Annotated in this window: 48 protein-coding genes, 2 other RNA genes and 2 pseudogenes (1 of these 52 cut by a window edge); 27 read left to right on the top strand and 25 right to left on the bottom strand. The window is 58.7% G+C overall.

The annotated features are described in order from the left end of the window. The 5 genes from sctC to BLU75_RS14760 all read left to right on the top strand — a co-directional run. On the top strand, positions 1 to 533 hold the end of the coding sequence (gene sctC / locus BLU75_RS14780; protein WP_084378889.1) for a type III secretion system outer membrane ring subunit SctC. 913 nt of this gene lie to the left of the window's left edge; 533 of the gene's 1446 nt are visible here — the last part of the coding sequence; its start codon lies off the left edge, out of view; the stop codon is at positions 531 to 533. A 40-nt stretch (positions 534 to 573) separates the two neighbouring features. Next, the gene (locus BLU75_RS14775) at positions 574 to 981 is read left to right on the top strand and encodes an InvB/SpaK family type III secretion system chaperone (protein WP_084378888.1); all 408 of its coding nucleotides are present in this window, start codon (positions 574 to 576) and stop codon (positions 979 to 981) included. A 138-nt stretch (positions 982 to 1119) separates the two neighbouring features. Then, complete coding sequence (locus BLU75_RS14770; RefSeq protein WP_084378887.1) at positions 1120 to 1539, top strand: winged helix-turn-helix domain-containing protein; 420 nt, start codon at positions 1120 to 1122, stop codon at positions 1537 to 1539. Further along, positions 1536 to 2000, top strand: coding sequence for a transglycosylase SLT domain-containing protein (locus BLU75_RS14765; RefSeq protein ID WP_084378886.1), 465 nt, complete (start codon positions 1536 to 1538; stop codon positions 1998 to 2000). Before BLU75_RS14770 ends, BLU75_RS14765 begins: the two co-directional genes overlap by 4 nt. 90 nt (positions 2001 to 2090) lie before the next feature. Beyond that, a complete protein-coding gene (locus BLU75_RS14760; RefSeq protein ID WP_084378885.1) occupies positions 2091 to 3116 on the top strand; it encodes a quinone-dependent dihydroorotate dehydrogenase in 1026 nt (341 codons plus the stop codon). A 116-nt stretch (positions 3117 to 3232) separates the two neighbouring features. On the opposite strand, the gene rmf is transcribed toward BLU75_RS14760, so the two are convergent. Then, on the bottom strand, positions 3233 to 3448 hold the full coding sequence (gene rmf / locus BLU75_RS14755; RefSeq protein WP_002553055.1) for a ribosome modulation factor: 216 nt from the start codon (positions 3446 to 3448) through the stop codon (positions 3233 to 3235). 533 nt (positions 3449 to 3981) lie between these two features. Here rmf and rlmKL point away from each other — a divergent pair. After that, positions 3982 to 6246 carry a bifunctional 23S rRNA (guanine(2069)-N(7))-methyltransferase RlmK/23S rRNA (guanine(2445)-N(2))-methyltransferase RlmL gene (gene rlmKL / locus BLU75_RS14745; protein ID WP_084378883.1) on the top strand — a complete coding sequence of 755 codons (2265 nt, stop codon included), beginning with the start codon at positions 3982 to 3984 and terminating at the stop codon, positions 6244 to 6246. A 133-nt stretch (positions 6247 to 6379) separates the two neighbouring features. Then, positions 6380 to 8782, top strand: coding sequence for a sensor domain-containing diguanylate cyclase (locus BLU75_RS14740; RefSeq protein WP_084378882.1), 2403 nt, complete (start codon positions 6380 to 6382; stop codon positions 8780 to 8782). A gap of 80 nt (positions 8783 to 8862) precedes the next feature. Here BLU75_RS14740 and dacB read toward each other — a convergent pair whose 3' ends face one another. From dacB to BLU75_RS14705, 7 genes are all read right to left on the bottom strand, one after another. Then, positions 8863 to 10320 carry a D-alanyl-D-alanine carboxypeptidase/D-alanyl-D-alanine endopeptidase gene (gene dacB / locus BLU75_RS14735; protein WP_084378881.1) on the bottom strand — a complete coding sequence of 486 codons (1458 nt, stop codon included), beginning with the start codon at positions 10318 to 10320 and terminating at the stop codon, positions 8863 to 8865. Between the two features lie 785 nt (positions 10321 to 11105). Further along, positions 11106 to 11450 carry a YggL 50S ribosome-binding family protein gene (locus tag BLU75_RS14730; protein WP_084378880.1) on the bottom strand — a complete coding sequence of 115 codons (345 nt, stop codon included), beginning with the start codon at positions 11448 to 11450 and terminating at the stop codon, positions 11106 to 11108. Between the two features lie 312 nt (positions 11451 to 11762). Continuing rightward, positions 11763 to 12707 carry an alpha/beta hydrolase gene (locus BLU75_RS14725; RefSeq protein WP_084378991.1) on the bottom strand — a complete coding sequence of 315 codons (945 nt, stop codon included), beginning with the start codon at positions 12705 to 12707 and terminating at the stop codon, positions 11763 to 11765. Positions 12708 to 12761: 54 nt separating this feature from the next. Further along, complete coding sequence (locus tag BLU75_RS14720; RefSeq protein ID WP_084378879.1) at positions 12762 to 13784, bottom strand: transketolase family protein; 1023 nt, start codon at positions 13782 to 13784, stop codon at positions 12762 to 12764. Further along, positions 13781 to 14629 carry a transketolase gene (locus BLU75_RS14715; RefSeq protein ID WP_084378878.1) on the bottom strand — a complete coding sequence of 283 codons (849 nt, stop codon included), beginning with the start codon at positions 14627 to 14629 and terminating at the stop codon, positions 13781 to 13783. Before BLU75_RS14715 ends, BLU75_RS14720 begins: the two co-directional genes overlap by 4 nt. Before the next feature lie 18 nt (positions 14630 to 14647). Next, entirely contained in the window at positions 14648 to 15952 is a 1305-nt protein-coding gene (locus BLU75_RS14710; RefSeq protein WP_174580146.1) for an MFS transporter, read from the bottom strand. 96 nt (positions 15953 to 16048) lie between these two features. Next, positions 16049 to 16798, bottom strand: a complete 750-nt coding sequence (locus BLU75_RS14705; protein WP_084378877.1) for an SDR family NAD(P)-dependent oxidoreductase — start codon at positions 16796 to 16798, stop codon at positions 16049 to 16051. A 191-nt stretch (positions 16799 to 16989) separates the two neighbouring features. Between BLU75_RS14705 and BLU75_RS14700 the strand changes: the two genes are divergently transcribed. After that, positions 16990 to 17907: a LysR substrate-binding domain-containing protein gene (locus BLU75_RS14700; RefSeq protein ID WP_084378876.1), complete on the top strand. Its 918-nt coding sequence runs from the start codon at positions 16990 to 16992 to the stop codon at positions 17905 to 17907. Between the two features lie 682 nt (positions 17908 to 18589). Here BLU75_RS14700 and BLU75_RS27895 read toward each other — a convergent pair. The 3 genes from BLU75_RS27895 to BLU75_RS14680 all read right to left on the bottom strand — a co-directional run bounded on the left by BLU75_RS27895 (position 18590) and on the right by BLU75_RS14680 (position 20576). Continuing rightward, positions 18590 to 18733, bottom strand: coding sequence for a cupin domain-containing protein (locus BLU75_RS27895; protein ID WP_231982565.1), 144 nt, complete (start codon positions 18731 to 18733; stop codon positions 18590 to 18592). Further along, on the bottom strand, positions 18708 to 19013 hold the full coding sequence (locus tag BLU75_RS27890) for a cupin domain-containing protein (protein WP_231982564.1): 306 nt from the start codon (positions 19011 to 19013) through the stop codon (positions 18708 to 18710). Before BLU75_RS27890 ends, BLU75_RS27895 begins: the two co-directional genes overlap by 26 nt. Positions 19014 to 19385: 372 nt before the next feature. Then, positions 19386 to 20576: a benzoate/H(+) symporter BenE family transporter gene (locus BLU75_RS14680; RefSeq protein ID WP_084378875.1), complete on the bottom strand. Its 1191-nt coding sequence runs from the start codon at positions 20574 to 20576 to the stop codon at positions 19386 to 19388. A 223-nt stretch (positions 20577 to 20799) separates the two neighbouring features. Here BLU75_RS14680 and BLU75_RS14675 point away from each other — a divergent pair, with 223 nt between their 5' ends. Further along, entirely contained in the window at positions 20800 to 21564 is a 765-nt protein-coding gene (locus BLU75_RS14675) for a GntR family transcriptional regulator (RefSeq protein ID WP_084378874.1), read from the top strand. Positions 21565 to 21687: 123 nt separating this feature from the next. Here BLU75_RS14675 and guaD read toward each other — a convergent pair whose 3' ends face one another. From guaD to xdhA, 4 genes are all read right to left on the bottom strand, one after another. Further along, positions 21688 to 22992: a guanine deaminase gene (guaD, locus tag BLU75_RS14670; RefSeq protein WP_084378873.1), complete on the bottom strand. Its 1305-nt coding sequence runs from the start codon at positions 22990 to 22992 to the stop codon at positions 21688 to 21690. Positions 22993 to 23014: 22 nt separating this feature from the next. Then, on the bottom strand, positions 23015 to 23857 hold the full coding sequence (gene xdhC / locus BLU75_RS14665; RefSeq protein ID WP_084378872.1) for a xanthine dehydrogenase accessory protein XdhC: 843 nt from the start codon (positions 23855 to 23857) through the stop codon (positions 23015 to 23017). A gap of 123 nt (positions 23858 to 23980) precedes the next feature. Then, the gene (gene xdhB / locus BLU75_RS14660; RefSeq protein WP_084378871.1) at positions 23981 to 26380 is read right to left on the bottom strand and encodes a xanthine dehydrogenase molybdopterin binding subunit; all 2400 of its coding nucleotides are present in this window, start codon (positions 26378 to 26380) and stop codon (positions 23981 to 23983) included. Beyond that, entirely contained in the window at positions 26373 to 27821 is a 1449-nt protein-coding gene (gene xdhA, locus BLU75_RS14655; RefSeq protein ID WP_090221489.1) for a xanthine dehydrogenase small subunit, read from the bottom strand. Before xdhA ends, xdhB begins: the two co-directional genes overlap by 8 nt. A gap of 280 nt (positions 27822 to 28101) precedes the next feature. Between xdhA and BLU75_RS14650 the strand changes: the two genes are divergently transcribed. From BLU75_RS14650 to ffs (BLU75_RS14610), 10 genes and pseudogenes are all read left to right on the top strand, one after another. Continuing rightward, positions 28102 to 28761, top strand: a complete 660-nt coding sequence (locus BLU75_RS14650) for a GntR family transcriptional regulator (protein WP_084378869.1) — start codon at positions 28102 to 28104, stop codon at positions 28759 to 28761. A 2-nt stretch (positions 28762 to 28763) separates the two neighbouring features. Continuing rightward, positions 28764 to 32252: a chromosome segregation protein SMC gene (smc, locus tag BLU75_RS14645; protein WP_084378868.1), complete on the top strand. Its 3489-nt coding sequence runs from the start codon at positions 28764 to 28766 to the stop codon at positions 32250 to 32252. A 283-nt stretch (positions 32253 to 32535) separates the two neighbouring features. Continuing rightward, positions 32536 to 33387, top strand: a complete 852-nt coding sequence (gene zipA, locus BLU75_RS14640; protein WP_084378867.1) for a cell division protein ZipA — start codon at positions 32536 to 32538, stop codon at positions 33385 to 33387. An 87-nt stretch (positions 33388 to 33474) separates the two neighbouring features. Then, positions 33475 to 35832: an NAD-dependent DNA ligase LigA gene (gene ligA, locus BLU75_RS14635; RefSeq protein ID WP_084378866.1), complete on the top strand. Its 2358-nt coding sequence runs from the start codon at positions 33475 to 33477 to the stop codon at positions 35830 to 35832. A gap of 85 nt (positions 35833 to 35917) precedes the next feature. After that, the gene (locus tag BLU75_RS28315; RefSeq protein ID WP_255313274.1) at positions 35918 to 36130 is read left to right on the top strand and encodes a zinc-ribbon domain-containing protein; all 213 of its coding nucleotides are present in this window, start codon (positions 35918 to 35920) and stop codon (positions 36128 to 36130) included. Beyond that, a pseudogene (locus tag BLU75_RS14630) lies at positions 36072 to 36580 on the top strand (putative zinc-binding metallopeptidase); the annotation flags it as partial. The gene BLU75_RS28315 and the pseudogene BLU75_RS14630, both read left to right, overlap by 59 nt. A gap of 99 nt (positions 36581 to 36679) precedes the next feature. Next, positions 36680 to 36776: signal recognition particle sRNA small type (gene ffs / locus BLU75_RS14625), an RNA gene on the top strand. 562 nt (positions 36777 to 37338) lie between these two features. After that, the gene (locus BLU75_RS14620; protein ID WP_084378865.1) at positions 37339 to 38484 is read left to right on the top strand and encodes a colicin E3/pyocin S6 family cytotoxin; all 1146 of its coding nucleotides are present in this window, start codon (positions 37339 to 37341) and stop codon (positions 38482 to 38484) included. Positions 38485 to 38495: 11 nt separating this feature from the next. Then, entirely contained in the window at positions 38496 to 38735 is a 240-nt protein-coding gene (locus BLU75_RS14615) for a pyocin S6 family toxin immunity protein (protein WP_084378864.1), read from the top strand. 261 nt (positions 38736 to 38996) lie between these two features. Then, positions 38997 to 39076, top strand: an RNA gene (ffs, locus tag BLU75_RS14610) — signal recognition particle sRNA small type. 447 nt (positions 39077 to 39523) lie between these two features. On the opposite strand, the gene BLU75_RS14605 is transcribed toward ffs (BLU75_RS14610), so the two are convergent. Further along, a complete protein-coding gene (locus BLU75_RS14605) occupies positions 39524 to 39838 on the bottom strand; it encodes a helix-turn-helix domain-containing protein (protein ID WP_084378863.1) in 315 nt (104 codons plus the stop codon). A 459-nt stretch (positions 39839 to 40297) separates the two neighbouring features. On the opposite strand from BLU75_RS14605, the gene BLU75_RS28310 reads away from it, so the two are divergent. From BLU75_RS28310 to BLU75_RS14565, 7 genes are all read left to right on the top strand, one after another. After that, a complete protein-coding gene (locus BLU75_RS28310) occupies positions 40298 to 40546 on the top strand; it encodes a hypothetical protein (RefSeq protein ID WP_084378861.1) in 249 nt (82 codons plus the stop codon). 18 nt (positions 40547 to 40564) lie between these two features. Beyond that, complete coding sequence (locus BLU75_RS14590; RefSeq protein ID WP_084378860.1) at positions 40565 to 42283, top strand: putative bifunctional diguanylate cyclase/phosphodiesterase; 1719 nt, start codon at positions 40565 to 40567, stop codon at positions 42281 to 42283. Between the two features lie 168 nt (positions 42284 to 42451). Further along, the gene (gene dnaX / locus BLU75_RS14585; RefSeq protein ID WP_084378859.1) at positions 42452 to 44512 is read left to right on the top strand and encodes a DNA polymerase III subunit gamma/tau; all 2061 of its coding nucleotides are present in this window, start codon (positions 42452 to 42454) and stop codon (positions 44510 to 44512) included. A gap of 66 nt (positions 44513 to 44578) precedes the next feature. Then, a complete protein-coding gene (locus BLU75_RS14580) occupies positions 44579 to 44917 on the top strand; it encodes a YbaB/EbfC family nucleoid-associated protein (RefSeq protein ID WP_084378858.1) in 339 nt (112 codons plus the stop codon). Between the two features lie 169 nt (positions 44918 to 45086). Further along, positions 45087 to 46112, top strand: coding sequence for an NADP-dependent oxidoreductase (locus BLU75_RS14575; RefSeq protein WP_084378857.1), 1026 nt, complete (start codon positions 45087 to 45089; stop codon positions 46110 to 46112). Positions 46113 to 46170: 58 nt separating this feature from the next. Continuing rightward, entirely contained in the window at positions 46171 to 46773 is a 603-nt protein-coding gene (recR, locus tag BLU75_RS14570; protein ID WP_084378856.1) for a recombination mediator RecR, read from the top strand. A gap of 136 nt (positions 46774 to 46909) precedes the next feature. Then, positions 46910 to 48058 carry an acyl-CoA dehydrogenase family protein gene (locus BLU75_RS14565; RefSeq protein ID WP_084378855.1) on the top strand — a complete coding sequence of 383 codons (1149 nt, stop codon included), beginning with the start codon at positions 46910 to 46912 and terminating at the stop codon, positions 48056 to 48058. 147 nt (positions 48059 to 48205) lie between these two features. On the opposite strand, the gene BLU75_RS14560 is transcribed toward BLU75_RS14565, so the two are convergent. Together BLU75_RS14560 and fnr are read right to left on the bottom strand one after the other, a co-directional pair. Beyond that, the gene (locus BLU75_RS14560; RefSeq protein WP_084378854.1) at positions 48206 to 48754 is read right to left on the bottom strand and encodes an adenine phosphoribosyltransferase; all 549 of its coding nucleotides are present in this window, start codon (positions 48752 to 48754) and stop codon (positions 48206 to 48208) included. Between the two features lie 93 nt (positions 48755 to 48847). Then, positions 48848 to 49582: a fumarate/nitrate reduction transcriptional regulator Fnr gene (gene fnr / locus BLU75_RS14555; RefSeq protein WP_084378853.1), complete on the bottom strand. Its 735-nt coding sequence runs from the start codon at positions 49580 to 49582 to the stop codon at positions 48848 to 48850. Positions 49583 to 49737: 155 nt separating this feature from the next. On the opposite strand from fnr, the gene BLU75_RS14550 reads away from it, so the two are divergent. Next, positions 49738 to 50208, top strand: coding sequence for a hypothetical protein (locus tag BLU75_RS14550; RefSeq protein ID WP_084378989.1), 471 nt, complete (start codon positions 49738 to 49740; stop codon positions 50206 to 50208). A gap of 6 nt (positions 50209 to 50214) precedes the next feature. Here the strand turns inward: BLU75_RS14550 and hemN are convergent, their stop codons facing one another. The 7 genes and pseudogenes from hemN to BLU75_RS28305 form a co-directional block, all read right to left on the bottom strand. Then, the gene (hemN, locus tag BLU75_RS14545) at positions 50215 to 51597 is read right to left on the bottom strand and encodes an oxygen-independent coproporphyrinogen III oxidase (protein ID WP_090221488.1); all 1383 of its coding nucleotides are present in this window, start codon (positions 51595 to 51597) and stop codon (positions 50215 to 50217) included. Positions 51598 to 51699: 102 nt separating this feature from the next. Then, on the bottom strand, positions 51700 to 52383 hold the full coding sequence (locus tag BLU75_RS14540) for a sulfite exporter TauE/SafE family protein (RefSeq protein ID WP_084378852.1): 684 nt from the start codon (positions 52381 to 52383) through the stop codon (positions 51700 to 51702). Beyond that, entirely contained in the window at positions 52376 to 52603 is a 228-nt protein-coding gene (ccoS, locus tag BLU75_RS14535; protein ID WP_084378851.1) for a cbb3-type cytochrome oxidase assembly protein CcoS, read from the bottom strand. The genes BLU75_RS14540 and ccoS overlap by 8 nt, the downstream gene beginning before the upstream one ends. 22 nt (positions 52604 to 52625) lie before the next feature. Further along, positions 52626 to 55076 (bottom strand): heavy metal translocating P-type ATPase, encoded by a 2451-nt coding sequence (locus BLU75_RS14530; RefSeq protein WP_084378850.1) that lies wholly within the window; start codon positions 55074 to 55076, stop codon positions 52626 to 52628. A gap of 188 nt (positions 55077 to 55264) precedes the next feature. After that, positions 55265 to 55804, bottom strand: a complete 540-nt coding sequence (locus BLU75_RS14525; RefSeq protein ID WP_084378849.1) for a FixH family protein — start codon at positions 55802 to 55804, stop codon at positions 55265 to 55267. A gap of 14 nt (positions 55805 to 55818) precedes the next feature. Then, positions 55819 to 57234, bottom strand: a complete 1416-nt coding sequence (ccoG, locus tag BLU75_RS14520) for a cytochrome c oxidase accessory protein CcoG (RefSeq protein WP_084378848.1) — start codon at positions 57232 to 57234, stop codon at positions 55819 to 55821. A 286-nt stretch (positions 57235 to 57520) separates the two neighbouring features. After that, positions 57521 to 57625: pseudogene (locus BLU75_RS28305) on the bottom strand (RHS domain-containing protein); the annotation flags it as partial. Between the last annotated feature and the right edge of the window lie 46 nt (positions 57626 to 57671).

Below are 57671 nucleotides of genomic sequence, written 5' to 3'. Positions count from 1 at the left end.
GACGTCGACAAGCCGCTGTGGTGACATTGCCGGTGATTCTGACCCAGGAGAATGTCCCTGCGATGTTTCATGACGAGCAATCCCTTTACCTGGCCTCACACAATCAGGGCGGCCAGGTATGGCTACCGGTTGGCTATGGAACGCAAGTCAGTGTTCTACCGCGTCTTGCCGAGGCGAACGAGATCGAGATGCAGCTCACCATTGAGGACGGTCGTCAAATAAACCCGGTGGGCAATGGTGAACGGTCCTCGGCGGCGGTAGGGCGTGTGGGCATCAATACGGTGGTCCGGGTCGCCCAAGGCAAGCGTTTATTGCTGGGCAGTTTTCGGCGTGATGTCGAAGGGGCCAAACCCGGACCTTCGCGGGAACGCTACGACGCGCCAGGGACCCACGGCGTGCGCCTTTTCATTATTCAGGCCAGGGCTGTGAACGATGACCTGACACCGCGGCACGTCCCTGGTCCGCGTTCAACCATGACGCCTGCTCAACACGCACAAGCCCGACAGGCGTTCATGAACTCCTCAGCGCAATGAAATCAACGGTTTTCCTGCCCAAGGCCCAAGGAGGCTCCACATGCACGCCCGCACTCTTGATGAACTGGTAAAGGCCGCGTTGTTGCATAGCGGCTGTAATGCACAGCAGATCGGCAGCTTTGATAGCCACAGCACCATTGAGATGCAGATGCGTAACTCGCCGAACATCAATATCGGCAAGATTGACGATGATGTATGGGTGTGGAGTTCCGTGGCGGAGACCGGGCCGTCCTTGTATCGGCATTCGTCCTATGTGCTGCTGCAGTTCATCTTCAAGGAGTGTGCGTTTGCCCGTAGCGGCCAAATACAGTTGGCGGATATCGACGGACGCCTTGAGCTTCGTTTGATGGCAGGGCCACAGGCGCTGTCCAGTGCCGAGAACTTTTGCGCTGCCCTGAATGATTTTGTGAGGCGTATCGAGACGTTACGCAACCTCATTCAGCCATGAACCGACGATTTTGAAACTTCCTACGTGGTGTGTCCGAGAAACCATCAATTTTTGGGTTTTTGCCTAACGAGAGATCGACCTCTGGTTTCTATAGTCGCGTCATCTCGGATAGGACGTTTTGGCAATGAGGAACCGTGGATGTCTTTAGGTGAGTGGGTCACCGGAGGAGAAGACTTGAGGTCGGTCTCTTTCATGTTCGATCGCTGGACGTTGCAAGGGGATGGCAGGCTGACCACTGATGGCGTGGATATCCAGCTGCCTCCCAAGGAATGGCATGTGCTGCGTTTGCTGCTTGCCTGCCCAGATTTACTGGTGACCAAGGACCGTTTGTTGGCGTTGGTCTGGCCCAACGGCGAGGTGGCCGAGGAGTCCCTGACCCGTTGTATTTGCTCACTGCGCAAATACCTGAAGGGCGCCAGAAGCATGATTACCACGGTGTATGGTCAAGGTTATCGTTTCAATGGTCCGGTGAGGGTGCTCGACAAGAATGGGCCGCTTGAGGGCGCCGCCAATTGCCCGGGCTGCGGCCTGATTATCCGGGGGGGTGACCAGCAGTGAAGAGGGTTTTTGCGCCGGCATTGTTATTGATTGTGCTGGTCGGATCCAACGAGGCCCGGGGCTTTTGCTGGCTCGAGGCCGCCAACCGGCATGATATTGAACCCGAGCTACTGCAGGCCATCGCTGCGGTAGAGTCTGGTTATCGACCCAAAGCCATGAATTACAGTAACCACAATGGCTCCCGTGACATCGGCCTGATGCAAATCAACAGCATTCATTTGCCGCGCCTGCTTAAGCAGGGGATTACCGAGCAGCGGTTGCTGGCCGAACCCTGTTTGTCGGTGGACGTGGGGGCTTCCATCCTTGCCGGGTTCATCAAGCAATTCGGCTACAACTGGACCGCGGTGGGGGCATACAACGCGGGGCCTGGGGCGGGGGCCCGGCGTGAAGCGCTGCGGCTGCGGTATGCGCAAAGGATCTGGGAGCGCTACGAGGCGTTGATCGCCCAGCGCAAAGGATGATTGCCGACGCTTGCGCCATGCCTCGCACACACCCTTCACCCCGGCTATAATCGGCGCCACCTTTCGCCGCCATCCGAGTCAAGCCCGCCCATGTATACCCTGGCCCGCCAGCTGTTATTCAAACTTTCCCCGGAAACTTCCCACGACCTGTCTCTGGACTTGATCGGCGCGGGTGGCCGCCTGGGGCTCAATGGGCTGGTGTGCAAGGCACCGGCGCGGATGCCGGTGTCGGTCATGGGGCTGGACTTCCCCAATCCGGTCGGCCTGGCGGCTGGCCTGGACAAGAACGGCGCGGCCATCGACGGCTTTGCGCAGTTGGGGTTCGGTTTTGTCGAGATCGGCACGGTGACGCCCCGCCCGCAGCCGGGCAATCCCAAGCCACGCATCTTCCGTTTGCCGGAGGCCGAGGCGATCATCAATCGCATGGGCTTCAATAATCTGGGCGTTGATCACTTGCTATCGCGGGTCCAGGCGGCGAAGTACACAGGTATCCTGGGGATCAATATCGGCAAAAACTTCGATACCCCGGTGGAACGGGCGGTGGACGACTACTTGATCTGTCTGGACAAGGTCTACGCTCACGCCAGTTATGTGACGGTCAACGTCAGTTCGCCGAATACTCCTGGCCTGCGCAGCCTGCAGTTCGGTGATTCGCTCAAGCAGTTGCTCGAAGCCTTGCGCCAACGCCAGGAAGACCTGGCCGTACGGCATGGCAAGCGGGTGCCGCTGGCGATCAAGATTGCACCGGACATGAGCGACGAAGAAACCGTACTGGTGGCCCAGGCGCTGGTGGATTCGGGGATGGACGCGGTGATTGCGACCAACACCACTTTGAGCCGGGTCGGCGTTGAAGGCCTGGCCTACGGTGATGAAGCCGGTGGACTCTCCGGCGCGCCGGTTCGCGATAAAAGTACTCACATCGTCAAGGTGCTGGCGGCAGAGTTGGCTGGGCGCCTGCCGATTATTGCCGTGGGTGGTATTACTGAAGGCAGGCACGCGGCAGAGAAGATCGCCGCCGGGGCCAGTCTGGTGCAGTTGTATTCCGGGTTTATCTACAAGGGGCCGGCGTTGATTCGCCAGTCAGTGGATGCAATCGCGGCGTTGCCGAAAAACTGAAGGCATTAAAAAGGGCTCCTTGAAGGAGCCCCTGGGCCGAAGCCCGCCGCCCGGATGGGGCGTGCGTGGTTAAGTCGTTACATGTTCAAGTTGCTTGTCGGAATTAAGTGCCCTGATTAGCCGACGGCGTGAAGTTCGTTGAGTCTGTGGATCCCCGCAGTGCCGGTCATACCGTCCCAGTTGTCGCCGCGTCCTTCTCGCCAGCCATTAATCCAGGCTTGGCGCACCGACGGTAGAGTAAATGGGCAAAGCTCACGGGATTTGCCATGAACGCCATACTGATATCCGCGTAAAAATGCTCTTTCCAACGGATCACGCTTAAGTCTTCTCATAGGGTGTTTCCCTCACTTGTTGACTGTCTTGATATCCTTCGACCTCATCCGAGGTCAGGCAGAGTTTTTCTGCCGTTGGTGCGGCCCGCTGCCGGCGTGGCAGGCCAATGTGTCAGCGTCGTTGCGGCGCTGACCTGTGTTGAGTTCTAACCAATAGGTCACATGGATTCAATGATCGTTTTGTCATAAGCACGTAACGATAACGATGCTATAGCCATAAGCTGGGATGGTTTTTCGCCCCATTTTTGCGACAAAGCCAGCTATGATGTGCCCTGTAAGAAGATGGGCTTAATTCTTTAGTGAGAATGTCCGCTCGTTGCAGTCGGTTATTATTCGACGAAGGGTCAGAATATTACCTGTTGTTGCTTCCAATTTTTTATCTGCCCCGGAAATCAAGGCTCAAACGCCCGACAGCCGGGGTGGAACGGCACACATTCGTGCCACGCGAGTGCTCTTCAAGAAAAGCGCTTGATTGAAAACCGAACGGGCGATGCGTCGCCCGTTCACTTATTGCTGAAAAGCCTGGAATTCCCATGTCGGACCGTTACGAACTCTTCCTCACTTGCCCTAAAGGCCTCGAAGGCCTGCTGATCGAGGAAGCCGTCGGGCTTGGCCTTGAAGACGCGCGCGAGCACACCTCGGCCGTGCGCGGCATGGCCGACATGGAAACCGCTTACCGGTTGTGCCTCTGGTCGCGCCTGGCCAACCGCGTGCTGCTGGTGCTCAAGCGCTTCCCGATGAAGGACGCCGAAGACCTGTACCACGGCGTACTTGACGTGGAGTGGCCGGACCACATGCTGCCGGACGGAACCCTGGCGGTGGAGTTCAGCGGCCACGGTTCGGGTATCGATAACACCCACTTCGGCGCGCTGAAGGTCAAGGATGCGATTGTCGACAAGCTGCGCACGCCGACCGGCGAACGCCCATCCATTGACAAGATCAACCCTGACCTGCGCATTCACCTGCGTCTGGACCGTGGCGAAGCCATCCTTTCTCTTGATTTGTCCGGGCATAGCTTGCACCAACGCGGTTATCGCCTGCAGCAGGGTGCGGCGCCCTTGAAGGAAAACCTGGCTGCAGCCATTCTGATTCGTGCCGGTTGGCCGCGTATCGCCGCTGAAGGCGGCGCGCTGACCGACCCGATGTGTGGCGTCGGCACCTTCCTGGTAGAGGGCGCAATGATCGCCGCCGACATGGCGCCCAACCTGAACCGTGAGCAGTGGGGTTTTACCGCCTGGCTTGGCCACGTTCCGGCACTGTGGAAAAAACTCCACGCCGAAGCCAGCGAACGCGCGGCCATCGGCATGAACAAGCCACCGTTGTGGATTCGCGGCTACGAAGCCGATCCGCGCCTGATCCAGCCGGGCCGCAACAACATCGAACGCGCCGGCTTGAGTCACTGGATCAAGGTCTATCAGGGTGAAGTCGGTACGTTTGAGCCGCGCCCGGACCAGAACCAGAAAGGCCTGGTGATCTGCAACCCACCTTACGGCGAGCGTCTGGGTGATGAAGCCAGTTTGTTGTACCTCTACCAGAACCTCGGCGAGCGCCTGCGCCAGGCCTGTCTGGGCTGGGAAGCCGCAGTGTTCACCGGTGCGCCGGATCTGGGCAAGCGCATGGGCATCCGCAGTCACAAACAGTATTCGTTCTGGAACGGCGCGTTGCCGTGCAAGTTGCTGCTGATCAAGGTCAACCCGGATCAGTTCGTCACCGGCGAGCGCCGCACCCCCGAGCAACGCCAGGCCGAACGCGAACAGGCGGCCTACGATCAGGCGCCGAGCGAGCCGCAAGAGCGTCAGTACAACAAGAACGGCAATCCGATCAAGCCGGCGCCGGCCCCTGTGGTCGAGCAGGCGCGTTTGAGCGAAGGCGGGCAGATGTTTGCCAACCGTTTGCAGAAGAACCTCAAGCTGCTGGGCAAGTGGGCCAAGCGCGAGGGCGTCGATTGCTACCGTGTGTACGATGCCGATATGCCGGAATACTCCATGGCGATCGATCTGTACCACGATTGGGTTCACGTTCAGGAATACGCTGCACCTAAGTCCATCGACCCGGAAAAAGCCTCGGCGCGCATGTTTGATGCCTTGGCGGCGATTCCCCAGGCGCTGAATGTCGACAAGAACCGCGTGGTGGTCAAGCGTCGCGAGCGTCAGAGCGGCACCAAACAGTACGAGCGCCAGAGCGCCCAGGGCAAGTTCACGGAGGTCAGCGAAGGCGGTGTCAAACTGCTGGTCAATCTGACCGACTACCTGGACACCGGCCTGTTCCTCGACCATCGACCCATTCGCCTGCGTATCCAGAAAGAGGCGGCCGGCAAGCGCTTCCTCAACCTGTTTTGCTACACCGCCACCGCCAGCGTACATGCCGCCAAGGGCGGAGCCCGCAGCACCACCAGTGTCGACCTGTCGAAAACCTACCTGGACTGGGCGCGCCGCAACCTGTCCCTCAATGGTTTTTCCGACAAAAACCGTCTGGAACAAGGTGATGTCATGGCGTGGCTGGAGGCTTGTCGCGATGAGTTCGACCTGATCTTCATCGACCCACCGACATTCTCCAATTCCAAGCGCATGGAAGGTGTCTTTGACGTACAGCGGGACCACGTGCAATTGCTCGACCTGGCCATGGCGCGTCTGGCCCCTGGCGGCGTGCTGTATTTTTCCAACAACTTCCGCAAATTCCAGTTGGAGGACAACCTGGGCGAGCGTTATGTCGTTGAAGATATCAGTGACAAAACCATCGATCCGGACTTTGCGCGTAACGCGAAAATCCACCGCGCCTGGAAAGTCACCGCACGCTGATCGGCCTGAGCCGCGCGCCTGGATTAATCCGGGCGCGTGGCTCTTTTGCGCTGGTCAAAACTGGGCTCTATGGCTATAACTTAATACCTAGCCAAAGTGGCGCCCTGGCACGCTGGCGTTTTGAGTCTTGCCTATGCCGTTGCATGCAGTCCGCCCGAAGATCCTCGGTTTCATCAGCGAGCAAGCGTCGGCCTGGCTGGTTGGGTTGGTGGTTGTCCTGGTCGGCGGGGCGCTGACCCTGGTGGTGGCGTGGGCTGCGGCGGATCTCAATCGGCAGCAAGTGCGCCAGCGCTTCCAGTTGCTGGTCAATGAACGCTACAGCCGTCTTGAAGAACGCTTTGAAGATCAGGAGCAGCGCCTAGGTAGCCTGCGGCGTTTTTTCGTCAATTCCGAGAATGTCTCGCACGCAAATTTCAACGGTTTTGCCCAGCCGTTGCTATTGCGTACGCGCGCCTATTCCTGGGCCCCGCGTGTGCTCCGTGAGCAACGCCTGGGGTTCGAGCAACAGGTGTCACGCGAACTTGGCGAAGCGTTTTCCATTCGTGAATTGAGCGATGATGGCAGCCTGGTTTCAGCGGCCGTGCGCGATGAATATGTACCGGTGTTATACAGCCAGACCCAAAGTGTCCTGGGGTCACCTTTGGGTTTTGATTTGCTGGCTCAGCCTTTACGCCGGTCCACGGTCGAGCGGGCGCGTCGCTCGGGCAAAATCGCGGTATCCCTCCCCATGCAATTGGTTGGTTTGGAACCATCGTATACCCCCGGTGTGCTGCTGGTCGCGGCGGTCAGTCGACCAGCGACCACACACATGCCCGTCAACGAACCCTACGGTTATGTGATGGCCGTGATCAGCATGCGTCAACTGGTAGCGGACGGCCTGCCCAACGCTGCCAGGGACAACCTGGTCATGCAGATCGTCGACACGTCCGACACGCAGCAGCGTGTGCTGTACGAATCGAACAACCCCGTGGCAGACAGTAGTGGGCAGGAGGTGACCCGTCGGTTGACCCTGGGGGATCACGTCTACGCTTTGCGCTTGCGCCCCAGCCAAGTGTTCGAGCAGAGCAATCACTCCTCGGTGACCAGCATCCTGATCATGGGCGGTCTGCTCAGTCTGTTGCTCAGTGCCTTGCTCTACGTGCTGGTCAGCCAGCGTCAGCGGGCGATCAAGCTGGTGCAGCAACGCACCGGCGAATTGCGCGTGCGCGAACACCAGTTACGCACCGCCCATAGCCAGTTGCGCAGTGTGCTCAACGCTGCGACCCAGGTGGCGATCATTGCGACGGACCTGCGCGGCGTGATCAACACGTTCAATGCCGGGGCCGAGCAGATGCTGGGATACGAGGCCGATCAGGTCCTGGGAATAATGACCCTCGAAAATCTGCACCAACCCTCTGAGCTGACGGTTCGTGCGGCGCAGTTGAGTCAGATGCAGGGCAAGCGAATCACACCCGCTCAGGCGATGCTGGTGGAAGGCACTGACAGTTTGCACGAGGCTCGGGAATGGACGCTGGTACGCAAGGACGGCAGCCAATTGATGGTGAACATGCTGGTGACGGCGCTGCTGGATGACCACGGTTTGTGGATCGGACACCTGGCGATTTGCCTGGATGTCACTGAGCAGAAGCGGGTGCATGAAGCCTTGGCGGCACGCGACCGCTTGCTGAGAAAACTCAGCGCCCATGTGCCGGGAGGAATCTTTCAATTCACTCTGGAACCCAATGACAACTGGCGGTTCATCTACGCCAGTGACGGCATTCGCGATATTTACGAAATAGAGCCAGGGCTTTTACAGCAGAATGCCAAGCTGGTCTTTGAGCGTATACATCCCCAGGATGCCGAACGTATTCGCAGCTCCATACGCTTGTCCGCACTGCAGTTGAGTCATTGGCGGGAGGAGTATCGCGTCGAGCTGCCGCGCCAGGGCCTGCGCTGGATCCGTGGCGAGGCCACGCCGGAGGAACTGCCCGGTGGCGGTACGTTGTGGCATGGCTATGTGTCTGATATTTCCGATCTCAAGCGGGTGGAAGAAGAGCTGCGGGCGTTGTCCATCACCGATTCGCTGACAGGGATCCATAATCGACGATATTTCCAGGATCGCCTGAAGGCCGAAATGAGCCGGGTCAGGCGCACCTCGGGGGCGTTGGCGGTCATCATGCTGGATATTGACCACTTCAAGCGCATCAATGACCAGCATGGGCATGCAGTGGGAGACGGAGTGTTGCAGGAGTTATGCCGGCGTATCGGCGTGCGCGTGCGCCGCAGTGACGTGTTCTGCCGCCTGGGCGGTGAGGAGTTCATGGTGCTGTGTCCCAACACCGACGGTGACCAGGCTTATGGCTTGGCCATCGAGTTGTGGCAGTCGCTGCGCAGTTCCCCCATGGTCGGAGTCGGTCTTGTCACGGCCAGCTTCGGCGTGGCCAGTTGGCGGGTCGATGAAGGGGTGGATAGCTTGTTGTTACGCGCGGACTCGGCCGTGTATGCCGCCAAACAGGCGGGTCGAGACCGGGTAGAAGCAGAGCGTTTGCAGGTGTGAGGCCCTGATAGGCTTGCCCCTGGCGTCCGGCCAGGAACCTGCCCGGGCTTGGCGAGGTTCAAGGCCGGTTCCCGCACGATTTACAGAGCGGACGCGGTTGTCACCTTTGGCTGGCGATACAAGTCCAGCAGCACTTGGTCCAGCACCGACGAGGCACCCCAAGGCTTCGGGTCATTGAGGATTGCCACCACCGCCCAGGTATTGCCGTTATTGTCGCGGCTGTAGCCGGCAATTGCCCGCACGGTATTCAAGGTGCCAGTCTTGATGTGTGCTTCACCGCGCAAGGCCGTGGTTTTAAGGCGTCTGCGCATGGTGCCGTCGCTGCCCGCAATCGGCATCGAGCTGACGAACTCTGCCGCATACGGGCTTTTCCACGCAGCCTGCAGCATTCTCGCCAGCTCGCGGGCGCTCACGCGCTCGGCACGGGACAGGCCGGAACCATTCTCCATCACGAGGTGCGGTGCGGTGATGCCTTTTTTTGCCAGCCATTGGCGGATTACCCGCTGGGCCGCCTTGCCATCGTCGCCGTCGGCATCCGTGCGGTATTGCGCGCCAAGGCTCAGGAACAACTGCTGGGCCATGGTGTTGTTACTGTATTTGTTGATATCGCGAATGATTTCTGCCAGATCCGGGGAGAAAGCCCTGGCCAGGAGCTTGGCGCTTTTTGGCACGGGTGCCAGCACGTCACGGCCCTGGATGCTGCCGCCCAGTTCTTTCCAGATCGCCCGGACAGCGCCGGCGGCATAGGTGGCGTGATCCAGCAGCGACAGATAGGTCTGCGAGCTGCAGCCGTCACCCAACTGGCCGCTGACGGTTACGGTCACACTGCCATCGGCGGCGGTGACCGGGTTGTAGCGCACGTCGCCGGTGCATTGTTTAGTGTTGGTCGGTTTGACCTGATTGTCGATATGGATACTGGCAATAGGCGGTTCCACCGAGACCAGTACGCGGCCCGAATCATTGCGGGTCACGAAACGCAAGGCCTTGAGGTTGACCAGCAAGGCATCCGGCTTGACCAGGAATGGCTTGTTGGCGTCATTGCCGTCGTCATTGAATGCCGGCAATTGCGGCTGGATGAAGAAACCGCGATCCAGCACCAGGTCGCCGGTGACTTGCTGCACGCCATTGGCCCGCAGGTCACGCATCAACAACCAGAGTTTTTCCATGTTCAGCTTGGGATCGCCGCCGCCCTTCAGGTACAGGTTACCGCGCAAAATTCCGCCACTGAGGGTGCCATCGGTGTAGAACTCGGTTTTCCACTGGTGGTTGGGGCCGAGCATTTCCAGGGCCGCGTAGGTGGTGACTAGTTTCATGGTGGAGGCCGGGTTCACCGAAACGTCGGCATTGAACACGGTCGGCGTGCCGGGCCCGGTGAGCGGGATCATGACCAGGGACAAGGCATCGTTTTGCAACTTGGCCTTTTTCAGCGACTCCTGCACCTTGGGTGGCAAGCTGGTATTGATGGGGGCGGCGGTGACGGAAAAAGCCAGAGGGAGAAGAAAACTGGCGAGTAACAATGGGCGCAAGGATTTGATCATAAAGAATAAGACCCTACTGCTGAGAAGGGTGAAAAAGGCGAGGGCTATGCAAGAAAATCCCTCATTGGTCATGAAAGTGTCGGCATTATGCCCCAAGGTGCAACCCTTTGTGGTTGAACGATAGCCGCTAATCGCGGTTTTTTTTATTGGCGTTGCGCCGCCCGTCCTACGCAATCGGGCAATCGCCACCTAAAACTGGAAGAGTGCCGGCCGTTATTACTTATGAGGATTGTTCCATGGCGACTAACCGTTCCCAGCGTCTGCGCAAAAAACTGTGCGTTGATGAGTTTCAAGTTTTGCCAATTAGCACAAAATAGTTAGTTGGTTGTCAAAAATCCCCTCTCCCCAACGCCCTCTCGAAGCCTGTTTTCCCCCCCAGCGTCCAAGCGCCTCAGCAATTTCTTCCCTCCGGGCTGTGCTGTTCATGACATCCAGCGCCGACTCTCGTATGCCTAGGGATGTCAGATCAGCCGTCAAGGCCGCTCATCGAACCCTCTTCAGCTCGCTAGTTTGCCCTGGGCCAAAGCACATAATCGCGCCCCTGAATTGCGTGGGCACAGCTCGAATTCATCGATCCCGTTGCACAATGACGGCGCATCGGGTCGGGCCGTGCTTCACCTTTGGCAGTGTCTATTGGAGGTGGGGAGGGCAGGTTCAGAGCTGTCCCTATCCACATCAGAATGCAGTTGGTTTGAGCCCCCCTGGGCTTTCCGCAAAGCAAAAAAAACCACCCTGAAAGGTGGTTTTTTCACAAGCTCGCAGTTAACGACTGCGGCTCAGCGCGATCAATTGGCAGCGTTGACCGGATTCTCTGGGTACCAGGCGTCGAGCAGAGGGCTGACTTCAACCTTGGTGACTTCGCTACGGCTTTTGAGCCATGCTTCAACGGCTGCACGCTGCTCTTCGGTAACAGAGCCGCGTTCTGCCTTGCAGACCAGGCCGTAGTCATCGCCACCGACGTAGTCCAGGCCATTAGCGTCCATAGCTTCAGTCAAGAAGGAATCGAGGAATGCATCAACAGCCTCGTCATCCAGGTCTTCCTTGAAATCCAGGTTCAGCTCAAAGCCCAATTCCTGAAATTCGTCCACACAAAGCTTTTTGCGCAGACGACGGGAGCGGTTAGTGGCCATCAATAAATCCTCAGAGTAATTACGGCGCATAGTCTATCAGCTAACACGCTTAGGTGCCTGTCTTGTCTGATCGATATAAGGCGAAGAGGTGTCTACGAAACCCGGGGCGATTCACCAGATATCGACTGAGCCAACATCCAGTTCTGTACCGTTGTGATTATCGGCGCGTCTTTTTTCTGGAGTATTCGCCAACGATCTTCATCGTCATGTCTCCTGCCTGCCGTCCAACTTCGTACAAGCCCTCAATGACGCATTTCTGCAAACTGTCATTCTCCACAATCAAACCTGGGGGGTGAGTAGTTCGGGTAAGGGTCATCCCCCAATCATTTTCCTAAGCGCGGCTACCACGTCGTTCCTGCATTGATCGGTAACCGAACCAGGGTACTGATCAAACATATGCGGTACTCCCGGATAAACGTGAAGCTCAATTGGCACGCCTGAACGCGAGAGCTTTAACGCGAAGTCCACGTCTTCCACCAAAAACAAATCCAAGGTTCCTACGCAGATAAAGCTTCGTGGCAGCCCCCGTAGATCAGATGCAAGCGCGGCGGAAAACAGAAATGCCTGTTCGTCATCAAACGTGTATGACCCTTGCATGCAGTGCCAGCAGAACTGATTTGCTTCACTTCCCCAATTTAGCGTTCCTGTAGTGGGATTGTCAGTGGGGGCGTTAGCCGAGCCAGTTCGGTGATCGAGCATTGGATAGACCAATACCAATCCCACAACTGAATGCTCAGCCCTCTCTCGAACAAGCAACGCTAGTGCGGCAGCAAGTCCGCCGCCTGCGCTATGACCCATGATGACCACTCTATCTGCATCGACGCCAAGCGAAGGACTTTCACGCAACAGCCAGCTCAGAGCCGTATAGCAGTCTTCAAGTGGAATAGGGAAGGGATGCTCCGGAGCCAATCTGTAATCGACGGCTACGATGACCGCTTTCATCTCGATAGCCAGGTCGGTCAAGTAGTCGTCGGCCATCTCTGGACAGCCCAAAACAAATCCTCCCCCGTGCAAATACAAAATGGCCGGTAGTGCTTGATCTTCATACTTTTGATCGGGCCGGTAAATGCACAAACGAACCCCAGGAGTGTTTGGAGCGTCCGTTGTCCAGCGCTGTTCGCATCGTGCTAGCTGAGGCGGTTTAAAATTGGCACTAGCTCGGGTTCGAATAGCGGGAAGCCCGGCGAGCGTCCATTCACTGGACGTTTTTTCCAGGAAGTGCGCGTAAGCGGGGTCAAGTAACTTGGCTGCGTCCAATGGCATTTCCCCTCCTGACAGGGGGCCGAAATAGCCCCCCGCGGGTTTGGTTTTTTATAACCAACCCTTGATTTGCGCACATACCGCCTGAGTAGAAATGCCGTAACGGTCGTGGAGGGTTGGAAGCGCGCCTGCGTCGAGGAACGCGTCTGGTAGCGCAATTTGTCTGAACGTCGGCGTAACCCCATTGCGCAGTAATACCGTTGCCACTGCTTCTCCCAATCCTCCAATGATCGAGTGGTTTTCAGCGGTGATTACCAACCGTCCTGGCTTCCGGGCCTCAGCGAGAATGGTCTGCTCATCCAAAGGCTTGATAGTGGGTACGTGCAGGACTGCGACATCTACGCCATCTGCCTGAAGTTCTTTAGCGGCTTCTAAAGCGCGCATTGTCATTAGCCCCGTAGAGATGATCAAAATGTCATTACCGGTGCGCAATGTCTTGGCTTTACCAATCTCGAATTTGTACCCGTACTCGTCAAGTACCAACGGTACGTTGCCGCGCAACAAACGCATGTAAACCGGCCCTTGGTGGGCTGCGATAGCAGGTACGGCCTGTTCGATTTCCAGAGCATCGCAAGGATCGATGATCATCAGATTCGGCATCGCTCGGAAGATTGCCAAATCGTCTGTTGCCTGGTGGCTCGGGCCGTAGCCTGTGGTCAGGCCTGGCAGGCCGCAAACGATTTTGACGTTCAGGTTTTCTTCAGCGATTGCCATGCAAATGAAGTCGTAGGCGCGACGCGAGGCAAACACTGCATAGGTCGTGGCAAAGGGTACAAAGCCTTCACGGGCCATCCCGGCGGCTGCGCTCATCAACAGTTGCTCGGCCATTCCCATCTGGTAGAAGCGGTCGGGATGAGCCTTGGCGAAGATGTGCAGATCGGTGTATTTCGACAAGTCGGCGGACAAGCCGACGATGTCTGATCGCTGATCGGCAAGCGTTGCCAGCGCGTGACCAAATGGGGCGGATTTAGTGGCCTGACCTTCAGAAGCAATCGATGCAATCATCGCCGAGGTGGTCAGTTTTTTCTTTACGACCACGGGCGCCTGAGCCGTATTGGTATTCGTAGTGCTCATACAGTTTTCCCCTCGTCGAGGTTGTTCAGGGCGAGATCCCATTCATGCTCATCCACGCGAATGAAATGCGCCTTCTCACGGGTTTCCAGAAACGGCACGCCTTTGCCCATTTTGGTGTCGCAGATAATCACTCTGGGCTGAGCGGCTGGATGGTTGCGGGCAGCATCAAACGCCTTAACCAATGCGTCCAGGTCGTTGCCGTCCACGCGCTGGGTGAACCAGCCGAATGCTTGCCATCGATCAACAATAGGTTCAAACGCCAACACCTCACTGGAGCGTCCATCGGCCTGCTGATTGTTCACGTCGACGATGGCGATGAGGTTGTCGAGTTTCCAGTGGGACGCCGACATTACGGCTTCCCAGGTCGAACCTTCATTCAGCTCGCCGTCCGACAGCAGGTTGTAAACGAATGACGCAGATTTTTTGCGCTTCAAGCCGAGGCAGGCACCCACCGCGATTCCCAGTCCTTGGCCAAGCGATCCACCGGTGATCTCCATGCCAGGTGTGTAGGTGGCCATGCCTGACATCGGCAGACGGCTATCGTCTGAGCCGTATGTTTCGAGTTCGTCCAAGGGGACGATTTCAGCTTCAATCAACGCTGCATAGAGCGCGATCGCGTAGTGGCCGATGGAGAGGTAAAAGCGATCGCGTTCCTCCCACTTCGGGTCTTCAGGTTTGTAGGTCATGGCGTGGAAGTACGACACGGCCAGCAAGTCTGCTGCGCCTAACGCCTGACCGACATAGCCTTGGCCTTGGACTTGGCCCATGCGCAAAGCGTGGCGGCGAATATTGTGAGCGCGCTGCACTAGAGTAGTGGACGACGCACGAGATGGATTGGCAGTCATGGGGAATTCTCCGTTAGCTCAACGATTGACCGAGGCAGCAGGAATGCGTAGTACTAAACAGGCGCCGATACACAGCACACCAGTGATTAGATACATACCAATGGCGCTTGAGCCGGTCGTAGTGGTGATCCATCCAATCAGATAAGGCGAGCAGAACCCTGCGAGATTGGCAAAGCTATTGATACCGGCAATACCCGCAGCTGCGGATACTCCACCGAGCAAAGTGGTAGGCAACATCCAGAATAGTGACGAGGCAGAAAGGACACCTGCTGCCGCTAAGCACAGGCTCAATACCGATAGCACCAGATTGCCTCCGAACATCGCTGCCAGCGTTAGTCCCAGCGCGCCCGCAATCATTGGCCCAACCAGGTGCCAGCGACGCTCTTGGTGCTTGTCCCCACTACGGCCCATAAACACCATTGCCACGATGGCGCACATGTACGGAAGGCTGGTGAGTAAACCGATGTGCATGGTGTCGGAAACACCCGCGTTGCGGATCAGGGTAGGCAACCAGAAAGTGATCGCGTATTGGCCCATGACCACGCAAAAGTAGATGCAGGCAAGAATCCACAGGCGACGATCTCGTAAGAACTCTCCGACCGAAGCGTGAGTGACCTTTTGGCTGTTGTCCTCGGCCAACTCCTGGCTGACGAGTTCCTTTTCTTCATCGGTCAGCCAAGTAGCTTGGTGCACGCCATCCTTTAGATAAGCCAGTACCATTAGCCCGACAATGACAGTCGGAATGGCTTCAATGACGAACATCCACTGCCAACCAGCCCAACCCTGAACGCCTGCGAACTCCGTCATGATCCAGCCTGAAAGAGGCCCGCCAATCATTCCGGAAAGCGGGATGGCGATGAACCACAGCACAGTCATTTTTGCGCGGCGATAGGAAGGAAACCAATAAGTGAGATAGAGCAGTAGGCCGGGCGCGAGACCTGCTTCTGCGACGCCAAGCAAAAAGCGTAGCGCATAGAATTGCCAAGCTGTTTCGACGAAGGCGAAGAGGGCAGAAATAATGCCCCATGAAATCATGATGCGCGCGATCCAGCGCCGAGCGCCAACCTTGTGGAGGATAAGATTACTAGGCACCTCGCACAGGAAATATCCGAGGAAAAATACCCCCGCTCCGAGTCCATATACGGTCTCGCTTAGCGAGAGGTCGCTCATCATTTGGAGCTTGGCAAACCCTACGTTGACCCGGTCGAGGTAAGCGCAGAGGTAGCAAAGCATCAGAAAAGGCATCAAACGCCAGGCAGTTTTACGGTAAGCGCTTGACCGAACCGTGGCAGCAGCGTCGAGCGTCATGGTGGTGGTAATCATGTTTGTCTGATCTCTTGTTGTTATAGAACGCCCGGCACAGGCCCGGCGTACCTTCGATCCAGAACGTCATGGGCCGATGCCGACCCGCCACTGATGTCAGTGGATCAACATACCGCCGTTGACATCCAGCGTGATCCCGGTGAGATAGGAGGACAGGTCGCTGGCGAGGAATAGCGCGGCGTTTGCCACATCCTGAGCGGCTCCCAGGCGGCCGAGCGGGATGCTTTCGATGATCGCGTGGCGACGCTCATCCTGCATCAGACCGCCGGTGATATCGGTGTGAATCAAACCGGGTGTGATGGAGTTCACTCGGATGTTGTCAGAACCAAATTCTCGCGCCATGGCTTTGCCTAGACCAAGGACGCCCGCTTTCGCTGCGCTGTAGTGTGGCCCGCCGAAAATGCCGCCGCCGCGCTGAGCCGAGACAGATGACATACAAACAATGCTGCCTGAAGCCTGGGTACGCATGGTGGGAATGACGGCTTGTGACATCAACAATGTGCCGCGCAGACTGACATCCAGAACTTTGTCGTAATCGGAGGGACGGATGTCTAACGTCTTGATGGGTTGCGTGATGCCGGCATTGTTGACGAGAACGTCGATCCGGCCGAATCGCTCGATGACTTTAGCGACGGCCTCTTTGACCTGGGTTTCGTCTGCAACGTTGGCGGCAAGACCCAGATGCCCCTCGCCGAGGGCGGCAGCTGCGTCTCGTGCGGCGGCCTCGTCGAGATCCAGAATGACTACATGAGCGCCATGTTTGGCGAAGGTGACGGCAGTTGCGCGGCCAATGCCACGTTCCGAAGCTGCGCCAGTGATGATGGCGACTTTACCTTGAAGAAGCATGTGGGTTACCTCTGATTGTTTTTATGGTTCGATTCAGTGATCGATGATTCAGAGTGTCCGTGGAAGGCATGCTGAGCAATAACGCAAACGTCACTGCTAGATGAATAAAATTCACCTCTCGTCATTCTAAATGACTAATGGTTGAATGATTCTGTCCCCCCAGCGACCAAAAAATAATAGGCAGAGCACTGATGCGCCAAGACGAACACACTCCATCTAACCTCCCACCGCTGAGAGCAATTCAAGCCTTCGAGCAAACGGCCCGTTTTGGCAACCTCGCCCGAGCGGCTGAAGTGCTTGATCTCACGCCTTCTGCAATTAGCCACCAGTTAGCTAAATTGGAAGTCATGATCGGTCGACAGTTGTTCGTCAGGGCTGCGCGCGGGGTGACATTAACGCCGGTGGGCGAGCAGTATCTCAAAGACATCTCTGGGCTGTTGCAGAGCTTGGAGGTCGCGACGGAGCGGGCAGCCAGTGACGTCAGTCTCGATTGCCTGAGGCTTCATTCGTCCCCCAGTTTCGGGCTACTTTGGCTCATGCCCAGGCTTGAGGCTTTCCGGATCAGTAATCCGGATATCCAGATAAACCTCTCGTGCTCGTACGAGTCGCTGCATTTCAGCCGAGACAAGATCGACGTCGATATTCGCCACGGACGACCTAACTGGCCCAGCTATGAGGTTCGCACTGTGCGTAACGAAACCTTCGCTGTCCTGGCCTCCCCGAAGCTACTTTCTCGTTGTCCTATTAACAGCGCAGCGGATCTCCTGGCGGAGGATCTGATTCTTTCTGAGGCGACCTTGCTCAGGTGGCCGGAGTGGTTTGCGCAACATGGTTTGGCGCGCCCGGAGAATCCCTACGCTTTGAGCTTCGATCGGTCATATATGACGCTCGAAGCAGCGAGCCACGGCTTGGGATTCGCTCTCGAAAGTACGTTGCTGGCGCAGAAGTATCTCGCCAGCGGTGCGTTGGTTGAGGTCGCGCCGCAAGCACTGAGTTCACCCGTAGCTGCGCATCATCTGGTTTTTCCAAAAGCACACTCCAGCTTTCCTAGGGTCAGGCGATTTCTAGAGTGGATGGAGGGAGAGTTGGGGCATAGCTTTGTATTTTAATTGGTTTAGTTTCGGGGAATGTTGATACACCTACTGGCTGCTTCACAAACGCGTGAACCGGTGCGACGACGAGCTCTCCATACATGCCGTAATCCGCAAAAGAGAACGCTGGTATGACGTTCACCTCGTCACCTACGGCATATTCAGAGACACCTTCTCCAACTGATTCAACGGTAGCTGCATCACACCGCTTGAGCGATTACCAGGGATTCTCTTGAGCAAGTCCTGGTCGCGATACGCTGACGGTGCAGCAGCCGGAGCACATCATCTGGATTCCACATGAGTCACCTGAACCGAACTGCCTAGGTGACTTCGCCGGACGGTTACCTCAAAACGAACCCGCTGAACGTGTTCTAGCTCAAAGGCAAACCGAGCAAAACGAATGTTCCTGGCCACTAGGAGTGTGATGAGTGAATTCACTCAGATTATGGAGCGCTGCGCAGAAGGTTTATTTCTTGTATCAAGTTGTCGACAGCTGTGAGCATGAAGTCGATCGTAGTTTCATCGGCGAATTTACCGTCTTGAATTTTTTCATTGACGCCGGGAATTACGATTTGGGGGCCGCAGATCACCCGGGACAGCGTGGCTGCCAGAGATACCGAGCAAACGATGAACGACCGTGGCCATAAAACTTCCTTACACCAGTGTGGTGAAAACACAGAAACTACAAGGCATGTAGCACTTAACGTGATGAGCCGATCATCACAAACAGTGCTCGGGCAATCCGGTCACTTTTGTTCCGCCACGCGTGTCGTGTGCCTCTTTGAATTACGATCTCGCCGGTCTTCACGAGGCGGCTCTCACCGTTGTCCAGTTCCAGCCACATCTCGCCCTCCAGAATGATTCCGTAATCGATGGTGGGGGGTGGTGTGCATGCCCGGATTTTGCGGTTCAAAGCTTTCGATCAGGCCAGGCAATGCGGCGCCCAGCTCCTCATAGGCCCGGGCACCATCGATGGGATTCTGCATGACCGAGTCAGGTGGAAAATTAAACATGGCGAGGCTGGTGCCTCCCTGGGGAGGAATCAGCGAAGCGTAATCAAGCGTGGGATCGCGTTCTTGTTCGAGGCGTACCGGATTCGCTGGTGTCGTCCATAACTGTGCCATGGCGTGTCCAGGGAATGAGACAAAGGATTGGGCTCTTGGGGCGTAGTCATCTGAAACGAACACGGAGTTCCCTTGTTCGTCGTGACTGGTCACGATTCCTCTTATCTTCATTGTGGATTACTCATAGAGCACAGAGTATTTAACCGCTGTAGGCGGAGAGAGGCAGCGAGTGGCGGCGGGAACCGCTCCACTTGCTGCGTTGCTTCAAGGACAGATAACGTAGTTGCTAAAGCCGCCGTGGCGGTTTTCAGCGAACTTCGCGATCATGACGTGGGCAAGTAACCCAGCAGTCGGGATGCCCTTGTCGATGACCTGCGCCGGTTCGGTCAGCGAAGAACAGCGGGTCGCTGTTTCGTTTCAGGGTAGACACAATCAAGCCTTGCGCACGTTCAGAATCACCAGCGTCACCACCCCCGCGACAATTCCCCAGAACGCCGAGCCGATCGAAAACAGTGTCAGACCCGACGCAGTGACCATAAAGGTGATCAGCGCCGCTTCCCGCTCCTTGGGCTCATTCATGGCAATGCTCAGGCCATTGATGATCGAGCCAAACAACGCCAACGCCGCAATCGACAGCACCAGTTCCTTGGGCAGTGCTGCAAACAGCGCCGCCAATGTCGCACCGAATACGCCGGCAATCCCGTAGAAAACCCCGCACCAGACCGCGGCGGTATAGCGCTTGTTGCGGTCTTCATGGGCGTGGGGCCCGGTGCAGATGGCTGCGCTGATGGCTGCCAGGTTGATACCGTGGGAGCCGAAAGGGGCCAATACCAGCGAGGCCAGGCCGGTGGCGGTGATCAAGGGCGAGGCAGGGACGTTGTAACCGTCGGCCCGCAGTACTGCGACGCCTGGCATGTTCTGCGAGGTCATTGCCACCACGAACAGCGGAATACCGATGCTGATGGTCGCGGCCAGAGAGAAGTGCGGCGTGGTCCAGACGGGTGTCGCGACTTCCAGGTGGAAGCCGCTGAAGTCCAGCAGCCCCATCAGGCCGGACAACGCCGTGCCGACCAGCAGCGCTGCCAATACGGCATAGCGCGGCGACATGCGCTTGACGATCAGGTAGGTGAAAAACATCCCCAGCACCAACGCCGTGCGATGTTGCGCCGCGACGAATATTTCGCTGCCGATCTTGAATAGGATTCCCGCCAGCAAGGCCGCCGCCAGGGACGCGGGGATGCGCCTGACCAGTTTTTCAAAACTGCCGGTCAGCCCACAGATCGTCACCAGCACTGCGCAGGTAATGTAGGCACCGATGGCTTCGCCGTAACTGACGCCGCCCAGGCTGGTGATCAGTAGCGCGGCGCCGGGAGTCGACCAGGCAATCGTGATCGGCGTGCGATAGCGCAACGACAAGCCGATGCTGCAGACCGCCGTGCCGATCGAAAGCGCCCAGATCCACGAGGAAATTTGCCCGCTGGACAGGCCGGCAGCCTGGCCGGCCTGGAACATCAGCACCAGGGAGCTGGTGTAGCCAGTCATCATGGCGATAAATCCGGCGACGATGGCCGCGGGCGAAGTGTCGGCCAATGGGCGCAGCGGCGCTTGGGTCGCGTCGGACATGCGATGGGGTTCCTTTTTTTACCTGGGAAATTACAGATTCAAGCCTAAACTCAAACGTAACTGTTCATTGCAATACAGCCGACCGCGTAAACAGCCGTACAGTGTGTTGGCGCAGCGGGTTGTGTACAATATGCGCTGTTTTTACGCGATACTTGTCAGCGACCTAGCTGTACCGTATTACAGTCCACGTCAATTCGCCGCCGTTCTCCCGATCCGAGTGCCCATGAACGAACAGTTGCAGCCCCTCAAGAAACAGCCGCGAGCCGGTAAGGCCGGCCGCAGTGGAACCCAGGACGATATCGTCTATGCGCATATTTTCGAGGCGATCCTTGAACAACGCCTGGCGCCCGGTACCAAATTGAGTGAAGAAGCACTGGGCGAGATCTTTGGCGTCAGCCGCACCATCATTCGCCGTGCGTTGTCGCGGTTGGCCCATGAAGGCGTGGTATTGCTGCGGCCTAACCGCGGCGCCGTGGTTGCCAGCCCGAGTATCGAAGAGGCTCGCCAGGTATTCATGGCGCGGCGTCTGGTGGAGCGGGCGATTACCGAGTTGGCCGTTCAGCATGCGACGGCCGACGAACTGCTCGAGTTGCGGCAGATGGTCAACGACGAGCGCGACAGCTTCTCGCGCGGTGATCGTGGGGCAGGTATCCGGCTTTCCGGCGAGTTCCACCTGAAGCTGGCCGAGGCGGCGAAGAACGCGCCGCTGATCAGCTTCCAGCGCAGCCTTGTGTCCCAGACCTCGTTGATCATCGCCCAGTATGAAAGTGGCAACCGCTCACATTGCTCCTACGACGAGCACACCCAACTGATCGATGCCATCCAAGCCCGGGATGCAACCCTCGCGGTGAACCTGATGATGCACCACATGGACCACATCGACAGCAAACTCAACCTCGATGAGGAAAGCGCCTCGGACGACCTGCACGCGGTGTTCTCGCATTTGCTGCAGACCAAAAAGCCAGGGCGCTCTCCGATCAAGTTGTAAACCGAGCAAAAAATGTGGGAGCGGGCTTGCTCGCGATGCGGTGTATCAGGCACACATAAAGTGACTGACCCAACGCTATCGCGAGCAAGCCCGCTCCCACATTTGTTTGTGTCGGGTTTAAGATCAGCGTTGATGGACCAGTTGACCCGCCGCATACGTCTGCAGCACCGCCCGATCATCCCCCAACGTCATCAACACAAACAACGTCTCGGCGATGTTGTTCGCCTGCTTCAGGCGATAGCTGAGCAGCGGTGTCGCGTTGTAGTCCAGCACCAGGAAGTCCGCGTCGGTGCCCGGTTGCAGGGTGCCGATCCGGTCTTCCAGGCGCAGTGCCCGCGCGCCGCCGAGGGTGGCCAGGTACAGCGACTTGAACGGGCTCAACCGCGCGCCCTGCAGTTGCATCACTTTGTACGCTTCGTTCAGCGTCTGGAGCAGCGAGAAACTGGTTCCGCCCCCGACGTCGGTGCCGAGGCCGACATTGAGCTTGTGCTTTTCCGCCATCGGCAAGTTGAACAAGCCGCTGCCGAGGAAGAAGTTCGAGGTCGGGCAGAACGCAACCGCCGAGCCGGCTTGCGCCAAGCGTGCACACTCGTCGTCACACAGGTGGACGCCGTGAGCGAATACCGAGCGTTCCCCCAGCAGCTTGTAATGGTCGTACACGTCCAGATAACCGCTGCGTTCCGGGAACAGCTCCTTGACCCAAGCCACTTCCTGCAGGTTTTCACTGATGTGGGTCTGCATGTACAGGTCCGGGTATTCCCCCAGCAGTTGCCCGGCCAGGGTCAATTGTTCAGGGGTGCTGGTAGGCGCGAAACGCGGCGTCACCGCGTAGTGCAAACGGCCCTTGCCGTGCCAGCGCTCGATCAGCATCTTGCTTTCCTGATAGCCGGATTCGGCGGTATCGGTCAGATAGTCCGGCGCGTTGCGGTCCATCATGACCTTGCCGGCGATCATCCGCAGGTCGAGTTTTTCCGCCGCTTCGAAGAATGCATTCACCGATTGCGGATGCACGCTGCCGAACACCAGCGCAGTGGTGGTGCCATTGCGCAGCAATTCCTTGATGAAGATATCCGCGACTTCTTCGGCGTGAGCCTTGTCAGCGAACTGGCTCTCGCAAGGAAAGGTGTAGGTGTTGAGCCAATCCAGCAGCTGTTCACCGTACGCGCCGACCATGCCGGTCTGCGGCAGGTGAATATGGGTGTCGATCAGGCCGGGGGTAATCAGCGCATCCTGGTAGTGGGTGATTTCGATGTCGGCGGCCAGCGTCGGCAGCAACTCGCTGGCATGGCCCAGGGCGCTGATCTGGCCGTTATCGATCACCAGCAGGCCGTCTTCGAAATACTCATAGGAGGCTTCGATGCCCACTTCGGCGGGGTCGGCGATGCTGTGCAAAATGGCGGCACGGTAGGCTTTGCGAGTCAAAGGCATGGTCGTCTCGATTCTTGGCGTCTTAGTGGGCGGCATGGCTGCGGCGCGAGGCTGGCAGCAACTTGGCAATAGGTTCGGCGCTTGCAGTCTGCTGACCGAAATTGGCGTTATAGAGGGCGATGATTTCGCCGGCGATGGAGATGGCAATTTCCACGGGTAATTTGCCTTTGACCTCAGTCAACCCCATCGGGCAACGCATGCGTTGTAACTGCGCGGCCTCAAAGCCACGCTCACGCAGGCGGTGTTCAAACTTGACCCGCTTGGTCTTCGAGCCGATCAGGCCGAAATAGGCAAAGTCGTTGCGCTTGAGCAGGGCGGCGGTCAACTCCAGGTCGAGCTGGTGATTATGGGTCATGACGATGCAGTAACTGCCGGCCGGCAAATCATCGACTTCATCCACGGGCTCTTCGCTGACGATTTTACGCACGCCTCGGGGGATATGCGCCGGAAATTCCTGCTCCCTGGAGTCGATCCAGCGCACACGGCAAGGCAGGCTCGCCAGCAGCGGCACGAGCGCGCGGCCGACGTGGCCTGCGCCAAACACAGCGATCTGCGCCTGGACCTGGCCCATGGGCTCGAACAGCAGCACGGTCACCCCACCGCAGCACTGGCCGAGGCTGGCGCCCAGGCTAAAGCGCTCCAGATGGGTGTTTTGCTGGCCGCGGGCGAGCATGTCGCGTGCGATCTGCATCGCCTTGTATTCCAGATGTCCGCCGCCGATGGTATCGAAGGCATGTTCCGCGCTGATCACCATTTTCGAGCCGGCATTGCGCGGCGTGGAGCCGAGTTCTTCGATGATCGTCACCAACACACAGGGTTCACCCTGGAGTTGCAGGTCGGCGAGGGCGCTGATCCAGTTGTTCATGTTCACCTCAACATTTCTGTTGTCTGCCAGGCCGTCATCGCGGGCAAGCCCACTCCCACATTTTGATCTGTAAACACCGTCAAATGTGGGAACTGGCTTGCCTGCGATGGCAGCACCTCGGTCCTAAAGCGACGCCATCTCGGTTTCAGCCTCAACGGTCTTCGCGGCCTGCAACTGGCGCATCTGCTCACAGCCCCACAACACGCGTTCGGGCGTCGCTGGTGCATCGATCTTCGGCTGGTGGCGATAGTCACCCAGGCTTGCCACGGCATCCTTGATCGCGCACCACGAGGCAATTCCGAGCATGAACGGCGGCTCACCCACGGCCTTGGAATGAAACACCGTGTCTTCCGGGTTCTTGCGGTTCTCTACCAGCTTCACCCGCAGGTCCAGCGGCATATCGGCCACCGCCGGGATCTTGTAGCTGGCCGGACCGCTGGTCATCAATTTGCCTTTGTTGTTCCACACCAGTTCTTCCATGGTCAGCCAACCCATGCCCTGGATAAAGCCGCCCTCGACCTGGCCGATGTCGATGGCCGGGTTCAGCGAAGCGCCCACATCGTGAAGGATATCGGTGCGCAGCATCTTGTATTCGCCGGTCAGCGTATCGACGATCACTTCGCAACAGGCTGCGCCGAAAGCGAAGTAATAGAACGGCCGGCCCCGCGCCTGGCTGCGGTCGTAGAAAATTTTCGGGGTTTTGTAGAAACCGGTGCTGGACAGCGACACCTGGGCAAAATACGCCTGTTGGATCAGCGCTTCGAACGTCAGGATCTGATCGCGTATGCGTACATGGCCGTTGTGGAACTCCACCTCGGCCTCGCTGACCTCGAACTTGCGGGCCGCAAACTCTACCAGGCGTTGCTTGATGGTCTCGGCAGCGTTTTGTGCTGCCTTGCCGTTCAGGTCGGCGCCGCTGGAGGCTGCGGTCGGCGAGGTATTGGGCACCTTGTCGGTATTGGTGGCGGTGATCTGCACCCGGTCGATCTCCACCTGGAACACTTCGGCCACCACTTGCGCGACCTTGGTGTTCAAGCCCTGGCCCATCTCGGTGCCACCGTGGTTCAAGTGGATGCTGCCGTCGGTGTAGATATGGATCAAGGCGCCGGCCTGATTGAGGAAGCTGGCGGTAAAGGAAATGCCGAACTTCACCGGTGTCAGCGCCAGGCCTTTTTTCAGGATCGGGCTGTTGGCGTTATAGCGCCGGATCGCCTCGCGGCGCTCGGCATACTGGCTGCTGGCCTCGAGTTCGGCAGTCATCTCCTCAAGCATGTTGTGCTCGACGGTCTGGTAGTAGTGAGTGACGTTGCGTTCGGTCTTGCCGTAGTAGTTGACCTTGCGCACGGCCAGCGGATCGAGGACGAGGTGACGGGCGATGGCGTCCATCACCTCTTCGATCGCGACCATGCCTTGCGGGCCACCGAAACCGCGATAGGCGGTGTTGGACGCAGTGTTGGTCTTGCAGCGATGGCCGTTCACCGTGGCGTCGCCCAGGTAATACGAGTTGTCGGAGTGGAACATCGCGCGGTCGACAATCGACGCCGAAAGATCCGGCGAGCAGCCGCAGTTGCCGGCCAGTTCCAGTTGAATGCCGTGCAGGCGGCCGCTGTCGTCGAAGCCGACGTCGTATTCGATATAGAACGGGTGACGCTTGCCGGTCATCAGCATGTCTTCGACCCGTGGCAGGCGCATCTTGGTCGGCTGGCCGGTGAGGTGCGCGACTACCGCACACAGGCACGCCGGGCTCGCCGCCTGGGTTTCCTTGCCGCCAAAACCACCGCCCATGCGGCGCATGTCGACCACAATCTTGTTCATCGACACGTCCAGCACTTCGGCCACCAGCTTTTGCACTTCGGTGGGGTTCTGGGTGGAGCAATAAACGATCATGCCGCCGTCTTCGGTGGGCATCACCGAAGAGATCTGGGTTTCCAGATAGAAGTGTTCCTGGCCGCCAATGTGCAGTGAGCCCTGGATACGGTGCTTGGCGGTGGCCAGGGCACCGGCCGAATCGCCGCGCTGATGGGTATGGCTGTCGAGGACGAAATGGCGTTTGCGCAAGGCTTCAACCACGTCCAGCACCGGTTCCAGGTCTTCGTATTCGATCACTGCGGCCATCGCGGCCTTGCGTGCGGTTTCCAGGTCGCGAGCAGCGACGGCCAGCACCGGTTGCCCGACAAATTGCACGTCGTCGATGGCCAGCAGCGGATCACCCGGCAACAGCGGGCCAATGTCTTTCAGGCCTGGCACATCGTGATGAGTGATGACGATACGCACCCCTTCAAAGGCGTAGCAGGGCGCGGTGTCGATGCTGAGGATTTTCGCGTGGGCGCGGTCTGACAGGCGCGCATACAGGTGCAACTGGTTGGGAAACTCCAGGCGGTCGTCGATGTACTGCGCCTCGCCCGACACATGCTTGGCCGCACTGTCATGCTTGACGCTGCGACCGACCCCGGAGGTCAGGTCCTTGGCAAACAGTTCGGCGAGTTCGGCCTGGGATTTTTCCACGGCGTGATGGTTAGACATAAGCGGTCACCCGAGTCTCGATGTGCGGCGTTTGCAGTTCGATGAAGTATTTGCGCAGCAGGTTTTGCGCGCTGAGCAGGCGGTATTCCTTGCTGGCGCGGAAGTCCGACAGTGGGGTGAAATCCTCGGCCAGCGCGACGCAGGCGTTTTCCACGGTGGCGGCGTTCCACACGGCGCCGATCAACGCTGTTTCGCAGTGCTTGGCGCGCTTGGGAATGGCGGCCATGCCACCGAACGCGACACGTGCATCAGCAATCACACCGTTGTCGAGTCGTAGGTTGAAGGCTGCGCAGACTGCGGAAATATCATCGTCCAGGCGCTTGGAAACCTTGTATGCGCGAAACAGCGGCACGCCCTTGGGCACGATGATCTTCTCGATGAATTCGCTGTCCTGACGGGCCGTGACGCGGTAGTCGATGAAGTAGTCTTCCAGCGTCAGGGTGCGGCGGGTGTCGCCCTTGCACAGCACGATCTGTGCCCCCAGCGCGATCAGCAGCGGCGGTGAGTCGCCAATGGGCGAGGCGTTGCCGATGTTGCCGCCGAGGGTGCCTTGGTTGCGGATTTGCAGGGAGGCGAAGCGCTGCAGCAGTTCACCGAAGTCCGGGTATTCATGGTTCAGCGCGGTGTAGCAATCGGACAGCGTGGTGGCGGCGCCGATCTCCAGGCGATCGTCAAAGCTGTCGATGCGCTTCATCTCTTCGATATTGCCGACGTAGATCATCACCGGCAGTACGCGGTGTAATTGCGTGACCTCCAGCGCCAGGTCGGTGCCGCCAGCCAGCAGGCGAGCTTGGGGATAGGCGTCGTAGAGATCGGCCAGGTCGGCGACGGTCAATGGCACCAGGCAGCGCTTGTCGCCACTGTTCAACTCGCCGGTCTGCGTCGGGGCGATGGCTTTGAGGCGGGCGATGGTTTCGGCTTGGCGGCTGTCGAACTGGTCCTGGGGCTTGTTGCAACAGGCCTGTTCGGCGGCGGCAAGGATCGGGCGATACCCGGTGCAACGACACAGATTGCCGGCCAGCGCTTCGTGGGCCTTGGCACTGTCAGGCGCGTCGCTGTTTTTTTGCAGGGCAAACAGCGACATCACAAAGCCAGGGGTGCAGAAGCCGCATTGCGAGCCGTGGCATTCGACCATGGCCTGTTGCACGCTGTGCAGTCGGTCCTGATGCTTGAGGTCTTCAACACTGATCAGTTGTTTGCCGTGCAGGGACGAAACAAAGGTCAGGCATGAGTTGAGACTGCGATAGCGAATCTGCTCTACGCCTTGCTCATCGGTGTGCAGTTCGCCGACCACCACGGTGCAGGCGCCACAGTCACCGCTGGCGCAGCCTTCCTTGGTACCGGATTTTCCCAAGTGCTCACGCAAGTAGTTGAGCACCGTCAGGTTCGGGTCCAGGTCGTGCTCGCTACGGAGCTCCTGGTTGAGTAAAAACTGGATCACGGAAGGCCTCGCAGACTCATTATTGTTGTTAACCGCTTTGCGCCGAATCTAGTCATGTCTGACTTTTCGGTCAATGATTTTCTGACCGAAAGGTCAAGAAATTGCGATTTCAACACCTTTGATTATGGTTCAGATCTTTGAAGACGCCGTTCTTACGGGCTTTTGGCCTTTAATCTCTGCTTGTTGCATGCCAAATTCAGCGGCGTTGGCCGTGCGCCATCAGCAGGCAATTGCGCTACACTGCCGCCCTTGTACCGATCGAAGATTTTGAAGGGAAAACATGACGTTCAAGGCGCCGGATAGTCTTGCCGAGCAAATCGCTCACCACCTCGCCGAACGTATCATTCGTGGCGATCTCAAGCCTGGGGAGCGGATCCAGGAGCAAAAGGTCACGCTGGCGCTGAATGTCAGTCGTGGTTCCGTGCGCGAAGCCTTGCTGATCCTCGAACGCCGGCACTTGATCGCCATCCTGCCGCGCCGTGGCGCGCACGTTACCGAACTCACCGCCCACAAGGTGCAGAGCCTGTGTACGTTGATGAGCGAGCTGTACATCCTGTTGGGCAACGCGGTTGCCGAAGGTTGGCAGACGCAGGTCGACATGGCGCCGTTCGTGCAGATCCAGCAACGCCTGGTGAGCAATTTCGAGCGTCAGGACATCCGCGCTTTCGTTGAAGAGTGCTTCAGCGTAATGCGTGCGGCCTATCCCTTTGCCAATAATCCGTACCTGCAGGAAACCGTCGAAAACCTGCAGCCGGCGATGAACCGTGCCTATTACCTGGCCCTGGATCAGCGCAAAACGTCCATGAGTGAATACCTGGAGCTGTTCGAGCAATTGCTCGCCGCCGTACTTGCGCGTGATTTGCCGCAGATTCGCCTGGTGCTGTCAGCCTATTGCCAGCGCAGCGCTTCGTTGGTTATCGCTGCCTTGGCGGATGCCTAAGCGTGCGGCTCAAGTGCATCAAGCTGGCGGGGTTCAAATCCTTCGTCGACCCGACCACGGTGAACTTCCCCAGTAACATGGCGGCAGTGGTAGGGCCCAATGGCTGTGGCAAGTCGAATATCATCGACGCCGTGCGCTGGGTGATGGGCGAGAGCTCCGCGAAAAACCTGCGTGGCGAGTCGATGACCGACGTCATCTTCAATGGCTCCACCAGCCGCAAGCCGGTGAGCCAGGCCAGCATCGAACTGGTGTTCGACAACTCCGACGGCACCCTGATCGGCGAGTACGCGGCCTATGCGGAAATTTCCATTCGCCGCAAAGTGACCCGCGACAGCCAGAACAGTTACTTCCTCAACGGCACCAAGTGCCGGCGCCGGGACATTACCGATATCTTTCTCGGCACCGGTTTGGGCCCGCGCAGCTACTCGATCATCGAGCAAGGCATGATCTCCAAGCTGATCGAGGCCAAGCCCGAGGACTTGCGCAATTTTATCGAAGAAGCGGCGGGCATCTCCAAATACAAGGAGCGCCGCCGTGAAACCGAGAACCGTATCCGCCGCACCCATGAAAACCTGGCGCGCCTGACCGACCTGCGTGAAGAGCTGGAGCGCCAGTTGGAACGCCTGCACCGCCAGGCCCAGGCGGCCGAGAAGTATCAGGAATATAAAGGCGAGGAGCGCCAGCTCAAGGCGCAACTGTCGGCGTTGCGCTGGCAAGCCTTGAACGATCAGGTGGGTCAGCGCGAAGCGATCATTGGCACCCAGGAAATCAGCTTCGAAGCCTTGGTCGCCGAGCAGCGCAACGCCGACGCCAGCATCGAGCGGCTCCGCGATGGTCATCATGATCTGTCCGAGCGCTTCAACCTGGTACAGGGGCGTTTTTATTCGGTGGGTGGCGATATCGCCCGCGTGGAACAGAGTATCCAGCATGGCCAGCAACGGTTACGGCAGTTGCAGGACGACCTGAAGGAAGCCGAACGCGCGCGGCTGGAAACCGAATCGCATCTGGGGCACGACCGTACGTTGCTGCTGACCCTGGGCGAAGAGCTGGACATGCTCACCCCCGAGCAGGAAATCACCAGTGCCGCTGCCGAAGAAGCCGCCGCAGCGCTCGAAGAAGCAGAAACCACCATGCACGGCTGGCAGGAGCAGTGGGATGCTTTCAACCTGCGTTCCGCCGAGCCCCGTCGCCAGGCCGAGGTGCAGCAGTCGCGCATCCAGCAGCTGGAAACCAGTATGGAGCGCCTGGCTGAGCGTCAGCGGCGGTTGCAGGAAGAACGCGTATTGCTTGCCGCCGACCCGGAAGACGCGGCGATCCTGGAATTGAGCGAGCAACTGGCCGAGAGCGAAATGACCCTCGAAGAGCTGGAAGCCAGCGAAGAACAACAAGTGGAACGCCTGGAGCAATTGCGCCAGGCGCTGCAGCACGCGACTCAGGCCCAGCAGCAGGCGCAAGGTGACTTGCAGCGGCTTAACGGGCGCCTGGCGTCCCTTGAAGCCTTGCAGCAAGCGGCCCTGGATCCGGGCACCGGCACCGCACAATGGCTACGCGATCAGCAGTTGGCCGAACGTCCGCGCCTGGCCGAGGGCTTGAAAGTCGAGGCCGGTTGGGAATTGGCGGTGGAAACCGTGCTGGGCGCCGACCTGCAAGCGGTGCTGGTGGATGATTTTGGCGGTTTCGACCTGGCCGGTTTTGCCCAAGGTGACTTGCGCTTGCTCAGCCCCGCCGCAGAGGGTGCGCGCGTGCCGGGCAGCTTGCTGGACAAGGTCGAGACGGCGATTGATCTGTCACCGTGGCTCGGCCAGGTCAGGCCGGTGGAATCCCTGGAGCAGGCGCTGGCCCTGCGCGGTCAGCTCGGCGCCGGGGAAAGCCTGATCAGCCGTGATGGCTATTGGGTCGGCCGGCACTTCCTGCGGGTGCGCCGGGCCAGCGAGGCCGAGAGCGGCGTGCTGGCCCGGGGTCAGGAAATCGTCAACCTGAGCGCCGAGCGCGAAGAGCGCGAAGCCACGCTTGAGTCCCTCGAAACCCAATTGCAGACCCTGCGTGCTACTCAGCGCCAACAAGAGACCGGTCGTGAACACTTGCGCCGCCTGTTGCAGGATGAAGCCCGTCAGCAAGGCGAATTGAAAGCCCAGCTCTCGGCGAGCAAGGCCAAGGTCGAGCAGTTGACCCTGCGCCGTACCCGTCTCGACGAAGAAGTGGCGGAGATGGGCGAGCAGCGGGCCTTGGAGCATGAGCAAGTCGGTGAAGCACGCCTGCAACTGCAGGATGCCCTCGACAGCATGGCCCTCGACACCGAGCAGCGTGAGCTGTTGCTGGCCCAGCGAGACAGCCAGCGTGAGCGTCTGGATCGCGTGCGCCAGGAAGCCCGTCAGCACAAGGATCATGCTCACCAGTTGGCGGTTCGCCTGGGCTCCCTGCGCGCGCAGCACGACTCCACGCGCCAGGCCCTTGAGCGCCTGGAGATGCAATCCGAGCGCTTGACGGAAAAGCGTGAGCAACTGAGCCTCAATCTGGAGGAGGGCGAAGCCCCGCTGGAAGAGTTGCGGCTCAAGCTTGAAGAGTTGCTCGACAAGCGCATGAGCGTCGACGAGGAACTCAAGACGGCGCAGATCGCCCTGGAAGATGCCGACCGTGAGCTGCGTGACGCGGAAAAGCGTCGGACCCAGGCCGAGCAGCAGTCGCAACTGATCCGCGGCCAGCTCGAACAGCAGCGCATGGAATGGCAAGCGTTGACGGTGCGACGCAAATCCTTGCAGGACCAACTGCTGGAAGACGGCTACGACCTGCACGGCGTGCTCAATACCCTGACTGCCCAGGCCAGCGAGAAAGAGGCCGAAGAAGAGCTTGAGCGGATTGCCGCGCGGATCCAGCGTCTGGGGGCGATCAACCTCGCGGCCATCGATGAATATCAGCAGCAGTCCGAGCGTAAACGTTATCTGGATGCGCAGGACGCCGATCTGGTGGAAGCCCTGGACACCCTGGAAAACGTGATTCGCAAGATCGACAAGGAAACCCGTAATCGTTTCAAAGATACCTTTGATCAGATTAATGGCGGTTTACAGGCGTTATTTCCAAAAGTTTTCGGTGGTGGCAGCGCTTACTTGGAACTGACGGGCGAAGATCTACTCGATACAGGGGTAACGATCATGGCGCGGCCTCCGGGCAAGAAGAACAGCACCATCCATTTGTTGTCCGGTGGCGAAAAGGCACTGACCGCATTGGCCCTGGTATTTGCCATCTTCAAGTTGAACCCGGCGCCGTTCTGCATGCTCGATGAAGTGGATGCGCCACTGGATGACGCTAACGTTGGACGTTATGCCCGACTGGTCAAAGAAATGTCCCAGACGGTGCAGTTCATCTACATCACCCATAACAAGATCGCCATGGAAATGGCTGATCAATTGATGGGGGTGACGATGCACGAGCCCGGGTGTTCGCGACTGGTGGCGGTGGATGTCGAGGAAGCGATGGCGATGGTGGACGCCTAGCGGTGCGTTGCAAACGGGTCGGCGTAAAGCTTTTGGCTTGGGGTGTGTAGCGCACCGTTGGCCGGTACCGTATGAAATTGCCCCGGTTGGCGAAAGCTCGTAAATCGACACATTTCGCGGCAACTGTGTAAAGTTATCTTTGGTCGTGCTAGTTTAATGTCAATTTTTCGTATGCGTGGGCAAAACGCCATTCAGAACATAGAGTTGGCGCCACGTTTTAAAGCGGTTTGCACAGTGCTAAACCCCTTATTTTTCAGCATTTTTTATAGAGGCAAGGGATTACATGGAAATCGGTCTGCGCGAGTGGCTGATCCTCATCGGCATTATTGTGATTGCCGGTATTCTTTTTGATGGCTGGCGCCGTATGCGCGGCGGCAAAGGCAAGCTGAAATTCCGCCTGGATCGAAACTTGTCCAATCTGTCTGACGACGACGGTGCCGAGTTGCTTGGGCCGCCGCGTGTCCTGGATACCCATAAAGAGCCGCAATTGGACGAGCACGATCTGCCGTCGATGAGCGCGCCCTTGCGTGAAGCGCGCGAGCCCTCTTCCAAGCGCGGCAAGCGTAGCGCCAGCGAGCCCTCTCAGGGCGACCTGAATCTGGATCTGGAAGACGGCCCGAGCTTCAGCAGCCGTGACGACGATTTCCCGGACGAGGCGCCGTCCAAGGGTGCTGCACGCGAGACCACCAAGGATCAGCCGGCGGCTGAAGAAGTGCTGGTGATCAGCGTGATCTGCCGCGACGAGAGTGGTTTCAAGGGGCCGGCCTTGCTGCAGAACATTCTGGAAAGCGGCCTGCGTTTTGGTGAGATGGATATTTTTCACCGCCACGAAAGCATGGCTGGCAACGGTGAAGTCCTGTTCTCCATGGCCAATGCGGTGAAGCCGGGGACGTTTGACCTGGACGATATCGACCATTTCAGTACCCGCGCTGTGAGCTTCTTCCTTGGGTTGCCAGGACCGCGTCACCCGAAACAGGCGTTTGACGTGATGGTGGCTGCAGCGCGCAAGCTGTCCCAGGAACTGAACGGCGAGCTCAAGGATGACCAGCGCAGCGTGCTCACCGCCCAGACTATCGAACACTACCGTCAACGGATCGTAGAGTTCGAACGTCGCGCCCTGACACAGAAACGCTGAGGTTCGATCTTAAGCGTTGTCGATAGAATACGTGCACTAACATATTGAGCAGCTTCGGCTGCTCTTTTGCTTTATGAGAGAACACCCATGACCGCCGCCCACACCCGCATTCTTGAATTGCGTGCTGAACTGGATCAACACAACTACCGGTACCATGTCCTGGACGAGCCGAGCATCCCGGACGCCGAATATGACCGGTTGTTTCACGAACTCAAGGCGCTGGAAGCCGAGCACCCGGATCTGGTCACCCGCGACTCACCGACTCAGCGTGTGGGCAGTGTGGCGCTGTCGGCGTTCACTCAGGTACGGCATGAAATCCCGATGCTCAGCCTGGGCAACGCCTTTGATGAAACCACCCTGCTGGAATTCGATCGCCGGGTCACCGAAGGGCTGGATCTGCCGGTGGGTGATCTGTTTGGCGGCGGCGTGGCGGTTGAATACAGCTGCGAGCCCAAGCTCGATGGCCTGGCGGTCAGCCTGTTGTATCAGGACGGGGAGCTCGTACGCGGGGCCACCCGCGGCGACGGCACCACCGGCGAAGACATCAGTGTCAACGTACGCACGGTGCGTAATATCCCGCTCAAACTACACGGCACCGGTTGGCCCGCGACGCTGGAAGTGCGCGGCGAAGTGTTTATGTCCAAGGCCGGTTTCGAGCGGTTGAACGCCACGCAACTGGAAGCCGGCGGCAAGACCTTTGCCAATCCGCGCAATGCCGCCGCCGGCAGCTTGCGCCAGCTCGACTCGAAGATCACCGCCAGCCGCCCACTGGAATTCTGCTGCTATGGCGTGACCACCGATATCAGTGACACCCACATCGGCAACCTGCAGCAGCTCAAGAAATGGGGCCTGCCGATCAGCCGTGAGCTGAAGCTGGCCAAGGGGGTTCAGGATTGCCTGGAATACTACCGGGATATTGGCGAGCGGCGTAACAGCCTGCCGTATGAGATCGACGGTGTTGTATTCAAGGTCAACAGCATCGCTTCCCAGCGTGAACTGGGCTTCCGAGCTCGCGAGCCGCGCTGGGCGATTGCGCATAAATTCCCGGCCATGGAAGAGTTGACCGAGTTGCTGGACGTCGAGTTCCAGGTCGGGCGTACCGGCGCCGTGACGCCAGTGGCGCGCCTGAAACCGGTCAAGGTAGCCGGTGTGATCGTGTCCAACGCGACCTTGCACAACATGGATGAAGTGGCGCGGCTGGGCTTGATGATCGGCGATACGGTGATCATCCGCCGTGCCGGTGACGTGATCCCGCAGGTGGTACAGGTGGTCATCGAGCGTCGCCCGGAAGGTGCCCGGCCTGTGCACATTCCCGAAAGCTGTCCGGTCTGTGGTTCCCGCGTTGAGCGCACGCAACTGGTCAAGCGCAGCAAGGGCAAGGAAACCGTCAGCGAGGGCGCGGTGTACCGGTGTGTCGGGCGACTGGCCTGTGGTGCGCAGCTCAAGCAGGCGATTATCCATTTTGTGTCGCGACGGGCCATGGATATCGAGGGTCTGGGCGACAAGACCATTGAGCAACTGGTGGATGAAAAACTGATCGCCTCGCCGGCGGATCTCTACAAGCTCAAGTATGAGCACATTATCGATCTGGAAGGCTTTGCCGATATTTCCAGCAAGAAGCTGATCGCTGCCATCGAAAGCAGCAAGAAGCCGACCCTGGCGCGCTTTATCTACGCTCTGGGTATTCCCGATGTGGGCGAGGAAACCGCCAAGGTGCTGGCGCGCTCCCTGGCCTCCCTTGAGCGTGTGCAGCGGGCCTTGCCGGAAGTGCTGACGTACTTGCCGGATGTGGGTCTGGAAGTCGCGCACGAGATTCATGGCTTCTTTGAGGACAGCCATAACCAGCAGGTGATTGGCGCGCTGTTGTCCGTCGACGAGTGCGGGTTGGTCCTACAGGAGCAGGGCGACCTGAGTGCCGAGTTCGCCGCCAGTACCACCCTCGGCGGTTTGCTCGACAAGTTGCACGTGCCTTCCGTTGGGCCGGGGGCTGCGCAGAAACTGGCGGACAAATTCGGTTCCCTGGAGGCAGTGATCAACGCCGATTGGCTGGACATGCGCCAAGCCTTGGCAGAAAAGCAGGCCAAGGCCGTGCGTGACTTCTTTGACGTCGAAGACAATGCCCGCCGGGCGCTGGCCATCGAGCAGCAGCTCAAGGACTTTGGCATGCATTGGCAGAGCGAGAAAAAAATCGTGGAGGGCTTGCCCGAGGCGGGTCATACCTGGGTCCTCACCGGTTCCCTGGAATTGATGAGTCGTGACGTAGCCAAGGAAAAGCTCGAAAGCCTCGGTGCCAAGGTGGCGGGCTCGGTGTCTGCGAAAACCCATTGCGTCGTGGCTGGGCCTGGCGCCGGTTCGAAATTGGCGAAGGCCAGTGAGCTGGGCTTGAAGGTATTGGATGAGGCGGCATTTGTGGCTTTCCTGGCCAAACACCACCTCAGCGTCTGAGGTGGATTGAACGATTTCTGCCCGGGCATGTTCAGAGACATGCCCCCGGTTCTCCTGGACAACGGCAACGGGGCATCGTGTATTCATGTCCGGGATCGCCGTGTACCGTTTCTTCGAACAGCTCAGTTCGCGCCTCGGCGCGCCGTCAGGGCCTGCCCGTAACGGCAAGGTCTGGGCGTGCCGCTGCGGCCAGTCGTTATTCTTTCGCAACAGCCAATGCCTGGCCTGCTCGGCATTGCTGGGATCGCCTGAGCGCCAACAGCCACTGGCTGGAGCCTTTCCGTCAAGTGTTCGGTGATGAGCGCGACAGCTACGCTGAAACCCTGGATCGTCATTACCGCAATGGGCCGCGCCCTGACTTGCAACAGACCTGCGTGAGTGCCTACGCGACCATGCATCCCTGGGAAGACTGGGCAGAATCTGGGCCCATTACCTGCATATGATGGACGCGCTCGACACGGCGCTGGGCTTTGGCATGAGCGCTCGTGAGATGGATCTGGACTACCAAGCGTTTCCCCTGGCAGTTATTTATGAGCCTGAGCATCCGGGCGGCGCGGCGTTTCTCGCGTTCGTGAATGCCTGGATCGAATTGGCCGGGATGCTCAACGAACTGTCCCGCAGCATGGGGCAGCCGGATTTCTATCCCTTTGTCCTGCCGCCGGCGGTAATTGCCAAGCTGCACTTTATCCATCTGGTGATTCAGCGCGAGGGCGGAATGGCAGACCGGGTGCTGCAGACAAGTACTTGAACCTCAACATTTTTTAATCCGGAACCAACGGTTGTAACTTCCGAGGAGATCGGTACAATGGCGCGGCTTGCCGAGAGGCGAGTGTCGTTATGGTGACCCCATCGGTCCCCCCGCAACGATTACCCGTGAACCTGGTCAGATCCGGAAGGAAGCAGCCACAGCGGGAACATTGTGTGCCGGGGTGTGGCTGGTGGGGTTGCCTCCATTCTCTAGGTCCTTGATTCTACAAGGATTTTCGCATAAAAAATCTCGAAGTGTGACAGCGTTTAGGTACACCTAAGTGGTGCGCTTTGCTGGCAATCTTACCTTGATCATTTTTCTATCGCCGTCAAAGCCTTTTAGGCTGCATTGTCATCGTAGAATTTTCGGTGGTTGAGCGGCGGATTCAAAACTCCTTTGTGGCTTTGAAGACGTGTAATAGGTAAATCCCTCGCTTTTGGTTCCGTATAACAAATGATAGGTTTCAGGTTCGGTGCTGCAAGCGGTTCGGATTTTCTATCAGCTTTGAAATGGTCATTGATAGCCGCTGTATGGGTAGACTCTTTTGATAGCGCACTTCAGGTACGTTCTAGATTTCTTGACAAGCAGCGAATTGCCATCATTCAACAGCCATCCCCTACCGCGTATCCGTCGCACCCTAGCAAATGACACGGAACATAGGGCGCTTTCATCATGACTTTTAGGACTTTCCCTATAGTCAATGTTTCAGCCATCTGATTAGGCTAGTCATTTTTCGTCATAAGAATGGAAGCTTTAACATGTGTGGCTGTCCAATTTGTAGCCCCCGCAACCCCACCTCGGAGGACATCCGCCGTCAACAAGCAGATACCCTTCGGTATGAAAAAGGATTGGCTCGTGATGAGGCCAGACGGAACGAAGCATCAACAACGCCAGCGGCGAATGCTCCAGCCTTCGGCTGTGTTTTCGCCAAGAGCTGTAACCTTCCTGACGGTGTAATCAATCACAAGAACCCAGCCGGGTTTGTGCCCGTTGAGAAATTGGCCGACTGCGGAATGTGGGCTGTGCTCGGCACCGGAGCAGCGATTACCGCCCAAGGCACTCCGCTGCAATTGGTGGGCGGGTCTGCTACCGGTAGTGCAATTGCTCAACGTCTTGGCGGGTCGCTATCACTGGGTCTGCTGAAAGGATCAGGCGTTGTTGCTGCTGGCGCTGCATTGGGCACTGTTGCATTGCTGATCCCGAACACCAGCATTTCACCTGATAGCGCCTTCTACAAGAATGATCAGTACGCCACCCTTGATGCTGGCCGCACTCGTGTTCGTGTCAACGTGAAGACTTTGCCGGATGGCTCCGTTAACGCTTACAGCTTCTACACTGGTGGCAAAACTGACTGGGAAAACGTTCCGGTCATCAAGGCAGAGAAAGACGGCGAAAACTACGTTGCTGATATTGGCAACGGCATTGGCCTCACTTGGACGCCAGCGGCAAGTCCAGACGGTGCTATGGGTATTCCTGCACTTGAGGGTGTCCCACAGTTGCCACCTATCTGGGTGTATCCGCCAAACGAACAGGCCAATAAGATACTGGTCAATCCGGTTCATCCGCCAGATTACCAAGACGCAATTATCACGTTTCCTAACACCGGCATTCAGCCGATTTACATCTCACTGAGCGTATCAGGTGACCATAGTTATCACCCTGCTCCCACTGACGGGCTGGCAGCATTTCCCGACGCAGTAAGCACGAGAAGCAAAAGCTCTGTTCAAGGTGGTGGTAAAAAACGCGCTCGCTGGAAGGACAGTAAGGGCCGTATTTACGAATGGGACAGCCAGCACGGAGCAGTTGAAATGTACGACAAGCAGGGCAAGCACTTGGGAGAGTTCGACGCGGAAACAGGCGAGCAAACCAAGACAGCAAAACCCGGAAGAACCACCCCTAAATAGAGAGAAAAACCATGCATTTATGGATCAGCGGATTTTTGGACGAAGATAACGAAGACGACTCGTTGAAGTACTCTCTAACCGTTCTGCCTGAGTTTGAACAAGCAGTAATGGATATTCTCGGATGGCAAAGTCTTGCTGCTGAATGTGATGGCGAGCTTCTACTAACGACTGAGCAAATCCGGAAAATTTCAACAGCAATAAATGAGCAATTGCCAACTGAATTAGATCTTTTTATTGGTGTACGAGGCTGAAACTTTTCGATTGCCAGTCCGCTCGTGCGAACGGGCAAAGCACCTTCGGACTGTCATCCTGCATGCGTGAATGCTGTCGGTGTGGGCGAGCTGTGGCGATTGTAGCAGTAGCTACGCGGATATTGATTGCTAATTGCTATATGGGAGAGCAGTGGCCGATTGAGGGTTGCAGTCAAACAAGAAGAAGGTGACTTCAACGGGCGAAAACTTCAAGGGCAGTTTGTTCGAGTGGTCGGTACAGACATTTATGGAACTCCCTTGTGGGCCGCAACGATTACCCGTTAACCTGGTCAGATCCGGAAGGAAGCAGCCACAGCGGGAACATTGTGTGCCGGGGTGTGGCTGGTGGGGTTGCCTCCATAACGTCCGCGCTTTCGTGGATGTCGTTACAAGGCCGCGGTTCTGCGGCAAATCAACAACAGACTCTTGAAAAAAACTCGCTGATAACTCATCTGCGCGGTGCTTTCGTGCGCCTGCCGTTCTCCCGCCGATCCTCTCGGCGGGTGTGTTGGAGTGGGGCGGCATAAGCTGGAGCATCAGACAGGCTCAGCGCGGCAGCCACCATTGATCGGCGGAGTTGTTTCACGGTGGTCCCTTACATTTTGAATTGCATTTTCCCAGAATGACTGAGTCAGTCTTCGCCGGTAATCGCGCGTCTTGCCTAAAGCCTGATAACGGCGCGGCTCAGCGCCTGCAATGGAGAGGGCTGTCCGGTCGTTTCATGTCAGAAATCGATGCGCACAGAACAGCCAGCATCAACTGGCTGCCCTGTTTATTTATTACGAGCTCTAAGGCTTGGACAAGGCCTGGTCTACCGCCGCAATCAGCTTTCCCAGATCCTTCGGGGTTGCTTTGTGAATGACACCGAACAGATAAGCGCGCTGTTCATCCTCATCGCCCAGATCGGCAAAAAAGACTTTCAGCTTCACTCCCAGAGCCTCTGCAAATAAGAACAGAGCGTCAACGCTGGGTGTATAGGTGCCGGTTTCGAAGCGGCTGATGGTTTTAGGGTCAAAACCGGTTTTCTCACCTAGTTCAGCCTGAGTAAGCCCCGCGACCTTGCGGTAGCGTCTGATGGCTGGACCCAAACTTGAAATTCGCATCGCTCAATTCCCATTTAGAATCAAGAACTTAACGATAAATATTGGCATTAGGCAACGGCATGCACCATCACCTTTTCTTGCAAAATGTGATGCAGTTCGTAGAATTGGCATTTAAGACAATTATTTGGTGCTCTCGTTTCAGAGGGTCGGTTTGTGAAACAGGACATCATTGCCTGCTCCCTGTTTTCATAAAGTGGCCCATGAAACGCACGCTTGGCAGTGGCGGGTTCGTCGATTACCGTTGCCATCGTACCGCCCGGACTTTCGCGCCGGCGACTCGTATTAAAGCCTAGTTGATGTTCGTCGAATCGACGGTTAATTGCTGGGCGGATACCGGGTTTCGCCGCCGTTTGTGCTCAGTTCACGGGTTGCCGGTGCCAAGCGTTGGGAAATATGAATCTACCGGGAGCCTGTCAGGCTATCACCAGGTAGGGGGAATGCTGTCCATGGAGCTCTATCGTGCGTCTCAATTTGCCGGTCATCGCTGTTGAACAGGCTTTTGGGGGGCAGCAACGGCTAATTCGCGCAGCTGCCGCCAACCGCCACATCACCCATCGCGACGCCGAGAAAGCCTCGCAACCGAGCCACAACGCCGCCGCCACGGTGCAAAAGACAGCGTGCAATGTCAACGCTGCAGCGATTCGTGGACGGGAACTTGAAAGCATCTCTTCCGGGTTGCGTGCCCTGGTCGAGCGGTTCAACCGCTAGCCACCTAGAGCCTCACTCATGGATGAGAAATACCGCAGAGCCGTGGATGCAGCCGCCATTTTTTCCGAGACCGACCTGGCCGGCCGCATTACCTACGTCAACGATCAGTTCTGTGTCCTGTCCGGTTACGGCCGGGACGAGTTGCTGGGGCAGAACCACCGGCTTCTGGCCTCCGGATTGCATCCTGTCGCGTTTTTCCAAGGTATGTGGCGCACCATTACAGGAGGCGGGGTGTGGCGCGGTGAAATCTGCAACCGCGCCAAAGATGGCACGCTTTATTGGGTCGACAGTACCATGGTGCCGTTGTTGGACGAGCGAACCGGCCTGGTGCAGAAGTACGTGTCGATCCGCTTCGATGTCAGCGAAAAACGCCAGTTGCTGCACACATTGCAATGGCGGGTGGGTCACGATGTACTCACAGGCCTGCCCAATCGCGCCTACCTTTCCGAGTTGCTGGTCCAGTCCCTGGAATTCTCTCGCCGGGAGGATATTCCGCTGGCGGTGTGCATGCTCGATCTGGATGGGTTCAAGGCGGTCAACGACGGCTATGGCCACGCCTGCGGTGACTTGTTGCTGGTGGAGGTCGCCAGTCGGTTGCGTGAGATTATTCGCGGCGAGGATGTGGTCGCGCGGCTCGCCGGGGATGAATTTGTGCTGATCCTGCGGTATGTGCGGGATGCTCAGGAACTCAATGCCGCGTTGCTGCGTATCCTCAAGGCAATCTCCGAGCCCTATTCGATCCAGGGCGCGCAGATCAACTTGTTCGCCAGTATCGGAGTCACCCAGTTTCCGCTGGATGACGAAGACGCCGACACCTTGCTGCGCCATGCCGACCAGGCGATGTACGTGGCCAAGCAGAATGGGCGTAACCGCTTCCAATTGTTTGATGTGTCCCTGGAGCAAGAGGTCAAGGCGACCCAGCAGACGGTGCAGCAATTGCGTCAAGCCCTGGCGGCGGGGGAGCTGTGCCTGCATTACCATCCCAAGATCAATTTGCGTCACGGTCAGGTGGTTGGTTTTGAAGCGCTGTTGCGCTGGCAACACCCGGTACGTGGCCTGGTGCCGCCGAAGGACTTCCTGCCGCTGATCGAGCAAACCGACCTGATCGTCGACGTGGGCGAGTGGGTAATGGATCAAGTGCTGGCGCAGATGCGGCAATGGCAAGGGGCGGGATATTGCTGGCCGGTCAGTGTCAACATCGCGGCGCGACACTTTCAGCGGATGGATTTTGTCGAGCGGTTGCAACAGTTGCTGGCGAAACACCCTGAGGTCGAGCCGCATATGCTGGATCTGGAAATTGCGGAGTCGGTGGCGATCGACCACATCCAGAGAGTCACCGCGCACCTTGAGGCGTGCCAGTCTCTGGGCGTGAGTTTTTCCCTGGATGATTTCGGTACCGGGTATTCGTCCTTGAGTTACCTCAAGCAACTACCGACCCAGACCATCAAGATCGACAAGTCGTTTGTGCGTGACATTCTTCATGACAAGAATGACTTGGCGCTGACTCAGGCAGTGATTGGCCTGGCACGGGCTTTCGGGCGCGAAGTGATCGCCGAAGGCCTGGAAACGCGGGAGCATGGGCAGTTGCTGCTGCGCATGGGGTGTGAGATGGCGCAAGGCTTTTTCTTCGCTCAGCCCATGTCGGCGGCGGCGGTGCCGGCGTGGGTCGCCAACTTCACATGGACGGCCTATGACGACGATATGGCAAGTTGGGGCAGCGCGCCCGACTCGGCATGAGTATGGCCCGTGAAACGCCCGAGGTAATGTGCATGAAATCCTCGGGATTAGCCCTTGAGCAGACGCGCCTGGAGCTGCTTGATCAGATTAGACGAGCGTGCCGGATGCAATTTCCCCCTTGCTCCGCTAGCATTACCGGCTTCCGCTTCCCAGTTGCGACGGTTTTCGATGAGTTATCAGGTTCTTGCACGTAAATGGCGTCCGCGCTCGTTCCGCGAAATGGTCGGCCAGACCCATGTGCTCAAGGCTCTGATCAATGCCTTGGACAGCCAACGGCTGCACCACGCCTACCTGTTCACCGGCACGCGCGGGGTGGGCAAAACCACGATTGCGCGGATTATCGCAAAGTGCCTGAACTGTGAGACCGGCATCACCTCGACGCCGTGCGGCACTTGCTCGGTGTGCCGGGAGATCGACGAAGGGCGCTTTGTCGACCTGATCGAGATCGACGCCGCGAGCCGTACCAAGGTCGAAGACACGCGCGAGTTGCTGGATAACGTGCAGTACGCTCCCAGCCGTGGTCGCTTCAAGGTCTACCTGATCGACGAAGTACACATGCTGTCCAGCCATTCCTTCAACGCCTTGTTGAAAACCCTGGAAGAGCCGCCGCCCTACGTCAAGTTCATCCTGGCTACCACCGATCCGCAGAAACTTCCTGCAACGATTTTGTCGCGGTGCCTGCAGTTCTCTCTGAAAAACATGACCCCGGAGCGGGTGGTCGAGCATCTGACCCACGTTCTGGGCGTCGAAAACGTGCCCTTTGAAGACGATGCACTGTGGTTGCTGGGACGTGCCGCCGATGGTTCGATGCGTGATGCCATGAGTCTCACCGACCAGGCGATTGCCTTCGGCGAAGGCAAGGTCATGGCCGCTGACGTGCGGGCGATGCTCGGTACGCTGGATCACGGGCAGGTTTTTGATGTGCTGCATGCGTTGATCGAAGGGGATGCCAAGGCATTGCTCGAAGCGATCCGTCATCTGTCCGAGCAAGGCCCGGACTGGAACGGCGTGCTGTCGGAAATCCTTAACGTGTTGCACCGTGTCGCTATCGCCCAGGCCTTGCCGGAAGGCGTCGACAACGGCCATGGCGACCGTGACCGCGTGTTGGCCCTGGCCCAGGCGCTGCCGGCCGAAGATGTGCAGTTCTACTACCAGATGGGGCTGATCGGGCGTCGCGACTTGCCGTTGGCGCCAGACCCGCGTGGCGGTTTCGAGATGGTCCTGTTGCGGATGCTGGCGTTCCGGCCCGCCGACACCGACGATGCGCCGAGACAACCGCTAAAGCCAGTGGGGATCAGCCAGGCCACAGTTGATTCCACCCAATCAGTGGCTGGCGCGGCGGCAGTCGTGCCAGTGGTCGCGCCGAGCGTGGCGACACCGGAACCTGCAGCACCAGCACCGATTGTTGCTGAGCCGGAAGCGCCTGTGGTGTTGCCTGGGCCGGTGGTCGAACCCGAAGCGGCCCCGGTGGTCGACTTGCCCTGGAACGACCCGCTAGAAGCGCCAGTCGAGCAGCAACCGGCAGTCGAGCCGGTATTGGAGACGATTGGCGAACAGCCCGATCTCACGCCGATGCCCGCGCCGACCCCGGACAGCGTAGTACCGGATGCCCCGGAGCGGGCCTCGGCTCCGGTGCCTGAGCCGACCATTGCCGAAGTGGATGCCGCAACCCCGGGGATCGATCTCGACGACGAACCGCCGCTGGACGAAGATTACATCGAGCCGGACATGGATTCGGCCTACAGCTATCTGGATGAGTTGGCCAGCGAGCACACCGCCGAACCGGCGCCGGAGCCTGAAGCTGAGCCCGCAGCGATGCCGGCCACCGGCCTGGCGTTGCAATGGCTGGAGCTGTTCCCGAAATTGCCGATCTCCGGCATGACCGGCAGCATCGCCGCCAACTGCACGTTGATTGCCGTCGATGGCGATCACTGGCTGTTGCACCTGGACCCAGCCCACAGCGCGCTGTTCAACGCCACCCAGCAGCGTCGTCTCAATGATGCGCTGAACCAGTACCACGAACGTACGCTGACGGTGACCATCGAGCTGATCAAGCCCGAGCAGGAAACCCCGGCCCAGGCCGCCACTCGCCGTCGTCTCAACCGCCAGCGCGAGGCCGAAGAGTCGATCCAGGGTGATCCGCTCATCCAGCAGATGATGGAACAGTTCGGCGCAGTGGTGCGACACGATACTATTGAACCCGTCGAGGCCCAGGCAGCACAGGGCTGATAATTGAAGGCGTCATGCCCTTGTGCATGATGCTGTCTTGATCCACGTACTTTTGAGGTGATTCCCATGATGAAAGGTGGCATGGCCGGCCTGATGAAGCAGGCGCAGCAGATGCAGGAAAAAATGGCCAAGATGCAGGAAGAACTGGCCAACGCCGAAGTCACCGGTAAAGCCGGTGGCGATATGGTCAGCGTGGTGATGACCGGTCGTCACGACATCAAGCGTGTGAGCATCGATCCAAGCGTGTTGCCAGGTGTGAGCGAAGACGATCTGGAAATGCTCGAGGCGCTGTTTGCCGCGGCCGTCAACGACGCTGTGCGCAAGATCGAAGCCAACAGCCAGGACAAAATGTCCGGGATGACCGCTGGCATGCAACTGCCGCCGGGCATGAAGCTGCCGTTCTGATCACTCGGCACGCGTGAACAAGTGCCAGGCCTTGTGCCTGGCCTTTTTTTGCGTTGAAGAAAGTTGCACCTGCATCCTGTGTCAGGTAATTGGGTCGAACCTCGATGCCCACGGCGATGTCTGCACCCTATACCGTTGAATACTTCTCACCGTTAAAGGAGCCTCGCAGATGACCGAAGCCATGACCCTCAACCAGCGCATTGTTCTGGCCTCCCGTCCACAGGGCGCGCCCGTGCCGGAAAACTTTCGGCTCGAGCGCGTGGCCCTGCCAGACCTGGAAGAGGGCCAGGTCTTGCTCAAGACTTTATTCCTGTCCCTGGATCCCTACATGCGTGGTCGCATGAGCGACGCACCGTCTTACGCGGCACCAGTAGAAATCGATGAGGTGATGACGGGTGGCGCTGTCAGCCGTATTGAGCAGTCACGCAATCCGAAATTCGAAGTAGGCGATCTGGTGGTGGGTTCCACCGGCTGGCAGAGCCACAGCATTTGCGATGGACGCAACCTGATGCCGGTTCCCAAGGGGCTGCCCAGTCCGTCCATGGCCCTCGGTGTGTTGGGTATGCCTGGGATGACCGCGTATATGGGCCTGACGGATATTGGTCAGCCCAAGGCCGGCGAAACCCTGGTCGTGGCGGCGGCGTCTGGCGCTGTGGGGTCCGTGGTGGGGCAAGTGGCCAAACTCAGGGGCCTGCGTGTAGTGGGCGTGGCGGGTGGGGCTGAAAAGTGTCGCTACGTGCTGGATGAGCTGGGTTTTGATGCCTGCATCGATCACAAAACTGAGGATTTTGCCGAAGCCTTGGCCCAGGCGTGCCCCGAGGGCGTCGACATCTATTTCGAGAATGTCGGTGGCAAGGTCTTTGACGCCGTGTTGCCGCTGCTCAACCCCAAGGCGCGGGTTCCCTTGTGTGGCCTGATTGCGGGTTACAACGCCCATGAAGCACCCAGCGGTCCTGACCGGCTGCCGGCGCTGCAGCGCACGTTGCTGACCAAGCGCGCACGAATCCAGGGCTTTATCGTGTTCGATGATTACGGCGATCGTCAGCCAGAATTCCTCAGTGCCATGGCGCCGTGGGTGCGAGACGGCAAGATCAAGTTTCGCGAAGATGTGGTCGACGGCTTGGAGCAAGCCCCTGAAGCCTTTATCGGTTTGCTGGAGGGGCGCAACTTCGGCAAGTTGGTGGTGCGCATTTGACGCTAATCCGGGGCGCGGGTATAAACCGCGTCTCGTTGTTTTGTCGGACCTTGCCCTCATGAGCTTCAGCCCCCTGATTCGCCAACTGATCGATGCCTTGCGCACGTTGCCCGGCGTCGGCCAGAAAACCGCCCAGCGCATGGCGCTGCAACTGCTGGAGCGTGATCGCAGCGGTGGTTCACGCCTGGCCTTGGCCTTGAGTCAGGCCATGGAAGGCGTCGGGCATTGCCGTCAGTGTCGGACTCTCACCGAGGAAGAACTCTGCCCGCAATGCGCCGATCCGCGGCGTGATGACACGCTGCTGTGCGTAGTGGAAGGCCCGATGGATGTGTACGCGGTGGAACAGACCGGTTATCGCGGGCGCTACTTCGTGCTCAAGGGCCATCTGTCGCCGCTGGATGGCCTGGGCCCGGAAGCCATCGGAATTCCGCAACTGCTGACCCGCATTCAGGAACAGGGGACTTTTACCGAAGTCATCCTGGCCACCAACCCGACCGTGGAAGGGGAAGCCACCGCCCATTACATCGCCCAACTGCTGACCAATAAAGGCTTGATCACCTCGCGCATCGCCCACGGCGTGCCGCTGGGAGGAGAGTTGGAACTGGTCGATGGTGGCACCCTGGCGCACTCTTTCGCCGGTCGCAAGCCGATCGCCCTCTGAGCCCCTTCACCCCTGAGATTTGTACATCATTCACAGGTGCATAGACACTCCGTTGGAAGGCTGTCAGAAAAATCGCGCGCTTGAAAACCAAGCAAGCGCTTGGTAAGTTCGCTCCATCTGTGCATGGAGTTTGCCGATGTCAGCCTTCCAGGAATACTTCGATCCCAACCATCAGTTGATCCGCGACAGCGTGCGCCGCTTCGTCGAGCGCGAGATGTTGCCGGACATCGAGCGCTGGGAGGAGGCCGAAAGTTTCCCTCGCGAGTTGTACCTCAAGGCTGGCGCGGCGGGGATTCTCGGTATTGGCTATCCCGAGGCCTTGGGTGGCAGTCATGAAGGTGACCTGTTCGCCAAAGTGGCAGCCAGTGAAGAGCTGATGCGGTGTGGCTCTGGCGGCACAGTCGCCGGTCTGGGTTCGCTGGATATCGGCTTGCCACCTGTCGTCAAATGGGCGCGCCCCGAGGTGCGTGAACGGCTGGTGCCGCAAGTCCTGGCCGGCGAGAAGATCATGGCCCTGGCCGTTACCGAGCCGGGTGGTGGTTCGGATGTGGCCAACCTGCAAACCCGGGCGGTGCGCGACGCCGACTATTACCGGGTCAGTGGTAGCAAAACCTTTATCACCAGCGGTGTGCGTGCGGACTACTACACGGTCGCGGTGCGTACCGGCGGGGCGGGGTTTGCTGGCATCAGCCTGCTGTTGATAGAGAAGGGCACGCCCGGTTTCAGCGTTGGCCAGCCCTTGAAAAAGATGGGTTGGTGGGCCTCGGACACGGCCGAGTTGTTTTTCGACGATTGCCGTGTGCCTGCAGGTAATTTGATCGGTGTCGAGAACATGGGATTTGCCTGCATCATGGGCAACTTCCAGAATGAACGCCTGGCTTTGGCCGTAATGGCCAATATGACCGCGCAATTGGCATTGGAAGAGAGCCTGAAGTGGGCCGCCCAGCGTGAAGCCTTTGGCAAACCCATCGGCAAGTTCCAGGTGCTCAAGCATCGCCTGGCGGAGATGGCCACTGCTGTGGAGGTTTCCCGGGAATTCACCTATCGCCAGGCGGCGAAAATGGCCGCCGGCAAAAGTGTGATCAAGGAAATTTCCATGGCCAAGAACCTCGCCACCGACACCGCTGACCGTGTCACGTACGACGCGGTGCAGATTCTCGGCGGCCTGGGCTACATGCGTGGCGGCTTGGTGGAGCGACTGTACCGCGACAACCGGATTCTTTCGATTGGCGGTGGAACGCGCGAAGTGATGAATGAAATCATCAGCAAGCAGATGGGGCTGTAGCCAACCCGAGCATTGTAGGAGCGAGCTTGCTCGCGAAAAACGTCAACGATAACGCCTGTATTCAGGATAAACACGGCGCCTTCGAGTTCTTCGCGAGCAAGCTCGCTCCTACATCAATCGGCGTTGGCTTGACTGATCAGCAACTGTTTACTTGTCGGTCAGCGCAAATTGAGTCAAGCAGAATGTAGGAATGCCCATGTCTTCCAAGCGCTGTGAGCCGCCCAGCTCCGGCAGGTCGATAATCGCTGCCGCCTCGAAGATCTGTGCTCCCATGCGTCGCGCCAGGTTGGCGGCGGCGATCAGGGTGCCGCCGGTGGCGATCAGGTCATCGAACATCAGCACTGAGTCGCCTTCGCACAGGCTATCGGCGTGTACTTCCAGGAAGGCTTCACCGTATTCGGTCTGGTAGCCCTCGGCCAGCACGTCAGCCGGCAGCTTGCCTTGTTTGCGGAACAGAATCAGCGGCTTGTTCAACTGGTAGGCAATGATCGAACCGATCAAAAAGCCGCGGGCGTCCATCGCGCCGATATGGGTGAACTCGGCTTCAACGTAACGCTGGATAAACGTGTCAGCCACCAGTCGCAGTGCCCTGGGCGATTGAAACAGCGGCGTGATGTCACGGAAGATCACCCCAGGCTTGGGGAAATCGATGACGGGGCGAATCAGGGATTTGATGTCGAACGAATCGAAGATCATCGGCGCAAAGTCCTGGGAGGCAAAGACTTCGCAGTATACCTGCGGTCCGGCCGGTTGGCGCGGACGCAGGTGTCTGAATCAACCGTTGCGGTGTTAACCGTCGATGGAGCCGCCGGCCAATGCACACAGTTGGATCGGATCAAGGATATGCACTTCCTTGCCCTCGGCGGCGATCAGTTGGTTTTGCTGGAACCGCGTGAATACCCGCGACACGGTTTCCACCGCCAGGCCCAAGTAGTTGCCGATTTCGTTACGCGACATGCTCAGGCGGAACTGGTTGGCCGAGAAACCGCGAGCGCGAAAACGCGCCGAGAGGTTGACCAGGAATGTTGCGATCCGTTCGTCGGCGGTTTTTTTCGACAACAACAGCATCATCTGCTGGTCGTCACGGATCTCACGGCTCATGACCCGCATCAACTGCCGGCGCAATTGTGGCAATTGCACGGCCAGTTCATCGAGGCGTTCGAAAGGGATCTCACACACAGACGTGGTTTCCAGCGCCTGGGCCGACACCGGATGAATCTCGTTATCCATGCCAGACAGGCCGACCAGTTCGCTGGGCAGGTGGAAGCCAGTGATCTGTTCTTCACCGCCATCACTCAGGCTGAACGTCTTCAAGGCGCCTGAGCGCACAGCGTAGACGGAGTCGAAGGTGTCGCCCTGACGAAACAGAAACTCACCCTTTTTCAGAGGGCGACCGCGCTTTACGATTTCGTCCAAAGCGTCCATGTCTTCCAAATTCAGCGAAAGTGGTAAACAGAGGGGCGCCAGACTGCAATCCTTGCAGTGAGCCTGATTGTGCACGCGCAGTTTGACTGGCTCGGACATTTTTTAAATCCTTGTGGGAAATCACACATAAGACGTAAGGGTACCGCACTGGGTGACTAACAGGCCAGCTTCTGCAACAAACCGCCAACGGGTATAAAGGTTCGTTGAAGGCGGCCGATGTATTGCTATAGACCTAGAGCCCGGAGCCTCGAAACATGCTTTCCATCGGTACCCATCTCCCGTCTCGCACGACGGTCCCTGCCTTGCTCGAACCGAAAAAAGACACCTCCAGGGACGAACTGGCCGAGACGACCGCGCTCCCCGAAACCAAAGCCGTGGAAGGCGTGACCGTGACCTTTTCCGGCGCCTCGTTGAAGGCGGCAGGTGCCGAGAAAGCGGCCAACAGCGATATTGAAGACAGCGGGCTGTCCGATAATGTGCAGAAACTGTTGAAGATGATTCGTCAGTTGAAGCAACAGATCGCCGAAAAGATGGCTGAGATGGCTGCTGTCATGGCCGACAAGCGTCTGAGCCCGGAACAGGCGCAGGCCAAAGTGGCCAGCCTGCAATCGGCATTGGGCGGGTTGCAGGCGGGTCTGGCGACAGCCTATGCGTCTCTGACCGAGGCGATGAAAAACCTGAGTGCTGAAGACGCGCTCAAGGCGGCCTCGTTGATGGCGAAGTAAGCCGAGTCAAATCACCGGTGAAAGTCGTTGCCTGTCCTGCTGATCCAAATAGGCATTGAACACCCCGCATACCGAGCGCACCAAAAGGCGTCCGGCGGGCAGTACACGCAGCCTTTCAGCATTGAGTTCGATCAGGCCGTCGTCGGCCATCATCTGCAGCCGAGGCCAGACGCTGGCGAAATAGCCACGAAAATCAATATTGAAAGCCTGTTCGATGGTCTTGAATTCCACGCCGAACTGACAGATCAACTGCTGAATCACGGCGCGTCGCAAGCGGTCGTCGGTCGTGCACAGCAGGCCGCGACTGGTCGCCAACTGCGTCCCGGCCAAGGCGCTTTGGTAGTGGTTCAGGTCGCTGCTGTTCTGGCAGTATAAATCGCCAATCTGGCTGATGGCCGATACGCCGAGTCCGATCAGGTCGCAGTGACCGTGGGTGGTGTAGCCCTGGAAGTTGCGCTGTAAAGTGGACTCTTCCTGGGCGATGGCCAACTCGTCGTCAGGCAGGGCGAAATGGTCCAAGCCGATGTAGTTGTAACCGGCAACGGTGAGCTGTTCGAGGGTGTTTTGCAGCATCGACAGTTTATCGGCGGGCGCCGGCAACTCGTCACTGTTGATCCGCCGCTGGGGCATGAAGCGCTCCGGCAGGTGGGCATAATTGAACACCGCCAGGCGATCAGGTTGCAGGCTGATGACCTCGTCCAGGGTTCGGGCGAAGTGTTCCGGCGTCTGTTTGGGCAGGCCATAGATCAGGTCGATGTTGATCGAGCGAAACTGCAGGGTCCGTGCGGCGTCAACCACGGCGCGGGTTTCTTCCAGGCTTTGCAGGCGATTGACCGCCCGCTGCACCTCGGGATTCAGGTCCTGCACGCCGATGCTCACACGATTGAAGCCCAGTTCGCGCAACAGACCCATGGTGGCCCAGTCAGCTTCCCGCGGGTCGATCTCGATGCCATAGTCGCCGGAGTCGTCGTCCAGCAGGGTGAAGTGCTGACGTAACTGGGCCATTAACTGACGCAGTTCGTCGTGACTGAGAAAGGTTGGTGTGCCACCCCCCAAATGCAACTGCTCGACCTGCTGTCCGGGGTCCAGGTGACAGCCCAGCAATTGGATTTCCTGCTCCAGGCGTTGTAGATAAGCCTGGGCGCGGCCCCGGTCCTTGGTGATGACTTTGTTACAGGCGCAGTAGTAGCAAATGTTGGCGCAAAACGGCACATGCACATACAGCGACAACGGACGGACGGCCCTGCGGCTGTCACGCAGGGCGTGGAGCAGGTCGAAGGTGCCGACCTGGCTGGTGAACTGGGCAGCAGTGGGGTACGAGGTATAGCGCGGTCCCGCCAGGTGGTAGCGATGAATCAGATCGGTGTCCCAACGAATGGCGTCGAGCATGCGGGCGTTCCCCGGGTAGGCTAGTGGCCCGAGTCTAGGGGCTTGGTTGCGCAATCATGTTGATTTGCATCAACGAGGGGCGGCGCTATGCCACATGGCCTTTTAATGCCCCATCAGCCAGTGCTGGTGTGGCCCGGGCAGTGTCCAGACGCCGAATAAAATCACCAGCAGGCCGCCGGTCATGCGTACGCTGCGCTTGCGCAGCAGGGCCGTCATGCGCTCGGCGGCCAAGCCGGTGGCCAGCAACACCGGCCAGGTGCCGAAGCCGAAAGCCAGCATCAGCAGCCCACTGTCCAGCGCGTTGCCCTGGCTGGCGGCCCATAACAGCGTGCTGTAGACCAAGCCGCACGGCAGCCAGCCCCAGAGCGCCCCCAGCAGCAAGGCGCGGGGCAGGCTGGAGACTGGCAGCAAACGATTGGCCACGGGTTGGATATGGCGCCACAGGCCGCGACCGAGGCTCTCGATGCGCGTCAGGCCGCTCCACCAACCCGCGAGGTACAAGCCCATGGTGATCAACAGCAGCCCGGCAAGCACGCGCATGAACATCGCCGCCGGGCTGTTGGCGACTGCCCAGCCCGCCAGTCCGAGTAGCACGCCCGCGCTGGCGTAGCTGAGGATGCGTCCCAGGTTGTAGGCCAGCAGCAGGCGAAAGCGCCGGCTGCGCTGCTCCTTGGGAATCGCCAGGGTCAGCGCGCCCATCAAGCCGCCGCACATGCCCAGGCAATGACCACCGCCCAGCAGCCCGAGGATCAGCGCTGAAACCAGCAGCGGCGCCAACTCAAGCATGCGGAGGCGTCGGTTCGTCAGGCTTGGCGGGGGCTTGCGCAGCCTGGCTGGCTTCGTCGACGGCAGCCAGATGCTTGGGGTCCTGGTCGTCGAACAGCACGCTGTGGGCCGGGCCGTCGAGGTCATCGTACTGGCCGCTGTCCACGGCCCAGAAGAAGATGTAGATGGCGATCGCGACAATCAACAGCGCCGCGGGAATCATTACGTAAAGAGCTGGCATCGCTACTCCATGTCCGCCGGATTCAAGCTGGCAGCGGACGGGTGACGGGGGTGGCGCTGGCTGCGGGCGTGCTCGGCAGGCGAGTCAGGCGCAGGGCATTGAGCACCACGGTCAACGAACTGAGTGACATGCCGATCGCCGCCCAGATTGGCGTGATCCAACCCAGGGCGGCAAACGGTAACATAAGGGCATTGTACAGCCCTGCCCACAGCAGGTTTTCAATGATCACGCGACGGGTACGCCGCGCCAGGCTGAAGGCTTGTACCAGCGCATCGAGGCGGTTGGACAGCAACACCGCATCGGCGCTGGTCTTTGCCAGATCGGTGGCCGATCCCATCGCCACGCTGATATCGGCGGCTGCCAGCACTGGCACATCGTTGACGCCGTCGCCGAGCATCAAGACCTTGCGGCCTTCCTTGTGCAGTTGTTGCAGTCTGCGCAGCTTGTCGTCGGGGCGCAGGCCGCCGTGGGCTTCGTCGATGCCCAGTTCGGCCGCCACGCTGGCGACCATCGGTGAACTGTCTCCCGACAGCAGCAGTGTCCGCCAGCCGCGCGCCTTGCAGGCGGCGAGTAGCGCCGGCGCATCACTGCGCAGGCGATCATCGAGGACAAACCAGGCCAGGGCGCCGCGGCTGTCGCCCAGCAGCAGCCATTGGCCGGCTTCCGTCGGTGCGGACGGCATGGTGCAACCGCTCAATTCACAGACAAACCCCGGTTGGCCAATGCGCAAGCGTTGTGCCCCGACCCGGCCTTCAAGCCCCAGGCCCGGCGTGCTGAGCACTTCGTCGGCCGCCAGCGGGGCACGCCCGAAAGCCCGCGCAATCGGATGTTCGGAGCGGTTTTCGAGGGCGGCGGCCAGCGCCAGGCATTGGTCACTGTCCAGCGCTCCCAGCGGCCGGATGGCACGCAAGGCCAGGCGACCTTCGGTGAGGGTGCCGGTCTTGTCGAAAATCACCGTGTCGATCTGGTTCAGGCCTTCCAGCACATGTCCGCGGGTCAACAGCAGGCCGAGTTTGTGCAGGGTGCCGGTGGCGGCGGTCAGTGCGGTCGGGGTGGCCAGGGATAGGGCGCAAGGGCAGGTTGCGACCAGCATAGCCAAGACAATCCAGAAGGCCCGCGACGGGTCCAGCTCCCACCACAGCAGGCCGATCACGGCGGCGGCAATCAGCGAGCACAACAGGAACCATTGAGCCGCACGATCGGCAATCTCGGCCAGACGTGGCTTTTCCGCCTGGGCGCGTTCCAGCAGACGCACGATGGCCGACAGGCGCGTGTCGTGGCCCAGGGCGCGAACCTCCACGGTCAGCGCGCCTTCGACGTTGAGGGTGCCGGCAGTGACCGTGTCGCCCGCTTCTCGCGGTTGCGGCAGGTACTCGCCGGTGAGCAGCGATTCGTCGATGCTCGATTGGCCGTCGAGAATCACTCCGTCGGCGGGCAGGATTGCGCCTGGATGCACCAGTACGCGGTCGCCCAGGGCCAGTTCGCGGAGCAGAATACGCTCGCTCTGGCCGTCGGCATGCAGGCGCAGGCACGAGGCGGGCAGCACGTTGACCAATTGCGCGGTGGCCGCGGCGGTACGTTCCCGCGCCCGACGTTCCAGATAACGTCCGGCCAGCAGGAACAGGGCGAACATGCCGACTGCATCGAAATACAGTTCACCGACGCCGGTGATGGCGGTCCAGATACCGGCCAGATACGCGCCGCCGATGGCCAGGGAGACTGAGACGTCCATGGTCAAGTGACGGGTACGCAGGTCACGCATGGCGCCTTTGAAAAACGGCGCACAGCTGTAGAACACAATCGGCGTGGTGAGAAACAGCGCGACCCAGCGCAGGATCACATGCAGCTCGGGGCTGAGGTCGATATTGAATTGCGGCCAGGTGGCCATGGTCGCCATCATCGCCTGGAACCACAGTAACCCGGCGACGCCCAGTTGGCGCAAGGCCCGGCGGTTTTCCTCGGCCAATTGCTCGGCAGCGCGATCGGCTTGATAGGGATGCGCGGCATAGCCGATATCACGCAGTTCGCCGAGGAGTTGGCTCAAGGGTAGTTGTGTGTCGTTCCAACTGACGTGCAGGCGATGGTTTGATAGGTTCAGGCGTGCCTCGCCCACCGCGGGCAGCCTGCGCAGGTGTTTTTCGATCAGCCAGCCACAGGCTGCGCAACTGATTCCTTCCATCAACAGCGTGGCTTCGGCTTGATCGCCCGCGTGCCGCACAAAGGGTTTTTGCACATCGGCACGGTCGTACAGCGCCAATTCGTCTACCAGCTGCACCGGCAGGGCGCCGGGGTTGGCCGAAGCTTCGCTGCGATGTTGGTAATAACTCTCCAGGCCCCCTGCGACAATCGCCTCGGCCACCGCCTGGCAACCGGGGCAGCAAAGTTCACGTGGCTGGCCGAGGATCACGGCGGTGAACCGGCTGCCGGGTGGGACGGGGAGGGCGCAGTGGTAGCAGGCGGTTGGGCTGGTCATGAGCGCGATCTGAGTGAGCGAGGAGGGCTGTTTTGAATCTCACCGAGCAAGCGAAAATCATACATCCCGTAGATACCGTCTTGAATCTTGTCGAGTAAGCGCAAATCTCGAGCCATAAGTTATCCCGTAGCAGCTGTCGAGCCTTGGCGAGGCTCGACAGCTGCTACGGATGATACTCATCGAGGCGCTCAGTTTTTCAGGTCTTCCGCGCCCTGCAAAGGCTCATCGCCGAGCATCAGGTCCTTGCCGTGGTTGACTTCTTCTTCCTCGAACATGCGCCAGACCTTGTCGTCCTGTACGCCCAGCAGTTCAACAAAACGACGACCTTCAACCTTGTCGCCCAGTTGACCGATATAGCGGCCCGGTTCGCTTTCGCTGCGGGCCAGGATGACCTTGCGGTCCTTCTCGGGCTGGGTCGGAGAAATCAGGTTCAGCTCCAGGGTGGCCGGCAGGCTGTTGCCGCTCAAGCGCAGCTCAACCTCACCGGTTACTTCATCAAGGTGCATCGTGGCGCGCATCTGCAGGGTCTGGGCCAGCAGCTCGCGGTCGAGGGAGCGGTTGATACCTTTGCCGGCCTCGTAGTAGTTGTCGTTGACCAGGTTGTCCGGGTTGTTCACCGCGATGGTCACCATGGATAAGGTCAAGGTCACCGAGCACGCCAGGATGCCGATGATGATCCAGGGCCAGAGGTGCTTGTACCAGGGGCTGACGGCAGTGGCTACGGGCATTGTTCTGTTCTCGCTCAACGATTTTGTGGGCCGATGAACCGGCTCTTGGCTTCAACGTGGATGCTTTCATCGTCAGCATCCTTGAGGATGAACTTCACCTCGTTGGTGGTCGATGGCATTTGTTCCGGGGCGCTCGAGAGTTCTACCGGCATGCTGAAAATCTCCCCGGCGGCGACCTTGATCTCGCGCCGACCTTGTAGCTTGAGGTCCGGCAGGCCCGTGGCGTCCAGAATGTAGGTGTGGTCGTGCTGGTCCTTGTTCATGATTTTCAGGCTGTAGACATTCTCGATCCGCCCTTCGGCGTTTTCGCGGAACAGTACCCGGTCCTTGCTGACATCGAAACCTACCAGCGAGCGCATGAAGAACGCAGTGGCCAGCAAGCTCATCATCGCCAGCAACACCAGCGCATAGCCGATCAGGCGCGGGCGCAGCTTGTGGGTCTTTTGCCCGGACAGGTTGTGCTCGGTGGTGTAGCTGATCAGCCCGCGAGGATAGTCCATCTTGTCCATGATGGTGTCGCAGGCGTCGATGCAGGCAGCGCAGCCAATGCACTCGATCTGCAAACCGTCGCGGATGTCGATCCCGGTGGGGCAGACCTGGACGCACATGGTGCAGTCGATGCAATCCCCCAGGCCCTGGGCCTTGTAGTCGACGCCCTTTTTACGCGGGCCACGGGCTTCGCCACGGCGCGGGTCGTAGGAGACGATCAGGGTGTCCTTGTCGAACATCACGCTCTGGAAGCGCGCATAAGGGCACATGTAGATGCACACTTGCTCGCGCAGCCAGCCGGCGTTGCCGTAAGTGGCAAGCGTGAAAAAACCGACCCAGAAATACGACCAGCCATCGGCTTGACCAGTGAAAAAGTCGAACACCAGCTCACGGATCGGTGAGAAGTAGCCGACGAAGGTCATGCCGGTGACAAAGCCGATCAGCAGCCACAGCGTATGTTTGCTGAGCTTGCGCAGAAACTTGTTGGCGCTCATCGGCGCCTTATCCAGCTTGATGCGTTGGTTGCGGTCGCCTTCGGTGACCTTTTCGCACCACATGTAGATCCAAGTCCACACGCTCTGCGGGCAGGTATAACCGCACCAGATGCGGCCGGCATACACAGTGATAAAGAACAGGCCAAACGCCGACACAATCAGAATGCCCGACAGCAGGATGAAGTCCTGTGGCCAGAATGTCGCACCGAAGATGAAGAATTTACGTTCTGGCAGGTTCCACCAGACGGCCTGGTGGCCGCCCCAGTTCAGCCATACCGTACCGAAGTACAGCAAGAACAGCCCGGCACCGCCGAGCATCCGCAGATTGCGGAACAGGCCAGTGAAGGCACGGGTGTAGATTTTCTCCCGCGAGGCATACAGGTCGACGCTTTTGTTCGCGTCCTTGGCAGGCGGGGTAACGTCATGTACCGGAATCTGGTTGCTCATCAATTGCATCCCACGGCAGTGGAAAAGTGCCGAGGCCAGTACGTGCCGACCACGGTCAGAAAGGGTATTGCAGTGGCGCAATGATACGCCTGTAGGTCTGGCTCAGGGGTGCGACCTTTGGTCGCGTTGGGAGGAGAAGCAGAATGGTGTAGCGGATGTAACAAGTCATGACCCAGATCAATTGACTATAGACATTGCATGGCGTTGACGGGGATGGAACGGGCGTATAGCTCTGCTTTGTCTTGCCGACATGCCTGAGGCGCGAGTCTTGGCGTCCTCTCGGTGGTGAGCCCCACACCCGGTACGTCGCTTGCCAGACATTATGCTCGTCTATGTCGGTGAGTTGTTCCGGCAGGCCATTGAGGTCGTTGTGGTAGTCGTGGATTTTTTTGCAGCGTGCTATTTTAATATCAATGAATAGATAGCTCCTCGGTTTT

It is taken from the genome of Pseudomonas mucidolens (assembly GCF_900106045.1).
GTDB lineage: Bacteria > Pseudomonadota > Gammaproteobacteria > Pseudomonadales > Pseudomonadaceae > Aquipseudomonas > Aquipseudomonas mucidolens.
The sequence above is the reverse complement of the archived record's forward strand: the minus strand, read 5'-3'. Positions and strand labels throughout refer to the sequence as shown.

What these genes read in the sequence shown, in the direction of transcription:
- BLU75_RS14760 (WP_084378885.1), top strand. Translation starts at nt 2,091, where the DNA reads ATGTATACCCTGGCCCGCCAGCTGTTATTCAAACTTTCCCCGGAAACT.
- recR (WP_084378856.1), top strand. Translation starts at nt 46,171, where the DNA reads ATGAGCTTCAGCCCCCTGATTCGCCAACTGATCGATGCCTTGCGCACG.
- dnaX (WP_084378859.1), top strand. Translation starts at nt 42,452, where the DNA reads ATGAGTTATCAGGTTCTTGCACGTAAATGGCGTCCGCGCTCGTTCCGC.
- xdhC (WP_084378872.1), bottom strand. Translation starts at nt 23,857, where the DNA reads ATGAACAACTGGATCAGCGCCCTCGCCGACCTGCAACTCCAGGGTGAA.
- BLU75_RS14680 (WP_084378875.1), bottom strand. Translation starts at nt 20,576, where the DNA reads ATGTCCGACGCGACCCAAGCGCCGCTGCGCCCATTGGCCGACACTTCG.
- BLU75_RS14605 (WP_084378863.1), bottom strand. Translation starts at nt 39,838, where the DNA reads ATGCGAATTTCAAGTTTGGGTCCAGCCATCAGACGCTACCGCAAGGTC.
- BLU75_RS27890 (WP_231982564.1), bottom strand. Translation starts at nt 19,013, where the DNA reads ATGGCACAGTTATGGACGACACCAGCGAATCCGGTACGCCTCGAACAA.
- BLU75_RS14770 (WP_084378887.1), top strand. Translation starts at nt 1,120, where the DNA reads ATGTCTTTAGGTGAGTGGGTCACCGGAGGAGAAGACTTGAGGTCGGTC.
- rmf (WP_002553055.1), bottom strand. Translation starts at nt 3,448, where the DNA reads ATGAGAAGACTTAAGCGTGATCCGTTGGAAAGAGCATTTTTACGCGGA.
- BLU75_RS14540 (WP_084378852.1), bottom strand. Translation starts at nt 52,383, where the DNA reads ATGCTTGAGTTGGCGCCGCTGCTGGTTTCAGCGCTGATCCTCGGGCTG.
- hemN (WP_090221488.1), bottom strand. Translation starts at nt 51,597, where the DNA reads ATGCTCGACGCCATTCGTTGGGACACCGATCTGATTCATCGCTACCAC.
- BLU75_RS27895 (WP_231982565.1), bottom strand. Translation starts at nt 18,733, where the DNA reads ATGTGGCTGGAACTGGACAACGGTGAGAGCCGCCTCGTGAAGACCGGC.
- BLU75_RS14675 (WP_084378874.1), top strand. Translation starts at nt 20,800, where the DNA reads ATGAACGAACAGTTGCAGCCCCTCAAGAAACAGCCGCGAGCCGGTAAG.
- BLU75_RS14560 (WP_084378854.1), bottom strand. Translation starts at nt 48,754, where the DNA reads ATGATCTTCGATTCGTTCGACATCAAATCCCTGATTCGCCCCGTCATC.
- BLU75_RS14620 (WP_084378865.1), top strand. Translation starts at nt 37,339, where the DNA reads ATGTGTGGCTGTCCAATTTGTAGCCCCCGCAACCCCACCTCGGAGGAC.
- BLU75_RS14700 (WP_084378876.1), top strand. Translation starts at nt 16,990, where the DNA reads ATGCGCCAAGACGAACACACTCCATCTAACCTCCCACCGCTGAGAGCA.
- BLU75_RS14615 (WP_084378864.1), top strand. Translation starts at nt 38,496, where the DNA reads ATGCATTTATGGATCAGCGGATTTTTGGACGAAGATAACGAAGACGAC.
- BLU75_RS14710 (WP_174580146.1), bottom strand. Translation starts at nt 15,952, where the DNA reads ATGATTACCACCACCATGACGCTCGACGCTGCTGCCACGGTTCGGTCA.
- BLU75_RS14740 (WP_084378882.1), top strand. Translation starts at nt 6,380, where the DNA reads ATGCCGTTGCATGCAGTCCGCCCGAAGATCCTCGGTTTCATCAGCGAG.
- BLU75_RS14580 (WP_084378858.1), top strand. Translation starts at nt 44,579, where the DNA reads ATGATGAAAGGTGGCATGGCCGGCCTGATGAAGCAGGCGCAGCAGATG.
- ligA (WP_084378866.1), top strand. Translation starts at nt 33,475, where the DNA reads ATGACCGCCGCCCACACCCGCATTCTTGAATTGCGTGCTGAACTGGAT.
- BLU75_RS14720 (WP_084378879.1), bottom strand. Translation starts at nt 13,784, where the DNA reads ATGAGCACTACGAATACCAATACGGCTCAGGCGCCCGTGGTCGTAAAG.
- BLU75_RS14530 (WP_084378850.1), bottom strand. Translation starts at nt 55,076, where the DNA reads ATGACCAGCCCAACCGCCTGCTACCACTGCGCCCTCCCCGTCCCACCC.
- rlmKL (WP_084378883.1), top strand. Translation starts at nt 3,982, where the DNA reads ATGTCGGACCGTTACGAACTCTTCCTCACTTGCCCTAAAGGCCTCGAA.
- guaD (WP_084378873.1), bottom strand. Translation starts at nt 22,992, where the DNA reads ATGCCTTTGACTCGCAAAGCCTACCGTGCCGCCATTTTGCACAGCATC.
- BLU75_RS14705 (WP_084378877.1), bottom strand. Translation starts at nt 16,798, where the DNA reads ATGCTTCTTCAAGGTAAAGTCGCCATCATCACTGGCGCAGCTTCGGAA.
- fnr (WP_084378853.1), bottom strand. Translation starts at nt 49,582, where the DNA reads ATGTCCGAGCCAGTCAAACTGCGCGTGCACAATCAGGCTCACTGCAAG.
- ccoG (WP_084378848.1), bottom strand. Translation starts at nt 57,234, where the DNA reads ATGAGCAACCAGATTCCGGTACATGACGTTACCCCGCCTGCCAAGGAC.
- BLU75_RS14715 (WP_084378878.1), bottom strand. Translation starts at nt 14,629, where the DNA reads ATGACTGCCAATCCATCTCGTGCGTCGTCCACTACTCTAGTGCAGCGC.
- BLU75_RS14525 (WP_084378849.1), bottom strand. Translation starts at nt 55,804, where the DNA reads ATGCCCGTAGCCACTGCCGTCAGCCCCTGGTACAAGCACCTCTGGCCC.
- BLU75_RS28315 (WP_255313274.1), top strand. Translation starts at nt 35,918, where the DNA reads ATGTCCGGGATCGCCGTGTACCGTTTCTTCGAACAGCTCAGTTCGCGC.
- xdhB (WP_084378871.1), bottom strand. Translation starts at nt 26,380, where the DNA reads ATGTCTAACCATCACGCCGTGGAAAAATCCCAGGCCGAACTCGCCGAA.
- BLU75_RS14775 (WP_084378888.1), top strand. Translation starts at nt 574, where the DNA reads ATGCACGCCCGCACTCTTGATGAACTGGTAAAGGCCGCGTTGTTGCAT.
- zipA (WP_084378867.1), top strand. Translation starts at nt 32,536, where the DNA reads ATGGAAATCGGTCTGCGCGAGTGGCTGATCCTCATCGGCATTATTGTG.
- dacB (WP_084378881.1), bottom strand. Translation starts at nt 10,320, where the DNA reads ATGATCAAATCCTTGCGCCCATTGTTACTCGCCAGTTTTCTTCTCCCT.
- BLU75_RS14590 (WP_084378860.1), top strand. Translation starts at nt 40,565, where the DNA reads ATGGATGAGAAATACCGCAGAGCCGTGGATGCAGCCGCCATTTTTTCC.
- BLU75_RS14730 (WP_084378880.1), bottom strand. Translation starts at nt 11,450, where the DNA reads ATGGCCACTAACCGCTCCCGTCGTCTGCGCAAAAAGCTTTGTGTGGAC.
- BLU75_RS14575 (WP_084378857.1), top strand. Translation starts at nt 45,087, where the DNA reads ATGACCGAAGCCATGACCCTCAACCAGCGCATTGTTCTGGCCTCCCGT.
- ccoS (WP_084378851.1), bottom strand. Translation starts at nt 52,603, where the DNA reads ATGCCAGCTCTTTACGTAATGATTCCCGCGGCGCTGTTGATTGTCGCG.
- BLU75_RS14650 (WP_084378869.1), top strand. Translation starts at nt 28,102, where the DNA reads ATGACGTTCAAGGCGCCGGATAGTCTTGCCGAGCAAATCGCTCACCAC.
- BLU75_RS14550 (WP_084378989.1), top strand. Translation starts at nt 49,738, where the DNA reads ATGCTTTCCATCGGTACCCATCTCCCGTCTCGCACGACGGTCCCTGCC.
- BLU75_RS14565 (WP_084378855.1), top strand. Translation starts at nt 46,910, where the DNA reads ATGTCAGCCTTCCAGGAATACTTCGATCCCAACCATCAGTTGATCCGC.